The sequence below is a fragment of the Actinomycetospora sp. NBRC 106375 genome (assembly GCF_030269665.1).
GTDB lineage: Bacteria > Actinomycetota > Actinomycetes > Mycobacteriales > Pseudonocardiaceae > Actinomycetospora.
On record NZ_BSTS01000010.1, the window covers coordinates 55,349 to 113,019 of the forward strand.

A 57,671-nucleotide genomic window follows, 5' to 3' on the forward strand; every position below is an offset into this window, starting at 1 on the left:
AGAGGGCCCGCCGGCACCGCCTGCGCACCCGGCTGGCCTGGGCGGGCCTCGGCTCCCCCGCCGCCGGAATGTGGGTCTCGCCGGACACGGGACGCCTCGACGAGGTCCGCGAGGTGCTCACCGAGATCGGCCCGGCGGACGCGCACGTCATCACCGGCGAGTACCACGGCGAGCTCTCGGCCGCCGACCTCGCGACCCGCGCCTGGGACCTCGCCGATCTCGCGGCGCGCTACGAGGAGTTCGTCGCCCGCTTCGCCGAGCTGGACCCCGCCGACGACACCGGGACGCTCGCGGCGCAGATCCGTCTCGTCGACGCGTGGCGCCGCTTCCCGTTCCTCGACCCCGGGCTGCCCGACGCGCTCCTGCCGGGCGCGTGGGTCGGCCACCGCGCCGCCGAGGTCTTCCACGGCCGCCACGACGCCTGGGCCGAGGGCGCCCGCCGCGCGGCGGGCGCCCTCGGCCTGTAGGCCCGCTACTGGATCCAGATCGTCTTCGCGTTGACGAACGACTGCGGGCCGAAGCTCGCGAGCTCACGCCCGTAGCCGGAGTTCTTCGCCCCGCCGAACGGCACCTCGGGCGTCGACTCGGTGATCTTGTTGATGTAGACCATGCCGGACTCGACCTCGGTGGCGAACCGGATCTTCTCGTCCTCGTCGTCGGTCCAGGCGCTGCCGCCCAGACCGAAGTCGGAGTCGTTGGCGAGGCGGATCGCGTCGCTCGCGTCCTTGACACGGAACACGAGCGCCACCGGCCCGAACAGCTCCTCGCGGTAGGCGCGGGAGTCCTCGGGGATGTCGGTGAGCACCGTCGCGGGGTACCAGTTGCCGGGCCCGCCGGCCGGCTTCCCGCCGGTCAGCACGCGGGCGCCCGAGGCCACGGAGTCCTGGACCTGGGAGTCGAGGTCCTCGACGCCCTGGGCCTGGGACATCGGCCCCAGGTCCGTGTTCTCGTCCATGGGGTCGCCCATCGTCAGCGACTCCATCTTCGCCACCAGCTTCTGCGTGAACTCGTCGGCGATCTGCTCGTGGATGATGAACCGCTTCGCGTTGATGCAGGACTGGCCGTTGTTGAGCATGCGGCTCGACACCGCGGCCTCGACGGTGGCGTCGACGTCGGCGGACGGCATGACGATGAACGGGTCACTGCCGCCGAGCTCGAGCACGCTGGTCTTGACGTTCTGGCCGGCGCGGGCGCCGACCTCGCGGCCCGCGGGCTCGCTGCCGGTCAGCGTCACGGCGCGCACCCGGTCGTCGTCGATGACCCCCTCGATCACCGAGGAGCCCACGAGCAGCGTCTGGAACGCGCCGTCCGGGAAGCCGGCGCGCGTGAGGACGTCCTCGATGGCGAGGGCCACCTGCGGGACGTTCGACGCGTGCTTGAGCAGGCCGACGTTGCCGGCCATGAGCGCCGGCGCGGCGAAGCGCAGCACCTGCCAGTACGGGAAGTTCCAGGGCATCACCGCGAGCACCGGGCCGAGCGGCTGGTAGCGCGTGAAGATCTGCGCGTGCTCGGGCGCCGACTTCGGCTTGGGCCACTCGACGTCCGCGAGGTCCTCGGCGGCGTGGTCGGCGTACCAGCGGCAGCCCAGCGCGCACTTGGTGACCTCGGCCTTGGCCGCGGTGAAGGTCTTGCCCATCTCGAGGGTCGCGAGCTCGGCCAGCCGCTCGTTCTCGGCGTCGAAGATGTCCGCCGCGGCGCGCAGCCAGCCGGCGCGCTGCTCGAACGTCGTGTCCCGGTAGGACCGGAAGGCGTCCCACGCGCGCTGGAGCTTCTCCTCGAGCTGCGCGTCGGTCAGGGCGTCGAACTCCTGGACGGTCTCCCCGGTGGCGGGGTTCGTCGTTGCGATGGCCATGGCGGACGACTACCCCGCCTGCCCGGCCGGGCAATCGTCCGTGCTCTGCCGAACGACCAGCTCAGGGGCCTCGATCCGCCGGTCGCGGCGTTCCGCCCGGGCCAGGGCCAGCGCGCACACCGCGGCGACCGCGCCCGCGAGCGCCAGCATCACCCACCCGGCGCGCACCAGGCCGAGCTCCTCGGGCCGCCCGGTGGTGTGTGTGCCGATCACCGAGACCAGCAGCGCCACCCCCAGCACCGACCCGACCTGGCGGGCGGTGGTGATCAGCGAGGATCCGGTGCCCCACCGGTGCGCGGGCAGCGCGGTGCCGACGACCGACGACAGGGCGGGCAGGACGAGGCCCACGCCCAGCCCGGTCGCGAGCTGGCCGGGCAGCATCCCGGACGGGTACGCCGGGGTCGCCCCGAGCCGCAGCGCCCACCACGCCGGGCCCGCCGCGAACAGCAGCGCACCCACCGCGACCACCGGCCCGATCCCGAAGCGCCCGGTGAGGCGGCCCGACTGCCGGGACACGACCACCACCACGAGCGGCCCGACCGCCAGCGCCACCCCGGCGACCGGCGCCGACCAGCCCCAGGTGCCGGTCAGGTAGAGGACGTTCGCGACGAGCATGCCGGCGAAGCCGGTGGTGAACGCGAGCATCGTCAGGGCGGCGAGACCGACCACCGGCGTCGTGACGACGGCCAGGTCGAGCGCCGGCACGGGATGGCGACGCGAGCGCGCCACGACCCCGGCGAGGCCGAGGACCGCGACGGCGAGCCCCGCGACCACCGGCACCGAGACCCAGCCGAGGTCGGGGGCGCGGACCAGCGCGTAGGCCAGAGCGCCGACCCCGACGACGAGCCCCGCGGCGCCGAGCACGTCGGGCCGGCCCGCCGCCCCGGTCGCCGCGCCGGCCGGCAGGAACCGGGCGCCGGCGACCAGCGCGACCAGCCCGACCGGCACGTTGACGAGGAAGACCCAGTGCCACGACGCCTCGACCAGCAGCCCGCCGAGCGGCGGGCCGAGCGCGGCCGCGACCGCGCCGATGGAGGCCCAGGCACCGACGGCGTGGGCGCGGCGTTCGGCCGGGAAGGCCGCGAGCAGCAGCGACAGCGACGTCGGCGTCACGAGCGCGGCGCCGAGGGCCTGGACCGCGCGGGCGGCGACGAGCAGGCCCACCGAGGGCGCGACCGCACAGGCCGCGGACGCGAGGGTGAACACCGCGAGCCCGACGAGGAAGACCCGCCGGTGCCCGGAGCGGTCGGCGAGGCGTCCGGCGAGGGCGAGGAGCGCGGCGAAGACGACCGTGTAGCCGTTGAGCACCCAGGAGATCTGGCCGAGGTCGGTGCCGGGGAAGTCGGCACGGATGTCCGGGAAGGCCAGGTTGACGATGAACAGGTCGAGGCTCGACAGGAACGCGGCCGCCGACGTGATCAGCAGGACGGTGCGCGGGTGGACCGCGGTCGGCGCGCTCACGTCGCGTGCGCGTCGACGATGCGCGCGGCCAGCTCGACCGCGGTCCGGCCGGCGGCCCCGCGGTCGAGGCGGTCCCGGTACGCGGCCTGCAGGTAGAGCCCGTCGACGACGAGCCAGAGCTCCTCGACGAGCTGCTCGGGGTCTGCGGCGCCGAGGGCCTCGACGAGCTCCGCGAGCTCCCGGTGCGACGCGGCGAGCACGGTGTGCGCCACGCCGGCCGGGGTCGGCGGGCCGTCGGCGTCGCCGAGGTCGGCGTCGTCGGGGAACTCGGCGAGGTAGTTGCGGAAGGCGCACCCACGGAACCGCGGGTGGGCGGTCGTCGTCGCGACGTCCTCGACGAGGGCGAGCAGCTGCGCGCGCGGGTCGTCGCCCGCCGCCGCGCGCGCGGCGCGGGCGAAGCCGGACCGGATGTCGCGGGCCCGTTCGAGGTAGGCCGCGACGAGGTCGGACTTCGTGGGGAAGTGCGAGTAGAGCAGGTTCTTGCCGGTGCCCGCCTCGTTGATCACCTGGTTCATCCCGACGGCGCGCACACCGTGCTCGTAGAACAGGCGCGTGGCGGTCGTGAGGATCCGGTCCCGGGTTCCGGGGGCGGGCGTCCGTGCCACGAGGGCTCCTCTCCCACTCGTCGGACCACGCGGTCCTGGACCGATCGGTCCGTATCACGACGCTACTCCCCCGCCTGCCGCCCGGCGAGGGTGCCGTGCGCCTCAGGCGCGGCGGGGCGGGGCCGAGAGACCGGGGTAGACCCGCTGGGCGTGCCCGCCGAGGAGCCCGTCGGTGAGCGCCTCGCTCAGCCCGAGGTCGCGGATCGCGGCGATGTTGCGGGCCGGGTCGGCCGCCGGGGAGTCGGTGCCGAACACGCACTTCGCCGCGACGCGCTCGAAGCCGAACCGCTCGTAGTAGACGGGCAGCTTGTGCGGTGGCAGGCCGGCGACGTCGAGCCAGACGTTCTCGCGGGTCAGCGCGAGCGACGCGGCCGCCTCGTAGCTCCACCCGCGCCCGCCGTGGGCGAGCACGACGGTGAGCCCGGGGAAGTCACGCAGGACGTCGTCGAGCAGGACGGGGTCGCCGTAGCGGGCGGTGGCGCCGGGGAACGTCGACGGCCCGGTGTGCACGATGACGGGCACGCCGCGCTCGAGGCAGCGGGCGTAGGCCGGGTAGAGCTGCGCGTCGTTGGGGGCGATCCCGGCGTGCACCGGGTGCACCTTGAGCGCCACGGCACCGAGGTCGAGCTGGCGGTCGAGCTCCGCGGCCACCGGGTGGTGGACGTGCGGGTTGATGTTGGCGACGACCCGGAACCGGTCGGCGTCGGCGTCCACCAGCGGGAGCATGTCCTCGACGGTCTGCCAGCCGGTGACCTTCGGGGAGTACTCGCAGAACAGCAGCACGCGGTCGACGCCCGCGCCCGCGAACAGCGCCGAGATCTTCTCCGGGATCGCGGCGCCGTCGCTGTCGTACGCGGCCGTCCACTCCTCCGACGGGCCCGCGGGGCCGATCCACTGCTCCCACGGGACCTTGAGCCGGGCCAGGTGGGCGACGTGGACGTGGGCGTCGACGATCACCCGGCCATCATCGCAGCGCTAGTCGAAGAGGTCCGGGTCGGTCCGGACGATCTCGTCCCACAGGGGCTGGAAGGAGAACCAGCCCATGTAGGGCGAGCCGGTCGTCTCGGCGGTGAACTTCGCGTTCGCGTGGTCGATCTGCGTCGGCGTGCCGGCGGCCTCGGCCATCAGCTGGGCCTGGCAGTTGCGCTCGGTGTTGATGAACCACCACGCGGCCTCGGCGACCGTCTCGCCGACCGAGAAGATGCCGTGGTTCTGGTGGAAGACCATCTTGCGGCCGGTCAGCCCGGCGGCGAGCGCCCGCCCGACCTCGGGGTCGAGCACGACCGCCCCGCGGCCCTCGCTGACGACGCCGTGGTTCTCGTAGAGCGTGCAGGCGTCCTGCGTGATCGGGTCGAGCGGACGGCCGAGCGACGACCACGACTTCCCGTACACCGAGTGGGCGTGCGCGGCCGCGACCACGTGCGGGTGCGCCGCGTGCACCGCGGAGTGGATGACGAACCCGGCCTGGTTCACCGGCCGGGAGCCGTGGACGACGTCACCGTCGTGGTTCACGGCGATCAGATCCGACACACGGATGTGCCGGAAGCTCATGCCGAAGGGGTTCACCCAGAACAGGTGCTCGTCCTCCGGGTCACGCACGGTGATGTGGCCGGCGATCCCCTCGCCGAAGCCGAACTTCCCGAAGATGCGGAACGCCCCGGCGAGCTGCTGCTTGCGGTGCAGCCGCTCCTCCGCGCTCGTGGCGAAGGTCGGCGGCTGGGGCATCACGATGCCCTCCTGCGACGGGCGGAACGCCGACGTCTGGTCCTCGATGCTGCGGTTGTCCTGCGTGGGGGCGGCCATGCCTCGACCGTGCGCCGCGTCACGGCCCCGGGTCAAGGGTTCCTTGCCCTCGGCCACTCCCCCGACCAGGCTCTGACCCCGGCCCGTCCCCAGGAGGTCCGACGTGACGCGACCCTCGGTCTACGACGCCGTCGGCGGCGACGCGGCGTTCCTCGCCCTCGCGCGGGCGCACCACCGCCGCTGTCTGGCCGACCCCGAGCTCGAGCACCCGTTCTCCCATCCCGACCAGCACCCGCAGCACGTCGAGCGCCTGGCGGCCTACTGGGCGGAGGTGCTCGGCGGACCGCCGCGGTACTCCCACGGCGACGCCGACCAGTCGCACGTGCTGTGGCTGCACAGCGGCAACGGGGAGATCGACGACCTCGGCCGGCGCTTCCTCGCCTGCTTCCTGGCCGCGCTCGACGACGCCGGGGTGCCCGACGACCCCGAGCTGCGCGCCTGCCTGCGCGCCTACATGAAGTGGGCCGTCGCCGACGTCCTCGAGTACTCGCCGGTCGACGCGGTGGTGCCGAGGGGCGCCGCGATGCCGCGGTGGAGCTGGGAGGGGCTCGTGCGCTGACGGCCCCCGCCGTCAGCCGCCCGCCGTCTCCCACAGACCGACGACGTTGCCCTCGGTGTCGCGGAAGTACGCGGCGAACCCCATCGCGCCGACCGCCTGCTTCGCGCTCAGCACCTCGCCGCCGTACTCGGCGACCCGGGTGAGCGTCTCGTCGATGTCGCCGACGTCCACGACGATCACCGGCCCGCGGGGCTCGCCCTCGCCGCGGCGGAACATGCCGCCGTTGATGTACCCGGGCTCCTCCGGGGCGCCCTGCTCGGTGACCGGCCCGCTCATCGCGAGCGTGTAGTCCATGCCCGGCATCTCCTGCAGCGTCCACCGGAAGATCGCGCCGTAGAACGCCCGCGCGCGGTCGCCGTCGTCGAACGGGACCTCGAAGTGGACCACCCGACCGCTCATGACCAGCTCCTCTCTCAGCCCAGACAGCGTGGACCGAGCAGGGCCTTGAGGTCACCCATCAGCGCGCCGGAGTTGGTGACCTTGAGGCCGTCGTCGAGACGCAGGACGTGGCTCGCCCCGTTGGCCGCGAGCAGCGTCAGGTGGACCTCGCTCGGGCCCGGGTGGGCGACGAGGACCTCCTTGAGCTTCCCGACGCGTTCCGGGGTGCACCGGGCGCTCTCGATGACGACCTTCACCGGCGCGCCGCCGACACCTCCGGACAGGTCGGGCACCGCGAGGTCCTCCACGAACAGGCTCACGCGGTCGTCCCGCTTGTTGACCTTGCCCTTGACCAGCACGATCGCGTCCTCGGCGACGTCGATCGACACCGCCGCGTAGGTGCGCGGGAAGAACAGCACCTCGATGCCGCCGGCGAGGTCCTCGATCTGCGCCGAGGCCCAGGGCTCGCCCTTCTTGTTCACCCGGCGGGTGACCGTGGCGAGGATGCCGCCGACGGTGACCGTCGCGCCCTCGGCGACGTCGCCCTCGAGGATCTTCGTGATCTGGGTGTCGGCGCGGCTCGCGAGCACCTGCTCGATGCCGTTGAGCGGGTGGCCCGAGACGTAGAGGCCGAGCATCTCCCGCTCGAGGGCGAGGCGGTGCTTGGACTCCCACTCCCCTTCGGGCACCTTGACGTCGAACATGCCGGTGGTGTCGGCGGTGTCCTCGTCCGGCCCGTCGAAGCTCCCGAAAAGGTCGAACTGCCCGTCGGCCTCGGCCTTCTTCGTCGTCATGACCGCGTCGACGGCCTCGGCGTGCACCAGCGCGAGGCCCTTGCGCGGGTGGCCCAGCGAGTCGAACGCGCCGGCCTTGATCAGCGACTCGACCGTCTTCTTGTTGCAGACCTGCTGCGGGACCTTGCGCAGGAAGTCCGAGAAGTCGGTGAACCCGCCCTTCTCGCGGCGGGTCTCGACGATCGCGTCGACGACGTTGGTGCCGACGTTGCGGATCGCGCCCAGGCCGAAGCGGATGTCGACGCCGACCGGGGCGAAGTCGCGCACCGAGTCGTTGACGTCGGGCGGCAGCACGGTGATGCCGAGCTTGCGGCACTCCGCGAGGTAGATCGCCGCCTTGTCCTTGTCGTCGCGCACGCTGGTGAGCAGCGCGGCCATGTACTCGGCGGGGTAGTTCGCCTTGAGGTAGGCGGTCCAGTAGGAGACCAGCCCGTAGCCCGCGGTGTGCGCGCGGTTGAAGGCGTAGTCGGAGAACGGGACGAGGATGTCCCACAGCGTCTGGATGGAGTTCTGCGAGTAGCCGTTGGCCTTCATGCCGTCGGAGAACGGCACGAACTCCTTGTCGAGGATCTCCTTCTTCTTCTTGCCCATCGCGCGACGCAGCAGGTCGGCGGTGCCCAGCGAGTAGCCCGCGAGCTGCTGGGCGATCGCCATGACCTGCTCCTGGTAGACGATCAGACCGAACGTCTCGCCCAGGATCTCCGAGAGCGGCTCCGCCAGCTCCGGGTGGATCGGCTTGACCTCCTGCCGGCCGTTCTTGCGGTCGGCGTAGTCGTTGTGCGCGTTGGCGCCCATCGGCCCGGGTCGGTAGAGCGCGAGGACGGCCGAGATGTCCTCGAACGTCGTCGGCTCCATGCGCCGCAGGAGGTCGCGCATCGGGCCGCCGTCTAGCTGGAAGACGCCGAGCGTGTCGCCGCGGGCCAGCAGCTTGTAGGCCTCGGAGTCGTCGAGCGCGAGCTTGTCGAGGTCGAGCGCCGGCTTGCCGTTGAGGGTGATGTTGTGCAGCGCGTCGTCGATGACCGTGAGGTTGCGCAGCCCCAGGAAGTCCATCTTGAGCAGCCCGAGCGTCTCGCAGACGCCCATGTCGAACTGCGTGATGATCGCGCCGTCGGAGTCGCGGCGCTGGATCGGCAGGACGTCGAGCAGCGGTGTCGACGACATGATCACGCCGGCGGCGTGCACGCCCCACTGGCGCTTGAGGCCCTCGAGGTCGCGTGCGGTGTCGACGATCTCCTTGACCTGCGCGTCCGCCTCGTAGAGCGCGCGCACCTCGGTGGCCTCGGAGTAGCGCTTGTGGCCCGGGTCGAAGATCCCCGACAGCGGGATGTCCTTGCCCATCACCGGCGGCGGCATCGCCTTGGAGATGCGGTCGGCCACCGCGTAGCCCGGCTGGCCGTAGAGCACCCGCGCGGAGTCCTTGATCGCGGCCTTCGCCTTGATCGTGGAGTAGGTGATGATCTGGGCGATGCGGTCCTCGCCGTACTTCTCCGTGACGTACCGGATCATCTCGCCGCGCCGGCGCTCGTCGAAGTCCAGGTCGATGTCGGGCATCGACTTGCGCTCGGGGTTGAGGAACCGCTCGAAGATCAGGTTGTGCTTCACCGGGTCGAGCTCGGTGATGCCCAGCGCGTAGGCGATGAGGCAGCCGGCGGCGCTGCCGCGGCCCGGGCCGACGCGGATGCCGACCGACTTGGCGTGCGCCACCAGGTCGGCCGTCACCAGGAAGTAGCCGGGGTAGCCCTTCTGGCAGATGACGTCGATCTCGTACGCGGCCTGCTGACGGTGGCCCTCCGGGACCTGGCCGTGGAACCGCTGCTGCAGGCCCCGCTCGACCTCCTTGACCAGCCACGTCGACTCGGTCTCGCCCTCGGGCACGGGGGCGCCCGGCATGAGGTCGCGCCCCTCCTCGAACTCCACGTTCACGCGCTCGGCGATCGCGAGGGTGTTGTCGCAGGCCTCGGGGAAGACGCCGTCCCACTGCGCGCGCATCTCCTGCGCGCTCTTGAGGTAGAAGTCCTGCGCGTCGAACCGGAAGCGGTTCGGGTCGTTCATCGTCTTGCCGGTCTGCACGCACAGCAGCACCTCGTGCGGCTTCGCGTCCTTCGCGTAGGTGTAGTGCAGGTCGTTGGTGGCGAGACCGGGCAGGTCGAGCTTCTTCTTGAGGTCGTAGAGGTCGTCGCGGACCCGGCGCTCGATCTCGATGCCGTGGTCCATCAGCTCGCAGAAGAAGTTGTCCGCGCCGAAGATGTCGCGGTAGTCGCTCGCGGCCTGGCACGCGCCGTCGAAGTCGTCCTGCTGCAGGTAGCGCGCGACCTCGCCCGACGGGCAGCCGGTGGTCGCGATGATCCCCTTGCCGTAGGTCTCGAGCAGCTCGCGGTCCATGCGCGGCTTGTAGTAGTAGCCCTCGAGGCTCGCGAGGCTGGAGAGCCGGAAGAGGTTGTGCATCCCCTCCGTGTTCTCGGCCAGCAGCGTCATGTGGGTGTACATCTGACCCGGGTTGTCATCGCTGATGACCTGGCCGCCGAGCGTCGCGCGCTTGCGCTCGTGGCGGCTGCCGGGCGCGAGGTAGCCCTCCATGCCGATGATCGGCTTGACCCCGTGGTCCTTCGACTTCTTCCAGAACTCGTAGGCGCCGAAGGTGTTGCCGTGGTCGGTCATGGCCAGGGCCGGCATGCCCATGCGCGCGGCCTCGGCGAACAGGTCGTCCAACCGCGCGGCACCGTCGAGCATCGAGAACTCGGTGTGCGTGTGCAGGTGGACGAACGAGTCGCCGGTCACGTCGTGGGACCTCCCCTGGGCGCCGCGGTGCTCCGGTGAGCCGGCCGGTGTCGTGGGCGGGACGGCGGTCGGCGGGAGCGGCTCCAGAGTAATCGCGACCCCCGACAGCGCCGCCCCTCCCCGCGGGCCCGATCCGTCCTCGCTGCTCACCTCCGACGGTCCGGCGTGTCGCCCGGATCCGGGCTCGTCCCGTCCGCCACATGCGTCTCTCGTGCCCCACGCGTGCGGGCTCGCACGTTCGTGTGCGGCCGGTGGTGCGGGCCCGACGGGTCAGCGCTGGGCCATGGAGATCAGGAGCGCGTCACGCACCTCCGGCGGGGGCCGGAGGTGCGTGACGCGCTGGTGATCTCCGGGGTGGCGGCACGGCGGTCGCGCTCGCCGGTCAGCGGCCGTCGTCGCCGGCGAGCAGGAGGTGGGCGGCGGTGTCGTCGCCACCCGTGAGGAGCGCGACGGCGGCCGCGAGCACCCAGAACCGGGCGACCAGGACATCCTCCGGCGTCCGGGGGAAGTGCTCCCGCAGCGCCTCCCGTGCCGAGGGCCCGAGCACCCGCGCCGCGTCCTGCACCGCGGGCCCCTCCTCGCCGAGGTGCGCAGCGATCCACGCGGCGGCCCGCCTCGGCAGGTCGGCCGTGGGGAAGCGGCGCGGGACCTTCACGAGCCACGCACCGAGGAACAGGTCGACCAGCGTGCGGTCGCCGGCGACCTGGTCCTCGCGGCTCGCCCCGACCGGGCGGGCTCTGAGCTCGTGGGTGGCGGCGACGAAGGCCCGCGCGATCCCGGGGTCGCGCCGTTCGACCGTCGCCACCGCGACGTCGCGGAGGCGGTCCTGGAGCAGATCGATCAGGTCCGGGCCGTCGTCGTCCTCGTCGTCCCACCAGCCGTCGTCGAGGTCGTCGTCGAGGTCGTCGTCGAGGTCGTCGTCGAGGTCGTCGTCGAAGGCCTGCGGGAACTGCTCGAGCAGCTCGCAGTCGCTCAGCAACGGCGCCCCGACCCGCTCCGCGGCCACCCGGCGGGGACGCGCCGCGCGCGGCGGACGGGCCGCCCCACGCTCCTGCCGTCTGCGCCGCGCCTCGACCTTCGCCGCCCGCCGCCGTCCGTCGTGCCTGCGCCTGCCCATGGCTCCTCCTCGAGGTCGTCGAGGTGGAGCGTGCGCCCGACCCCCGACAACGCCGAGGTCCGCCAAGATCAGGAGCGCACTAGGCACCTCTCGAGCCCGCCCGAGGTGGACTCCGCTCTCCTGATCACGGGTGGGGCAGCGACCCGGCCACGAGGGGCGCGTCCCGCAGGCCACGAGCCCCGTCGATCACGCGGAACGTGCCACTCGCGCCGCCCGACCGCCCGGCGCGGCAGCCACCCACCCACGACAGGCACGTCCCGCAGGCCACGAGCCCTGTCGATCATGCGGAACGTGCCACTCGCGACGAGTGGCTACAGCACCCCGACGCCCGCGAGGGCCGCGCGGACGACCTCGCGCTCGCGGGAGTCGGCGGGGACCATCGGCAGGCGCAGGCCGCCGACGGGGTGCCCGACGAGGTCCAGCGCCGCCTTGATCGGGATGGGGTTGGTGGTGACGCCGAGGGCGTCGAAGACGGGCTTGAGCGAGGCCTCGATCTCGGCGCGCTGGTCCGGCTCGTCGACCATCCGCCGCATGGCCGGCCCGACGACGTGGCTGGCGACGAGGATGCCGCCGCAGCCGCCCATCTCGAGCACCGAGCCGAAGAGGTCGTCGTTGCCGGCGTAGATCTGGAGGCCGTCGACGGGCGCGAGGTTGGCGTTGTTGGCCTGCTTGACGTAGTCGATCCGCTCGATCTGGGCGAGCTCGGCGAGCATCGCGTTGTCGAGGTCGAGCACGACGCGCGAAGGGATGTTGTAGAGCACGACCGGCTTGTCGGTGGCCCGCGCGACCTCGGTGTAGTGCGCGACGAGGCCCCGACGGTTCGGCTTGTTGTAGTACGGCGTCACCGACAGGATCGCGTCGGCGCCCACCGCGGTGGCCTTCTCGGTCATCTCGCAGGCGTGGCGGGTGTCGTTCGACCCCGTCGACGCGACGACGGTCGCGCTCGCCGGGCGGTGCTCGACGGCGAGCTCGACGAGGCGCAGGTGCTCCTCGGTGGACAGCGTCGACGCCTCGCCGGTCGTCCCGCACACCACGAGCCCGTCGGTGCCGGACGTGTAGAGGTGGCCCATCAGGTCGACGAAGGCCTGCTCGTCGACCGAACCGTCGGGGGCGAACGGGGTCACGATGGCGGTGAGGACGGCGCCGAGGGTCATGCCCTCAGGTTGCCCCACCGCACCGCGGCAGGTCTATGCCGGGTCCGGGCCCTCGACGTTGACGGTGGGCGGTCCCTCGCCCGCGCGCCCGATCACGGCGGTGGACCGCTCGCCCGTCGGGTTCGACTCGCGGTGCACCGTGTGCGGGGGGACGCGCAGGAAGTCGCCGGGTCCGGCCTCGACGGCGTCCCCGCCGCCGGGGCCGAACTCCAGCTTCATCGCGCCGCGCACCACGTAGAGGCTGGTCTCGTGCTCGCCGTGGTGGTGCCAGCCGGATGAGGCGCCGGGCTCGGTGTGGACGAGGCCCGCCCACAGCGCGTCCGTGGAGAACGCCACCTCCCGGCGCATGCCGGGCGTCGGGTCGCCCTCGGCCAGCGCGTCGCCGCGGAACACCTCGACCGGTTCGCTGCTCACGGCGTCAGGGTCTCAGACCCAGCCAGGAACTAGACAAGACCGAGCTTCTGGACCGCCTCGCGCTCCTCGGCGAGCTCATTCACCGACGCGTCGATGCGCTCGCGGGAGAAGTCGCTGACGTCCAGGCCCTGGACGATCTCGAACTTCCCGTTCGACGCCGTGACCGGGAACGACGAGACCAGGCCCTCCGGCACGCCGTACGAGCCGTCGGAGACGATCGCGGCGGACGTCCAGTCGTTCGGCCGGGTGCCGTTGGTCCACGTGTACACGTGGTCGATCGCCGCCGCGGCGGCCGACGCCGCCGACGACGCGCCGCGCGCCTCGATGATCTCGGCGCCGCGCTTGGCGACCCGCGGGATGAACTCGTCGGTCAGCCAGGCGCGGTCGACGTCGTCGCCGATCGGCTTGCCGTCGATCTCGGTGTAGGTGACGTCCGGGTACTGGCTGGCCGAGTGGTTGCCCCAGATCGTGACCTTGGAGACCTGGCCGACGCCGACGCCGTACTTCACCGCGAGCTGCCCGAGGGCGCGGTTGTGGTCCAGGCGCGTCATCGCGGTGAAGCGGTCGGCCGGCACGTCGGAGTTCGCCCGCGCGATGAGGGCGTTGGTGTTGGCCGGGTTGCCGACCACGAGCACCTTGACGTCGTCCGCCGCGCCGTTGAGCGCCTCGCCCTGCGGCTTGAAGATGCCGCCGTTGGCCTCGAGCAGGTCGGCGCGCTCCATGCCCTTGGTGCGCGGCCGCGCCCCGACCAGCAGGCCGACGTTGGTGCCCTCGAAGGCCTTCGCGGCGTCGTCGTAGACGTCGATGCCGTCGAGCAGCTCGAAGGCGCCGTCGGTGAGCTCCAGCGCGGTGCCCTCGGCGGCCTTCACGGCCTGCGGGATCTCCAGGAGCTTGAGCCGGACCGGCACCCCCTCCCCCAGCAGGTCGCCGGCGGCGATGCGGAAGAGCAGCGCGTAGCCGATCTGTCCGGCCGCGCCGGTGACGGTGACGTTGACGGGGGTGGGCGCCATGCCTGTGCTCCTGCTTTCTCTCGGGTCAGGGCTCGTCAGCTGCGGAGCCTCGCACGTCGGGCACCGGGCCGCGCACTCAGCCCGGGTCAGCCCGGGTCGTCGCCGACGACCATGACCCCGCGGCGCTGCGCGAGGTAGCGGAACGCGAGCCCGAGGGTCACGAACACCCGGTTGCGGTTGCCGAGCAGCGCGAAGATGTGGACGAGCATCCAGGTCAGCCACGCCAGCACGCCGACGAGCTTGGGCCCGTGGGCGATGTCGGCGACGGCCGAGAGGCGGCCGATGGTCGCCATCGTGCCCTTGTCCTTGTAGTGGAACCGCTCGGTGGGCTCGCCGGCGATGACGTGCGCGATGGTGCTGCCGGCGTGCTGCCCGGTCTGGATCGCGGGCTGCGCGAGCTGCGGCAGCGGGTCGTCGTCGATGACCCCGATGTCCCCCGCGACGAGGATCTCGGGGTGCTCCGCGACGCGCAGGTCGCCGCCGACCACGATCCGCCCGCCCTTGCCCTGCGGCAGACCCCAGGACTTCACACGCTCGTGCGCGGCGACGCCGGTGGCCCACACCGTCATCTGCGCCTCGAGCTCGGTGCCGTCGGCGAGCAGGACCGAGTCGGGACGGACCTCCTTGACCGCGGTCTCGAGCCGCAGCTCGACGCCCCGGGCCCGCAGCTGCTCGGCGGCGTAGTCGCGCAGCTTGGGCGCGAACGGGGCGAGGACCTTGTCGGTCATCTCGACCAGCACGACGTTGACCTGGTTCGGGTCGAGCTCCGGGTACCGGCTCGGCAGCACGGTGTTGCGCAGCTCCGCGAGCGTCCCGGCCATCTCGACGCCGGTGGCGCCCGCACCGACGACCACGACCGACGCGCCCCGGGCCTCGCCGGTGGCCGCGATGTGGTCGAGGTAGCTCGTCATGCGGTCGCGGACGGCCAGCGCCTCGGCGCGCGTGTAGATCGGGAACGCGTGCTCGGCGGCGCCCGGCACCCCGAAGTAGTTGGTGGTCACGCCGTTGGCGATGACCAGGAAGTCGTACGAGAGGTCGGGCCCGACGTCGAGCGAGACCGTGCGGGCGTCGGGGTCGACCGTGGTGACCTCGCCCTTGCGGAAGTGCGCCCCCGTGGTGGCGGCGAAGCCACGCGCGCCGTAGGTGATGTCGCCGGGGTTCAGCGCCCCCGTCGCCACCTGGTAGAGCAGCGGCTGGAAGGTGCTGTAGCTGTGCCGGTCGACGAGCGTGACCCGGACCGGGGCCTTGCGCAGCGCGCGGACCGCGGCGAGACCGGCGAACCCCGCACCGAGCACGACGACGTGCGGCCGCGGATCGGTGTCCGTGATCGACGTCCCCGAGGCCTCCGGCCGGGGTGACGGATCGGCGGTCATGGTGCCGCTCTCCTCTCGCGACGGGCCCGTCGGTGCTGGCCGTGACGATTCAGGGCCGCCGACGGACGGTTCTCTCCGGCTCTACCCGCCATCGTCCTCCGCCACGCCGCGCGGGGGGACCCCACGACGGGCGTCACCCTGTCGGCCCCCTCACAGGGTCACGAGGATCTCAGGGCGGTGGCACCGGTCCGTCGTCGGGCACCGGGCCGACGGTCTCGGGCGGGTCGCGCCCGTCGTCGACCTGCTCGGGCAGCAGCGGCGACACCGCCAGCGACCCCATCCGGGCGTCGGCCGGGGCCACCTCCACGGCCCGCACGTCCGGGCGCGACAGCAGCGTCGGCACGGTCACCGGGTCGATCTCGACGACGAGCGCGACGACGCACGCGCACCCGGCCGACAGGCGCGCCGACTCGGTCGTCGCCACCGCCGCCGCCCGGCCCGTCGACGTGCGGGCCTGCTCGCCGGCGCGGTTGGCGGCCTGCGCCTCCGCGAGACGCAGCCCCGTGGCCGGGTCGACGGAGCCGTCGAGGGTGATCTGCCGCAGCGCGGTCTGCACCCGCGGCAGCGGCACGCGGAAGACCGCCGCGCGGGGCCTGACACCCGGGACGCCGGCGAGCGCGGCCGCACCCCCGACGTCGAGCTCGGCGGTGAGCTCCACGAGCGCCGGACGAGGACCGGGCGGCGCCGGCGGCACGACGCGGGCGCGGGCGAGGTAGCCGGCGACGGTCTCGCCGGGCGCGGGCCCGAGCCGCGCCGCGTCGGTGCTGCCGGGGATGCCGCCGTCGCCCGGGCCGGTGCTCGACGACCCGGCGAACCACGCGGTCACCAGCGCCACGACGAGCACGACGGCGAGGACGATCGCCGCCGTCGGCCAGCGCAGCCGGGGCTCGTCGTCCTGCTCGTCGTCCTGCTCGTCCTCGCCGGGCTCCGCGCGAGCCACGCTCAGCTCGCCGCCCGCAGGGTCTCGAGCGCCTGCGCGAGGTCCGGCGGCGGCTCGCTGACGTACTCCACCCAGCGCCCGTCGGCCGGGTGGTGGAAACCGAGGCGGTGGGCGTGCAGCCACTGGCGGGACAGGCCCAGGGTGCGGGCCAGCGTGCGGTCGGCGCCGTACGTCAGGTCGCCGACGCAGGGGTGGCGCACCGCCGAGAAGTGCACCCGGATCTGGTGGGTGCGCCCCGTCTCGAGCTCGACCTCGAGCAGCGAGGCGGCCCGGAACGCCTCGAGGGTGCGGTAGTGCGTGACGCTGGGGCGGCCGTCCCGCATCACCGCGAACTTCCAGTCCTGCTTGGGGTGACGGTCGATCGGCGCGTCGATGGTGCCCTCGCTGGGGTCCGGGTGGCCCTGGACGACGGCGAGGTAGACCTTCGCGACGGTGCGGTCGCGGAACGCCTGCTTGAGCGCCGAGTAGGCCCGCTCCGACTTCGCCACCACCATCACCCCGGTGGTGCCGGCGTCGAGACGGTGCACGATGCCCTGGCGTTCGGCGGCGCCGCTGGTGGCGATGCGGATGCCCAGCGCGGCCAGCCCGGCGACGACGGTCGGGCCCGCCCAGCCGGGGCTGGGGTGCACGGCGACGCCGACGGGCTTGTCGACGACGACGATCTCGTCGTCCTCGTGCAGCACGACCAGGCCCTCGACGGCCTCGGCGGTGACGATCGGGGTGGCGTCGGCGGGCTCGGGCAGCTCGACCTCGAGCCACGCGCCGGCGACGAGGCGGTCGGACTTGCCGGCGGCGACCCCGTCGACGCGCACCGCCCCGTCGGCGGCCAGGTCGGCGACCGCGGTGCGCGAGAGGCCGAGCATCCGGGACAGGCCGGCGTCGAGCCGCATCCCGTCGAGGCCGTCGGGGACCGGCAGCGTCCGCAGGCTCACGGCGTCGTCCCGGCGTCGGGGCCGGTGTCGTGGTCGCTGCCGCTCTCGCTGCCGCCCGTCCGCGTGCCGTCGAGGTCGCGGCCCAGCAGCGCGAGCAGGACCAGCAGGACGCCGCCGACCGTGATGGCCGAGTCCGCGACGTTGAAGACCGGGAACCAGCCCACCGACACGAAGTCGACGACGTGGCCCTGCAGCGGGCCCGGGCCCCGGAAGAACCGGTCGACGAGGTTGCCCAGCGCGCCGCCGAGCACGAGCCCCAGCGCGATCGCCCAGCCGCGCGAGCGCAGCCGCCGCGCGAAGCGCGCGATGCCGACCACCACGGCCAGCGCCACCAGCGTCAGCACCCAGGTCATGCCGGTGGCGAACGAGAACGCCGCGCCCGGGTTGCGGACGAGGGTGAACGACACGAGATCGCCGATCAGCGGCACGCGCTCGCCGTCGCGCAGCCACGACACCATGAGGATCTTGGTGACGAGGTCGAGGGCGACCACCGCGACCGTGAGGACGACCAGCGTCGGGACCCGCCTCGGCGGGAGATCCCCGGGCGCCTCGGGGGCGCTCTCGGGCTCGGTGGGTGCGCTGCTCACGGGTCCATGGTCCCAGGACCCGCGCCGCGGTCCGGTGACCCGCCCGTCGGCGGGCCGCCCGGCGGGTTCGGGGCCCGCCCGCCCCGGACCGTGCCGTCCGGGCCGTCGGACGCGTCGCGGCGTGGGCCGCGCAGCGACGGCGTGCCGCCGGTGTCGCCGCGCCAGCGCGCGAGACGACCGGACCGGTCGACCGAGCGCAGCCGGTCCTCGGCGGCCGCCCGCGCGGTCTCGGTGGTGACGACGAGCAGCTGGTCGCCCTCCTGGATGCGGCTCGCGCCCTGCGGGGTGAAGCTCGTGCCGTCCCGGACGACGAGGCTCAGCCCGGACCCCTCGGGCAGGCGCAGCTCCCGGACGTAGACGCCGTGCATCTTCGAGCCGACGGGCACCGTCATCTGCAGGAGGTCGGCGCGCAGGGTGTCGAGGGGTGCGGCATCGACCTCGATCTCCTCGACCCGCGAGCCGCCGGCGAGCCCGAGGACGCGGGCCACGAGCGGCAGCGTCGTGCCCTGCACGAGCACGAGCACCACGACGAGCACGAACACCGCGTCGACGAGCGCCTGCGCGCCGGCGACGCCCTCGGTCAGCGGGATGAGGGCGAGCACGATCGGCACCGCGCCGCGCAGCCCCGCCCAGGACAGGAAGGCCTGCTCCCGCCAGGGCACCCGGAGCCCGATCGACGCGGCCAGCACCGACAGCGGCCGGGCCGCGAGCGTCAGGACGGCGCCGGCGATCAGCGCGGGCACGACCGCGTCGCCGAGGCGGTCCGGGGACACGAAGAGCCCGAGCAGCACGAACAGCCCGATCTGGGCGAGCCAGCCGAGGCCCTCGGCGAACGACCGGGTGCCCTCGCGGTGGGGCAGCGTCGAGTTCCCGAGGACGAGCGCGGCGACGTAGGTGGCGAGCAGGCCGGAGGCGTGCAGCAGCTGCGCCGAGGCGAACGCGAGCACGCAGACCGCGAGCGTGGCGAGCGGGTAGAGGCCGGTCGCGGGCAGGGCGGCGCGGCGCAGCCCCAGGGCGCCCAGCCGACCCAGCGCCGCGCCGAGCAGCCCGCCGAGGGCGAGCTCGTAGACGACGAGCAGCGGGTCGAGCCAGGTCAGCGTGGCCGCCGACGACAGGAGCACCACGGCGAGGAACACCGGCGCGTCGTTGAGTCCGGACTCCAGCTCCAGCGCGCCGACCAGCCGTCCTCCGAGACCGAGGTTGCGCAGCACGCTGAACACCGCGGCGGCGTCGGTCGACGAGAGCACCGCGCCCCAGAGGAACGCGACGCGCAGGTCGAGCCCGAGCAGTGCCCAGAGCGCCAGGCCGGTGACGCCGATGCTGACCGCGACGGCGACCGTGGAGAGCGCGACCCCGAGACCCAGGGCGGGGCGCACGGTGGTCCAGCGGGTCGAGAGCCCGCCGTCGGCGAGGATGAGGACGAGCGCGGCGATCCCCAGCGCCTGCGTGAGCGCGGCGTCGTCGAACCGGATGCCGAGCCCGGACTCGCCGAGCGCGACGCCGATCGCCAGGTAGATCAGCAGCGAGGGGAGGCCGACGCGCGTCGAGACCCGGACCGCCAGCACCGCCACGAGCACGACGCCCGCGCCGATCCCGAGCAGGAGGGGCAGCTGGTCCACGCGTCGCACCCCCTCCCCAGCGGAGGCACGACCCTAGCGAGCGGGCAGCAACCGGACGGGCGCGGATCTCGGGTCGGTGAGGCGGTTCACGCCCGCCACCGACGGCCCGGGCGTCGCGCCGGCGGCCTCAGCCGCGGCTGTCGGCGCTCTGCGCCCCGGTGAGCGCCGTGACCGGCGTGCACCAGGAGCACCCGGTGAACCCCAGCTCGACCGCCTCGGAGGCGGGCAGCGGGATCACCTCGCGGCCGTAGAGGTAGCTGCAGCGCCCGAGGTGGAACAGCGGCTCCTCGTCGATCACCAGGACCTCGTCGTCGAGACCGGCGGCCGCCTGGCGGGTGGCGTCGTCGACGACCTCCTCCTCCGGCGGGGCGGCCGGAGGCGGGGGCGGCGGGGCCCCGCCGGGCGGCATCCCGCCGGGCGGACGGCCGGGGACCTGGCCCGCGGGGCCGCCGGGCGGCGGACCGCCGGGGGGCATGCCGCCGGGCTGACCGGGAGCACCGGGACGGCCCGGGCCTCCGGGTGCTCCGGGTGCTCCGGGTGCTCCGGGTGCTCCGGGTGCTCCGGGTGCTCCGGGTGCTCCGGGTGCGCCGGGTGCTCCGGGTGCGCCGGGAGCACCGGGTGCGCCGGCAGCTCCGGGCGGCGGGCCGCCGTTCGGGGCCGCGCCGTCCGCGGGGGCCTGGCGCATGCGGGCGATGTCGCCCATCTCGAGGCGCGTGGTGGCGGCGTCGTCCCCGTCGCTGCCGGGGCGTCCCGACGCGGCGGCGGCAGCGCCCGCGGCGGCGGCAGCGCCGCCCACGCCTGCCACGGCGGCCCCGGCCGCGGGTCCACCCGCCGTGCCGTTGCCGGGTGCGGTCCCGGCGGGCGCGCCGTCACCTGCCGCCCGACCGGGAGTGCTCCCGGAGGGCACCTGACCGGGAGGGGCCTGACCCGCCGCCGTGCCGGAGGACGCCGTGCCGGCGGCGGGAGCACCCGGCGAGCGCGTGTCCGCGGGACGGGCGTCGGCGGGCGCGCCGGACGCGGCCGGCGTGCCGCCCAGCCGGGCCTCGGCGGGCGTGCCGGCCAGCGGCAGCATGCCGAGCACGAGCGCGCCGCGAGGAGCCCCGGGCGCGCGGGAGGTCTCGGTGCTGAGTCGCGACGTGGGAGTGGCCCAGCGTGTCCGGGGAGACGGGCCGGCCGGACCGCTCGGGGTCCCCGACGCCGGTGGCGCCGACGAGGCGGGCGCTCCGGGCGGGCCCGCCCCGCGCCCGGCTCCGTTGCCCGAGCCCTGCGATGCGGCGGCTGCTCCGGCCGCGCCGGCGGCGAGCCCTGCCGCCCCGACCGCTCCGGCCGTTCCCGCCGCCGTGTACCGGCCGCCACGCTCGTCCTGACCGCGCGCGCCCTCCGGTGCCTTCTCCGCGTCGGGCCTGCGCGTGACCTCCGTGGCCTGCGAACCCTGCGGTGCCTGTCCCGGTGACGTGCCGACGGTGGCCGTCGCGGCCTCCGGGACACCGGGGGGACGCCCCGTGCCCGGCGCGCCGGGACCACCCGGGCCCGCGGGGCCGCCCGGCGACCCCTGCGGCGGAGCACCGGGCGGACGCCCGCCGGGCGGCGGGCCGCCCACCGGCTGTGCCGAGCCCTCCGGAGAGCCCTGCCCCGGGGCCGAGGAGTGTGGCCCCGGAGCGAAACCGGAGGGCGCGGACGACGGGGACGACGTGGTCGAGGCGGAGCCCGGCGCGGACGACCCCGACGAGGCCGGTGCCGCGGCGCCGACGGCGTCGCGACGGCTCTCCCGCGAGCGCCGGCGTCGACGGACGACGTCGGCGACCAGGAGGACGGCGGCCAGCACGCTGGCGACCACCGAGCCCCAGGCCCACGTGGCCACCGAGGTGACCACGGCCACCACGAGGAGCCCGAAGGCGATCAGCACACAGAGCAGGACGAGGAGCAGCACGATCGGACCCCCGACTCAGGGCCACGAGCCCGCGCACGCCATCGCGCGCGGGCCGGCGGCGGCCGTCAGCTGCCGGCTTCGGCTCGCGAGCCGTAGCCGCTGGTCGCGTACCCGCCGCTGCCGTTGCGGCCGTTGTCCGGCGCCGCGGAGCCCCGACCGTCGAGGTCGCGCAGCTGCGACTCGAGGTAGGTCTTCAGGCGGGTCCGGTACTCGCGTTCGAAGGTGCGCAGCTCGTCGATCTTCTTCTCGAGCCCGCCCTTCTGCTGCTCGATGAGGCTGATCGTCTCGTTGTGCTTGCGCTGGGCGTCGCGCTCGAGGGTCGACGCCTTGTCGCGCGCCTGCCGCTCCAGCGTCTCGGCGCGGGTGCGCGCGTCGTTGAGCATGGTCTCGGCGCGGGTGCGCGCCTCGTTGACCATGCTGTCGGACTTGGTGCGCGCCTCGGAGAGGAGCTGCTCGGACTTGGTGCGCGCGTCGGCGAGCATCCCGTCGGCCTCGGACTTGGCCTCGGCGGTGAGCCGGTCGGCCATCTCCTGGGCGAGCCCGAGGACCTTGGCGGCCTGCACGTGGTGGTCACCGCCGGCGCCGCCGCCCTGCTGCTCGGACATCCCGAACGGCGGCGGGGAGACCGCCTGGGTGACCGGCTGCGGCTGCTGCTGGGGCTGCTGCGGCGGCATCGGCTGCTGCACGGTGCGGGGGGCGTCCTCCACGGGACGCGCCGGCGGCGGGGCCGAGACCTGCGTGGCCGGCCCGGAGCTCTGGCTCGGGGCGGACGCGGCCTTGCTGCGGGCGTCGTCGAGGTCCGCGTGCGCGGACGAGAGCTGCTGCTCGAGCTGCTCGACCTGCTCGCGGAGGTCGTTGTTCTCCTCCAGCAGGCGACCGAGCTCAGCCTCGACGAGGTCGAGGAAAGCGTCGACCTCGTCCTCGTTGTAGCCCCTTTTCCCGATCGGCGGCTTGCTGAACGCGACGTTGTGAACGTCGGCGGGGGTCAGCGGCATCGGATCTCCTCAAGCACTCCTCGGCTGCGGAACCCCAGGTACCTCGGGCTCTTCGAGCTCCGCGACCCGCAGAGTATGACCTCTGCGAGCGACAGAACCATAATGGACGGGTCCAGTGACGCGCTGCCCACAACGCTCGAATGGTGACGCAGCGCCACGAGCGGGGCCCGCGAAACCCACAGACCTACCGATTATCGCGGCCGGTAGCGATCCGCCGGTCGGGTCGTGACGTTCCGTGTCCCTCTACGTGCGGTGACAGGAGCGGATCCCGGGATCGTCGGGCCTCGAGGGCCTGTCGGGATGCGCTCGGCGCACCCAGGACGCCATCCGGCGCGCCGCAGCGCACATCCCCCGATCGGCCGCGTGGCGCGACGTGTCGATCAGGCCCGGGAGCAGGGCGGGAGCCCGTGAGGAGCATCGCTCGGCGGCCCGTGGATGTGACACCACTCGCGTCACCGGACCACCCGCGGCCGCCGTCCGGAGGACCGGCGGCGGCCGTGAGGACCAGCAGGGTGCCAGAGCCCCGCGACCTGCTGTCGCAGGGGTCGGGCTCCTAGGACGTCGAGGCGTAGTTCTTCTCCGCCAGCTTGCGGCGGTCCGACGCCGAGACCTCGACGTTCGGCGGTGAGAGCAGGAACACGCGGTTGGTGACCTTCTCGATGGAGCCCCGCATCGCGAAGGCCAGACCGGCGGCGAAGTCGACCAGACGCTTGGCCGCGACGTCGTCCATCTCGGTCAAGTTCAAGATCACCGGAATGCCGTCGCGGTAGCGCTCACCGATGAGGCGCGCCTCGTTGTAGCTCTTGGGCTGCAGCGAGGTGATCTCGGCCGGCGCGCTCTGCGGGTCGTCGGCGGCGGACGACGAGGCGGCGGCCGGCGTCGCCGGGGTCGGCGCGGCCTTCAGCGGAGCCGGCGCCGGCGAGGACGCCGCGGCGGCCGCCGTGGCCACGGACGACGACGAGGAGAAGGAGGTCGTCGCCGACGACAGCGACGGCGGCGTCCGGTGCGTCGGGCGCACCGACGTGTGGCTCGGGCCCGTGTTGGCCGCCCAGCTCCGGCCGCGCCCCGCGGTGCGGGGCACGGTCTCGGTGGCCGCGTCGTCGTCGCGGCGGATCTCGGCGACCTCCGGGTCCCGCGGTCGCGGCGTGCGCCGCTCGCGCGAGTCCTCGTAGCGGTCGTACCGGTCGTCGCGCGCGTCCCGGGACTCCCGGTCGTAGCGCTCGTCGGCGGCGCGACCGCGGGACTCACGGCCGTAGCGGTCGTAGGAGGAGTCGTAACCGCCGTCGTATGCGTCGTAGCGGTCGTCGTAGCGGTCGCTCCCGTAGCGGTGCCGGTCCGAGGAGTGGCGGTCGAGCGGGTGCCGGTCACGCCCGTCGTACCGGTCGTCGTCGTAACCGTCGTACGAGTCCAGTTCGTCGGCCGGGACCATGCCGAAGTACGCCTTCACGCGGTGCAGAGTGGTCATGGCCGTCTCCCCTGTCCGACGGGGACCCCGCGCTCCACACGCGGTGAGTCACATCCGTGTCGTTCACTCACACGGAACGCTAGCTCACCGTCGGCCGAGCAAGGCCGTTCCGACACGCACGCACGTCGACCCGTGCGCGATGGCGGCCTCGAGATCCCCCGACATCCCCGCGGACAGGGCGGAGGCGCGCGGGTGCGCCGCGCGTACCCCCTCGGCCACCTCCCACACCGTGGCGAACGCCTCCGCCGGCTCGACGTCCTGGGGTGCCACCGCCATCACGCCGCCGAGGTGCAGGTGATCACACGCGGCGACCCGGTCGGCGAGGTCCGGCACGTCGGCGACCGGCGCGCCGCCCCGGCCGGGGTCGGCGTCGACGCTCACCTGGATCAGCACCTCGAGCGGGTCGGACCGCTCCCCCGCGTCGACGGCCTTCGCGGCCGCGGCCTCGAGCGCGTCGACGAGGCGCGCGGAGTCGACCGAGTCGACGGCGTGGGACCACCGCACGAGGCTGCGGGCCTTGTTGCGCTGCAGCCGTCCCACGACGCGCCATCGGGCCGCGGCGTCCGGGCGGAGCGCGGCGAGCTCGGCGGCCTTCGCGGCGCCCTCCTGCTCCTTGTTCTCCCCGAACGCGTCGAGGCCGAGATCGCACAGCAGCGCGACGTCGGAGGCCGGCCACGTCTTGGTCACCGCGAGCAGCCCGACCTCGGCGGGGTCGCGGCCCGCGGCGCGCGCGGCGTCGGCGACGCGGGCGCGCACCGCGGCGAGCGCCTCGGCGAGCGCGGCCCGGCGATCGACCTCCCCGGCGTCGGCGCTCTCGGGCCTCTCCCGCGATGCCGTCACGGCCGCGCGTACTCCCACCACGTGACCGCGGCGAAGCGCCCGGTCGGCTGAGCGCGGCGGTGGCTGAAGAGCTGGTCGTCCTCGAACGTGCAGCGGGCGTCGGTGTCGACCCGCGTGACGCCGAGCTCGGCCAGCCGCTGGCGCAGGCCGGCGCGCAGGTCGAGACCGGGGGTGCCGACGCGGGTGGTCGCCGCACTGCCGGGCAGGGCCGCCTCCACCTCGTCGCGCATCGCCGCGGGCACCTCGTAGCACTCGCCGCACACCGCGGGCCCGAGCAGCACCTCGACGTGCCCGGGCTCGGCGCCCAGCTCGGCCATCGCTGCGAGCGTGCGGTCGAGGACGCCGTCGGCCGCCCCGCGCCGCCCGGCGTGGGCGGCGGCCACGACCCCGGCGGTGGGGTCGGCGAGCAGCACGGGCACGCAGTCGGCCACGACCACGGCCAGCGCGAGCCGCGGCTGGTCGGTGACCATCGCGTCCGCGGTCGGCGTCTCGCCGCCGGCCGATGACACCACCGCGACGTCGGTGCCGTGCACCTGGTGCATCCAGGCGACGCGGTCCGGCCCGAGGCCGATGCCGTCACCGAGGCGGCGCCGGTTGGCCGCGACCGCCGCCGGGTCGTCGCCGACGTGGTCGCCGAGGTTGAACGAGTCGTACGGCGACGCCGAGCGCCCGCCGGCCCGCGTCGTCAGGACGCGGCGGACCCGCAGCGGGGGCGCCGGCGTAGGCCCGTCGCGCGGGTCGTCGGCGCCCGCGGAGCGGGAGGCAGGTCCGGAGACGGGGCGCGCAGCCACGCCCTCAGCGTCTCATGAACGAGGGGACGTCCACGTCGTCCTCGTCCGCGCTGCGGGCCGCCGGGGTCTCCGACGACGACGCTCCCGCGGCGCCGTTCGAGGGCGCCGAGGCGGCGGCCTCCCCGGCCGGGTCGCTCGGGGCGGGGCCCGAGGAGCCCGCCCCGTTGGCACCGGGGCCCGCGGTGGCCTCGACCGCGGCGCGGTCGACCGCCGGGCGCGCCGGGACGGTGGGGGCGGCGGAGACCGCGGGCGACGGCCCGCCGGGGGTGGCGGGCGCGACCGGCGCGGTCGTGGCGCCGTTCGTGGCGCCGTTCGGGGTGCCGTTCGTCGCGCCCGGCCGGTGCACGTCCCCGGCCTGCGCCGACACCGTCGAGCTCGACGACGCGGACCCGAGCGCCTGGGGCTCGAGCTTCTTGTGCGTCGGCGACCCGGAGTCGAAGCCTGCCGCGATCACCGTCACGCGGACCTCGTCGCCGAGGGAGTCGTCGATGACCGTCCCGAAGATGATGTTCGCCTCGGGGTGGGCGGCCTCCTGGACGAGCGACGCCGCCTCGTTGATCTCGAACAGGCCGAGGTCCGACCCGCCCGCGATCGAGAGCAGCACGCCGTAGGCGCCGTCCATGCTCGCCTCGAGCAGGGGCGAGTTGATCGCCTTGCCCGCGGCCTCGACCGATCTGTTCTCGCCCCGCGCGGCCCCGATGCCCATCAAGGCGCTGCCCGCCCCGGACATGACGCTCTTGACGTCGGCGAAGTCCAGGTTGATCAGACCCGGCGTGGTGATGAGGTCGGTGATCCCCTGGACACCGGAGAGCAGGACCTCGTCCGCGCTGCGGAAGGCGTCCATGAGCGAGAGGCCCACGTCGCCGAGCTGCAGGAGCCGGTCGTTGGGGATGACGATGAGCGTGTCGCACTCGTTGCGCAGCTCGGTGATGCCGTTCTCGGCCTGGGTCGCGCGCCGCTTGCCCTCGAAGTTGAAGGGGCGCGTGACGACGCCGATCGTCAGCGCGCCGAGCTTGCGCGCGATGCTCGCCACCACCGGGGCGCCGCCGGTGCCGGTGCCGCCGCCCTCGCCGGCGGTCACGAACACCATGTCGGCGCCCTTGAGGACCTCCTCGATCTCCTCGCGGTGGTCCTCCGCGGCCCGGCGGCCCACGTCGGGCGCCGCGCCGGCGCCGAGGCCCCGGGTGAGCTCGCGGCCGACGTCGAGCTTCACGTCGGCGTCGGACATGAGGAGCGCCTGCGCGTCGGTGTTCACCGCGATGAACTCGACGCCCTTGAGGCCGACCTCGATCATGCGGTTGACGGCGTTGACGCCGCCACCACCGATGCCGACCACCTTGATCACGGCCAGGTAGTTGTGCGGGGGCGTCATGGAACCGCCTTTCGAGCTGGGTCTGGTCGACGGTCGTCGTCCGGGTCCGGCGTGTCGCGAACCCTCGACCTCGAGTAGAGGTCTAGGTTGAGGGACTGCTGAGCTGAGCGACGTGCGCACGGTAGGCAGGCGCGGGACGGCATTTCCACGAGGCGCGCCGGGCGTGTCCCCACCTCACGGCCATCCCGTCGCCGGGCGGTCACGACCCTCGACCCGCACTCGACGGTTGGTGGGGTCCCGGTGTCGCTCAGCGGACGACGGCGAGGTCCGGGGTCGAGACGTCGTAGACGCTGCCGGGCCGGGTGAGCAGGGCGGTCAGCACCGCGGCCTTGCGGTCGTTGTCGGCGTCGGCGCCCCAGCGGACCTCGCGCCCCCCGGTGAGCACGAACCCGACGTCGAACGGGCCGTCCGCCCGGACCTCGGTGACGTCGGCGCGCAGGGACGCCGGCACGGCGACGATCACGTCCGCGGCGGCCCGCGTGCCGGGCTCGTCGGGCGAGGGCAGGACCCCGGGCGGCAGGGTGAGCGCCGGGACGCCGGCCGGGCGCTCGGGCATCGTCCGGTAGCCGAAGCCGATGCGGTCGACGAGCACGACACCCCCGCCGGGAGCCGCGGCCGCGAGGACGGGCTCCCGCTCGGCGACGGTGACGACGAGGGTGCCGGGCCAGTCGCGGGCGACGTCCACCGACGCGGTGCGGGGCAGGGTGCGCACGCGATCGGCCACGTCGTCGCCGTCGAGCCAGAGCAGCGAGGTGCCCGGGGCGACGGACGCGGCGGCGCGGACGGCCTCGGACTCGTCGGGCGCCGCGCCGACGACCTGCACGTCGCGGACGTCGAGCAGGGGCGACCAGACCGTCACGTACACCACCGCGGCGACGAGCAGCAGCCCCGCAGCGAGCCCGATCCAGAGCCCGCGGCGACGGCGGACCGGGCCGGGCGCCCGGGGCCGCGCGGACCGCTGCGTGCGCCCCGGCGACCCGGCGGCCGCGCCCGCGGGCCGCGCGCCGGCGCCGCCCGAGCGCCGCTCGCGGTCGGGACGGTCACCGCGGTCACCGCGGTCGCCGCGTCCCGCCCGTCCCGACCGGCCACCCCGGGCGGGGCGGCCGGTGGGCCGGGCGGACCCGCTCACGGCGCGGCGTTCCCGGCCTGCTCGGCGCGGCGCTCGAGCTCGGAGAGGACCTCGGGGCCGAGCACGGTGATGTCGCCGGCGCCCATCGTGACCACGAGATCGCCGGGGCGGGCGAGGTCGGCGAGCAGGGCCGGCACCTGGCCCCAGGACGGCTCGTAGTGCACGTCCTGCTCGGGCAGCGTGAGCTGGCGGGCGATCAGCTCGCCGTTGACGCCGGGCTCGGGCTGCTCACGGGCTCCGTAGACGTCGAGCACCACGACCTCGTCGGCCAGCGACAGCGCGGCGCCGAACTCGGCGGCGAAGTCCCGGGTGCGGGAGTAGAGGTGCGGCTGGAACGCGACGATCAGGCGGCCGGACTCCCCCAGCACGGGCCGGGCGGCGCGCAGCTGCGCGGCGACCTTCGTCGGTGCGTGGGCGTAGTCGTCGTAGACCCGCACGCCCGCGGCGGTCCCGCGGTACTCGAAGCGGCGGCGCACCCCGTCGAATCCGGCGAGGCCGCCGAGCAACCCGTCGAGCGGGGCGCCGAGGTCGAGCCCCGCGAGCAGGGCGGCGCAGGCGTTGAGGGCCTGGTGCTCGCCGGGGACGCCGAGGCGCAGCTCGTGCTCGGCGCCGGCGATCTCGAGGCGGATGACGCCGACCGAGCCCTCGGCGCGGTAGTCGAGCACGCGGGCGTCGTCGGGGCCCGTCGCGGCGCGGCCGTAGCGACGCACGCGCACCCCGGCGGACTCCGCGCGGTCGCCGAGGGCCGCCGCGCCGGGGTCGTCGGCGCAGACGACGAGCGCGCCGCCGGTCTCGATGCGGGCGGCGAAGGCGTCGAACACGGCGACGTAGGCCTCGACGGTGCCGTGGTGGTCGAGGTGGTCGGGCTCGATGTTGGTCACGATCGCGACCGCGGGCGAATAGGCGAGGAAGGATCCGTCGCTCTCGTCGGCCTCCGCGACGAAGACGTCGCCGACCCCGTGGTGGGCGCTGGACCCGGACGCGAGCAGGTCGCCGCCGATCATGAACGACGGGTCCTCGCCGCACGCCTGCAGCGCCACCACGAGCATCGACGTCGTCGAGGTCTTGCCGGCGCTGCCCGAGACGCAGGCGGCGCGGTGGTCGGCCATGAGCTCGGCGAGCACCGCGGACCGGTGCAGCAGCGGGATGCCGCGCGCCGCGGCCTCGAGCAGCTCGGGGTTGTCCGGGTCGGCCTGGTGCACGGCCTTCGTCGTGACGAGGACCGTCGGGCCCCCGGGCAGCAGGTCGAGGTTGTGCGCGTCGTGGCCGACGGCGACCTCGGCGCCGAGGGTGCGCAGGGCCAGCACGGCGCGCGAGTCCTTCGCGTCCGACCCGGACACCATCGCCCCGCGGGCGAGCAGGATCCGCGCGATCCCGCTCATCGCCGCCCCGCCGGCGCCGATGAAGTGCACCCGCGACAGCAGGCGCGGCAGCTCCGGCACGCCGACGTCGGACTGCGCCACCTGATCGGTCGGGGTCATGTGGTGGTCCTCCCCATCGCGCGTGCGCCCTTCCGACGGGTCGAGCTCCGCTTCGCTGCGTCTCCGGCTACCTCGAGCACCGCGCGCGCCAGTGTCCCGTCCGCCCCCGCGTGCCCCGAACGCCGGGCCGCGCTCGCGGTGGCGGCGAGCCGGGCGGGGTCGGCGACGAGCTCGCCGACCAGCGACGCCACCGTGTCCCCGGTGAGGTCCGCGTCGGCCACGAGCATCCCGCCCCCGGCGTCGACCACCGGGCGGGCGTTGAGCGCCTGCTCCCCGTTGCCGTGCGGCAGCGGCACGTAGATCGCCGGGAGGCCGACCGTCGAGACCTCGGCGACGGTCATCGCCCCGGCCCGGCACAGCGCGACGTCGGCCGCGGCGTAGGCGAGGTCCATCCGCTCGAGGTAGGGCACCGGGACGTACCCGGGCACCTCCACCGTGGGCTCGTTCTTCGGTCCGTGCGCGTGCAGCACCGACACGCCGGCCGCGGTCAGCGCGGGCACCGCGGCGGACACGGCCTCGTTGAGCGAGCGCGCGCCCTGCGAGCCGCCGAACACCAGCAGCACCGGCGCCTCGGGGTCGAGCCCGAAGTGCGCGCGGGCCTCGGCGCGCAGGGCGGCGCGGTCGAGCCCGGTGATCGCCTCGCGCAGCGGGATGCCGATGACCTCGGCGTCCAGCCCGCTCCCCGGCACCGCGGCGAACACCGAGCGGGCGAACCGCGCGCCCACCTTGTTCGCGATCCCGGCGCGGGCGTTGGCCTCGTGCACGACGATCGGCAGGCGCAGCGAGGCGGCGGCCAGGTAGGCGGGCAGCGCGACGTAGCCCCCGAAGCCCACGACGACGTCGGCGCCGACGGCGCGCAGCACCTTCCGGGTGCGGTGCACCGACCGCACCACCCGGTAGGGCAGCCGCGCCAGGTCCGCGTTGGGCTTGCGCGGCAGGGGCACCGGCGGGATGAGCTCCAGCGGATAGCCGCGCGCCGGGATCAGGCGGGTGTCGAGGCCCCGTTCGGTGCCCAGCGCGGTGACGCGGGCGCCGGGGCGCAGCCGGCGGACCGCGTCCGCGGTGGCGAGCGCGGGCTCGACGTGCCCGGCGCTGCCTCCCCCGGCGACGACCACCGAGGGCGCGTCAGGGCTGTCGGTGTCCACGGACGGCTCCCCGCTCATGGCCCCATCGTCCGGGGTCGGCCGCGGCGGGGTTCACCGACCCCCGCCGCGGGAGGGCCGGTCGCCCGGCCGGTCGGTCATGGCCGCCGCGCGCGGCAGGCTCGGCTCCGGCAGGCGCAGCGCGCGGGCCAGCCGGCCCTGGCCGTGGGCGCGCAGGGCCGCGGCGGCCTCGGGCTCGTGGCGCGCGAAGTTCGCCAGCAGCCCGCCGGAGAGCAGTGCGAGGGCCAGCGAGGTGCCGCCCGAGGACACCAGGGGCAGCGGGATGCCCGTCACCGGCAGCAGGCCGACGACGTACCCGATGTTGATGCAGGCCTGCGCGACCAGCCACACCGTCAGCGTGGCGGCGACAGCGCGGATCCAGGGGTCGGCGCTGCGCGCGGCGATCCGCAGCCCGACGTAGGCGAGCGTGGCGAACAGCGCGACCACCGCGAACGCGCCCACGAACCCGAGCTCCTCGCCGATGATCGCGAAGATGAAGTCGTTGTCGGCGTTGGGCAGGTAGTCCCACTTCGCGCGTCCCTGCCCGAGGCCCGCGCCGAACAGCCCGCCGTCGGCGAGCGAGTACAGCGCCTGGCGCGCCTGGTAGGCGGGCCCGAGCGGGTCGGCGAGGTCGGGGTTGAGGAACGCGGTGATGCGGCTCTGCCGGTAGGTGGCGACGATCCCGAGGACCACCGAGCCGACCACGCCGCTGGACACGATGAACGCCATCAGCCCCAGCGGCGCGCACGCGAACCACAGCAGCGCGAAGATGATGATCATCAGCGAGACCGTCGTGCCGAGGTCGGGCTGGGCGAGCACGAGCGCGAGGATCAGCAGCGACACCGGCAGCAGCGGCATCAGCGCGGCCTTCCAGGTGCGCGGGTGCGGGCGGTGGCGCACGAGGACGTGCGCGCCCCAGAGCGCGAGCGCGATCTTGGTGAGCTCCGAGGGCTGCAGCGAGAGCCCGGCGATGCGGAACCAGGCGCGCGAGCCGTTGACCTCCGACCCCAGTCCCGGCACCAGCACGAGCACCAGCAGCACCAGGCAGGCGGCGAGCAGCCAGGGGCTGGCGGCGCGGAGCTTGCGCGGCGGGATGCGCAGCCCCAGCCAGAACAGGGCGAGCCCGATGAGGGCGAACACGGCCTGGCGCAGGAACACCCCGTACGACGAGCCGCCCGCCGCGTACGACGACACGGCCGAGGCCGAGAGCACCATGACCAGCCCGAGCGCGGTGAGCAGCCCGAACACCGCCAGCACCAGGTGCAGCGACGTCAGCGGGCGCTCGAGCCACTGGTGCAGCGCGGTGCGGGCGGAGGCGGCGAGACCGGGACGGCCGGGACGGGCCGGGCGGGAGCGGGGCCCCCGGGCCGGCGCGCTCACGCCGCGCCGCCGCCGGTGGGGCTCGGGGCCTCGTCCGGGACCGCGGCTCCCCGCGGACCGGCGCCGCCGGCCACGGTCCGGGCCGCGGCGGCGAAGGCGTCGCCGCGGGCGGCGTAGTCGCGGAACATGTCCATCGACGCGGCGGCGGGCGCGAGCAGCACGGTGTCGCCCGGCTGCGCCAGACCGGCCGCCGCCCGCGCGGCGCGGAGCATCGACTCGCTCGCTGTGTCGCTCGCTCGGTCACTCACGGGCCCATCGTCACCCCCGCCCACGTCCCGGACGGGGACCTCGGGGGCGTGTCGCGCGAGCGCGGCCGCGACGGCGTCCCGGTCGCGGCCCAGCACCACCGCGCCGGCGAGGCGCCCGCGGTGGGCCACGACGAGGTCGGTGACGTCGGCGCCCTTGAGCAGCCCGCCCGCCACCCACACCACGCGGTCGTGCCCGGCCAGCGACGCCGCGGCGGCGTGCGGGTTGGTGGCCTTCGAGTCGTCGACCCACCGCACCCCGCCCGCCTCGGCGACCACGGCCCCGCGGTGCGCGCCGGGCGCGACCGCGCGCAGGCCCGCGGCGACCGCCTCCGGGGGCACGCCGTGGGCGCGGGCCAGCGCGGCCGCGGCCAGGGCGTTGGCCTCCCCGGGCGGCCCGGGCGGGGCGACGTCGGCGACCTCGGCCAGCGGGACCCGGTCGCCGAACGCCCGGTCGACCAGCCGCCCGTCGACGATGCCCAGCTCGCCCGGTCCCGGGGCGCCGCGGGTGAACCCCACGTGCCGCGGTGCCGGGGCGGCGAGCAGCAGCGCGGCCGCCTCCCGGTCGTCGAGCCCGCCGACGGCGACCTCCCCGCGCAGCACCCGCGCCTTGGCCGCGCCGTAGGCGGCCATCGAGCCGTGCCAGTCGAGGTGGTCCTCGGCGAGGTTGAGCAGCGCACCCGCGTAGGGCCGCACCGACGGCGACCACTCGAGCTGGAAGCTGGAGAGCTCCACGGCCAGCACCGGGTGGCCCGCCCGGAGCGCGTCGACCACCGGCAGCCCGATGTTCCCGCAGGCGACGGCGTCCACCCCCGCCGCGCGCAGGATCGCCTCGAGCATCGTCGTCGTCGTGGTCTTGCCGTTGGTGCCGGTGACCGCGAGCCAGCGCGGCGGACCGTCCGGGCAGACCTCCGGCTCGCCGCCGAGCAGGAACGCGAGCTCCGGCTCGCCGATCATCGGGACCGACGCGTCCCGGGCGGCCAGGGCCAGCGGGGAGTCGGTGCGGAAGCCGGGGCTGGTGACGACGAGGTCGCAGCCCGCCGGGAGCGCCGCCAGCTCGCGGGTGCGGGCCACGGGCCGATCGCCCAGCGTGTCCAGCTGGGCGGGGTCGCCGTCGGCGACCGTGACCCGCGCGCCCAGGAACAGCAGCACGTCGACGACCGAGATGCCCGTGCGGCGCGCCCCGGCCACGAGCACGTGCCGGTCACGCCACGTCAACGGTCCGGCTCCGCTGCGCTGCGCGTCCGGCTAGCCACCCGACGCTGCCAACCACTCGCTGTAGAACAGCCCCAGCCCCAGGGCGCAGCAGATCGCGGCGAGCAGCCAGAACCGGATGATCACGGTGGTCTCGGCCCAGCCGGCCAGCTCGAAGTGGTGGTGGAACGGCGCCATGCGGAAGGGTCGCCGTCGCGTCGTGCGGAACACCGCGACCTGCAGCACCACCGACAGCGCCTCGACGACGAACACGCCGCCGAGCACGACGAGCAGCAGCTCGGTGCGCGTCACCATGCTCAGCCCAGCGAAGAGCCCGCCGAGGGCCAGCGACCCCGTGTCGCCCATGAAGATCCTCGCGGGGGCGGCGTTCCACCACAGGAACCCGATGCACGCCCCCATCGCGGCCGCGGCGACGAGGGTGATGTCGAGGGGGTCGCGCACCTGGTAGCAGCCCGCCTCGATCTGCATGCCGCACGCGTTGCGGAACTGCCAGAACGACACGATGAGGTACGTGGCGAGCACCATCGCCGACGTCCCCGCCGCCAGACCGTCGAGCCCGTCGGTGAGGTTCACCGCGTTCGACCAGGCCGTCACCACCAGGTAGCAGAAGATGACGAAGCCGATGGTGCCGAGGCTGACCACCGCGATGTCGCGGACGAACGAGAGGTTCGGGGACGCGGGTCGCAGGCCCTGCTCGTCGGGGAACTGCAGCGCGAGCACCCCGAACAGGACGGCCGTCACCAGCTGCCCGACCAGCTTGGCGGTCTTGTTCAGGCCCAGGTTGCGCTGGCGCCGGATCTTGATGAAGTCGTCGAGGAAGCCGACGATCCCCAGCGAGGTCATGAGCATCAGCACGAGCAGGCCGGACGCCGAGATCGCGACGTCGCCGACGAGGTGCGCCCCGAGGTAGCCGACCCACACCGCGACGAGGATCGCGACGCCGCCCATCGTGGGCGTGCCCCGCTTGCCGCGGTGGCTCTGCGGGCCCTCCTCGCGGATCTCCTGGCCGAACCCCTGCTTGATGAACAGCCGGATCACGTACGGGGTCAGGAGGATCGACACGGCCAGCGCGACCCCCGCCGCGACCAGCACGCCCCTCATCGGGCTCCTTCCCCGTCGATGAGCACTGCGGCGACCCTCTCCAGCCCCGCGGACCGGGACGCCTTGACCAGCACGACGTCGCCGGGCGCGACGCCGGCGCTCACCATCTCAGCCGCCGCCGCGACGTCGGGGACCAGGTGGGAGTCGACGCCCGCCGAGGCCGCCGCCTCGTGCAGGCGTACCACCGCCTCGTCCGCGCCGACCACCACGAGCCGCTCGACGCCGGTGCGGGCGACCTCGCGGCCGATCTCCCCGTGCGCGCGGGCGGCGTCGTCGCCCAGCTCGGCCATCATCCCGAGCACGGCGGTGTGGCGCCCGCCCATCGCGCCGAGCGTCGCGAGCGCCGCGCGCATCGACTCGGGGTTGGCGTTGTAGGCGTCGTTGAGCACCCGGACGCCGTCGGGGCGCTCGGTGAGCTCCATGCGCCAGCGCGAGCGCGCCGACGCGGTGCCGAGCCGCTCGGCGACCGTGGCGACGTCGAGGCCCGCCTCGAGCGCGACGGCCGCGGCGGCGAGGGCGTTGTCGACGTGGTGGGCACCGTGCAGCGCGAGACGGACCGGGGCCTCGCCGGCCGGGGTGACCAGCCGGAACGTGGCGCGCCCGGCGTCGTCGAGCGCCTCGTCGACCGCGCGGACGGTCGCCTCCGGGGCGCGGCCGGCGTGCACGACCCGCGCCGCGGTCCGGTGCTCCATCGCCGCCACCACGGGGTCGTCGGCGCCCAGGACGGCGACACCGTTCTCGGGGAGAGCCTCGACGAGCTCGCCCTTGGCCTGCGCGATCGCCTCCCGGGACCCGAACTCGCCGAGGTGCGCGGAACCGACGTTGAGCACGACCCCGATCCGCGGCGGGGCCACCCGGCACAGCGCCGCGACGTGGCCGGGCCCGCGGGCGGAGAGCTCGAGCACGAGGTGGCGGGTGGAGGGCGTGGCGCGCAGCGCGGTCCAGGGGTGCCCGAGCTCGTTGTTGAACGACCCGGGCGGGGCGACGGTCTCGCCGGCGCCCTCGAGCAGGTGCGCGGTGAGGTCCTTGGTCGACGTCTTGCCCGACGAGCCGGTGATGCCCACGACCAGCAGGCCGTCCGCGGTGAGGACGTCGACGACGTGGCGCGCCAGCACGGCCAGGGCGGCGAGCACCCCGGCGCCCGCGCCGTCGGCGTCGGCCGCGAGCACGTAGGAGCCGGAGACCTCGTGCACCGGCGGGACGATCACGGCCGGCGCGTCGACCTCGCGGGCGGCCAGCACGCCGGCGGCGCCCGCGGCCATCGCGGCCCCGACGAACGCGTGCCCGTCGACGCGCTCACCGGGCAGGGCGACGAACAGCCCGCCCGTGGTGACGGCGCGGCTGTCGAACTCGACGGTGCCGGTGACGCGCTCCTCGCCCGTCGCGCCGGACAGGCGCCCCCCGGTGACGCGGGCGACGTCGGCGAGGGTCAGCTCGATCACGCGCGACCACCCTGGACGCGCGCGAGCGCTCGCTCCAGCTCCTCGACGTCGGAGAAGGGGAACTTCTCGGCCCCGATCTGCTGGCCGGTCTCGTGACCCTTGCCCGCGACCACGACGACGTCGCCGGCCCGCGCGGCGCCCACGGCGGCGGCGATGGCCTCGCGCCGGTCGCCGACCTCGTCGATCTCGGAGCCCGCGGCCGCCGACCGGGCCCCGTCGAGCACCGCGGCGCGGATCGCGGCCGGGTCCTCGGTGCGCGGGTTGTCGTCGGTGACCCAGAGGTGGTCGGAGAGCTGCGCGGCGAGCCGGCCCATGACCGGGCGCTTCGCCCGGTCGCGGTCGCCCCCGCAGCCCAGGACGGTGAGCACCCGGCCGCCCGAGTCTGCTGTGCCGGCGCGCAGCGTCTCGAGCAGGGCCGCGACCGCGGCGGGCTTGTGGGCGTAGTCGACGACGGCGAGGAACGGCTGCCCCGCCTCGACGCGCTGCATCCGCCCCGGCACCCGGACCTCGGCGAGCCCGCGGGCGAGCACGGCCGGGTCGTACCCGGCGGCGGCCCCGCAGGCCAGGGCGAGCAGGGCGTTGGTGACGTTGAACGCGCCCGGCAGGCGGACCGCCACCGGCAGCACGAGCCCGTCGGGGCCGTGCACGGTGAAGCGCTGGGTGCCGTCGGGGAGGGCGACGATCTCCTCGGCGCGCCAGTCGGCGTCCGGGGTCCCGACTGTGACCGTGCCCTCGCGCACCAGCCGCCGTCCCCACGAGGTGTCGATGCAGACCACCTCGGCCGCCGACCGCCCGTCGAACAGGCGGGCCTTGGCCGCGAAGTAGTCCTCCATGTCGGCGTGGAAGTCGAGGTGCTCGGCCGAGAGGTTGGTGAACGCACCGACCGCGAAGCGCGTGCCCGCGACCCGGCCCAGCGACAGCGCGTGGCTGGAGACCTCCATGGCCACGTGGGTCGCGCCGTCGTCGGCCATCCGCGCGAGGATGGCCTGCAGATCCGGGGCCTCGGGGGTGGTGAACGCGGAGGGCAGGCGCTGCCCGCCGAGCCGGGTCTCCACGGTGCCGATCAGCCCGGTGCCGGCGCCCGCCGCGGCGAGCGCCGCCTCGAGCAGGTACACCGAGGTCGTCTTGCCGCTCGTGCCGGTGACCCCGAGGACGTCGAGCCGCGTCGACGGGTCGCCGTAGACCAGGGCGGACGCGTGCCCGATCGCCCCGCGGGGGTCGGCGTGCACGAGCACGGGGACACCGGCGTCGCGCAGCGCGCCGCGCTCGGCCCCGGCGGCGTCGGTGAGGACGGCCGCCGCACCGCGCGCGAGGGCGTCGGCGGCGAAGTCGGCGCCGTGGGCGCGCGCGCCCGGCAGGGCCGCGAAGAGGTCGCCGGGGCGCACCTCGTGGGCACGCAGCGTGGCGCCGGTGACGGTCGCGGCGGCGTCGCCGGCGATCTCCGGGGCGGCCTCGCCGGGGAGCGCCGCGTGGATACGCTCCGCGACCGCGGTGACCGTCACGGGCACGGTGCGCACCGGTCGCAACGGACCCGCGTCGGCCCCCGACGCGGGGCCGTCGGAGGCGCCGTCGGGGACCCGCCCCCGGGCGGGGCCGGCGGCGTCGTCGAAGGTTCTCGGCGGTGCGGCGGGCACGGTCGCGAAGGCTACTCACCGGCCCCGTGCGTCTCGGCAGGCCCTGTGCCCTGCCACGAGGCGGTCACGGGAGCGTCAACGGCACGTGGCGCGGCGGCGCGGTCGAGACCGGGACGTTGCCGTGCTGGGCCAGGTACGCGCCGATGTCGTGGAACAGCGGCGCCGCGGAGTCCCCGCCCGGCGGGCGGTCGAGCATGAGCGCGACGACGTAGCGCGGATCCTGCGCGGGGAACATCCCGGCGAAGGTGATCCAGTAGTTCGACTGGGAGTAGCAGCCGCATCCCGGGTCGACCTGCTGCGCGGTGCCGGTCTTGCCGGCCACCGGGTAGCCCGGCATCGCGGCGGCCGGCCCCGTCCCCCGGTCGCCGCCGTGGCCGTCCTGCGTCACCGACTGCAGCATGTCGCGCATCGTGTGGGCCGTCTGCGGGCTCATCGCCCGGACGCCCGGCGGCGCGGGCGACGGGGTGCGGACCCCGTCGGCGCCGACCTCGGCCTCGACGATGCGCGGCGGCACGCGCACCCCGTCGTTGGCGACGGCCTGGTACATGCTCGCCATCTGCAGCGTCGTCATCGACAGGCCCTGCCCGATCGGCAGGTTGCCGAACGTCGAGCCCGACCAGTCCTCGCGCGCCGGCACCGACCCCGGGCTCTCGCCGGGCAGCTCGATGCCCGTGCGGGTGCCGATGCCGAGGGCCTCCAGCATCGAGGCGAAGCGGTCCGGCCCGACCCGCTGGGCCGTCATCAGCGTGCCGACGTTCGACGACCGCCCGAGGACCCCGTTGAGCGTCAGGTGGATCGTGCCGTGGGACCACGCGTCGCTGATGGTGCGGTCGGCGAAGCGGATGCTGCCCGGCACCGTGAGGACGTCCTCGGGGCGGACGACACCGGCCTCGACCGCGGCCGCCATCGTCACGATCTTGTTGACCGAGCCGGGCTCGAAGGGGCTGGTGACCGACGGGTTGCTCAGCTGCGAGCCGGGGGTCCCGGGCGCGGCCGGGTTGAACGACCCGGAGTTGGCCATCGAGAGCACCTGGCCGGTGTGGGCGTCGAGCACGACCGCGCTGCCGGTGCGGGCGCCGACGCGCGCGGTGTAGTCGCGCAGGCGCTGCTCGACGGCGTACTGGAGGTCGGTGTCGAGGGAGAGGACGACGTCGCGCCCGGCCTGGGCGGGCTGCTCGGCGCGGGTGGTGCCGGGGATGACGGCGTCGCTGCCCTCCGCGGTGTCGACGACCCGGAACCCGTCGGTACCGGCCAGCGTCGTGTCGAGCGCGCTCTCCAGCCCGATCGAACCGCGGATCTTCTGGCGGTCCATGTTCCACGCGGCGCTGCCGACCACGGTCGCCGCGACGTCGCCCGCCGGGTACTGGCGCGACTCGCGGTCCTCCTCGGCGATCTCGGGGAACGCCTCGCGCACCTGGCGCGCCGCCCCCGGGTCGACCAGCGGGGCGAGCACGACGTAGCTGCGGTCGGACGTCAGCGCCTGGAAGATCGGGCCGGGGTCGGTGCCGAGGATGCGGCCCATGCCCAGGGCGATCGCCGACTTGCGCTGGTCCGCGGTCGGGGAGCCGGGCTGCGAGCGGACGGCCGGCTCGTTCCAGTCGGCGGTGATGCGCCGCGGGTTCGCGACGAGCGCCTTCGCCTCGACGCTGAACGCGAGCGGGGTGCCGTAGCGGTCGAGGATCGACCCGCGCTCGGCGGGGACGACCTGCCGCGTCGTGCGCTGGCGGGCCGCGTCGGCGGACAGGTCGCCCGCCCGGATGCCCTGGACCTCGACGAGCTTGAGGGTGCACAGCAGCAGCACGGCCACGAGCAGCACGCGGCCGATCCGCAGGCGGCGCCGCGGGTCCGGCGGGCGCGCCGCGGGACGGCGGGCCGGACGACGCGGCGGGGGCGGCGGCGGCGCCGGGCGCCGGCCACCGGGGGCACGTCCGCCCGGGGCCCGGGCCGGCGGACGGCTCAGCGTCGCCGCGCTGCGGGGCATCAGGTGCCGGCCGGGTCGGTCGAGTCGGGACGGTCCGCGTCCTGCGCCGGCCGCCCGTCGTCGGGCACGGCCACGAGCTGGTCCTCGGCGGCGGCCGCCCCGGCGGGCGGCGGGGCCTGCTGGCCGTCCGTGGCGGCCTGCGCGCCGTTGACCTGCGCGGGATCGGCGGGGGTCGCGGGGGCCGGCAGGGTCGGGGTGACGGGCGGGGCGACGGCCTGCGCGGGGCGCGGGTCGCCGATCACCTGTGACGACCCGTCGGGGTGGACGAGCAGCACGGCGGGCTCCCCCGCCGGCACCATGCCCTGGGCCCGCGCCGCCGCCGCGAGCGCGGGCGCGGACTGCGCGGCCTCCACGTCGCGGTGCAGGCGCTCGCTCTGCTCGGAGAGGTCCCGGGCGACCTGGCGGGCCTCGTCGAGGCGGTAGGAGTCGGCCGCGGCGGCGGTCGAGAGCCACAGCGTCGCCACCAGCCCGCCGGTGAGCAGCACCATGATGAGGAGCACGAAGGGCGCGGTCCCCGAGGCGCGGGCCTCCGTGGTCGCGTCGCGGCGGGTCGTCGCGGCGGGCCGGCGCGGGGCCGTCCCGCGGCGCGCCGGCGCGGGCGTGCGCGGGTCGGGCCGGGTGTCGGTCCGGCCGCTCGTCCGGGGGCCGGTCAGCGTCGCGGTGCTCATGCCCTCGTCCTCTCCGTGGCCGTGTCCCTCGTGGTGCTCATGCCGCCGCCTCCCGGACCCGTTCCGCAGCCCGCAGCCGCACCGACGCCGCGCGGGGGTTGGCGGCGATCTCGTCCTCGTCGGCCTTCTCCGCGCCGCGGGTGAGCAGCCGCAGGTCGGGCTCGTCCTCCGGGCGCACCACCGGCATGTCCGGCGGCGCCTTCGTGCGGCTGTGCTCGGCGAGCACGCGCTTGACGATGCGGTCCTCCAGCGACTGGTAGGACATGACGACCACCCGGCCGCCGACCGCGAGGGCCTCCACCGCCGCCGGCACCGCCGCCGCCACCGCGTCGAGCTCGCCGTTGACCTCCACCCGCAGCGCCTGGAACGTGCGCTTCGCGGGGTGGCCGCCGGTGCGGCGCGCCGCCGCCGGGATGGCCTGCTCGAGGAGGGCGACGAGCTCCGCGCTGGTCCGCAACGGAGCCCGCCGCCGGGCACGCACGACGGCCTCGACGATGCGCCGGGCCGCTCGTTCCTCGCCGTAGTCGTGGAGCACCCGGATCAGGTCGCCCGGGGCGTAGGTGTTGAGGACGTCCGCGGCGGTCGGCCCCGTCGTCGGGTCCATCCGCATGTCCAGCGGCGCGTCACGGGCGTAGGAGAAGCCGCGCTCGTCCTCGTCGAGCTGCATCGACGACACACCGAGGTCGAAGAGGACGCCCTGGACGGCGTCGTACCCGAGGTCGTCGAGCACCTCCGGCAGCGCGTCGAAGACGGCGTGGACGAGATGCGTCCGGTCGGCGTAGGGCGCGAGGCGCGTCCGGGCAAGCCGCAGCGCCGATTCGTCTCTATCAACACCCACAAGAGTGAGTCCGGAGTGCTGAGAAAGGAGCGCGGCGGAGTGGCCGGCGGCCCCCAGGGTGGCGTCGACGAGCACCGCGTCGCGGTCGGCGAGGGCGGGCGCGAAGAGGGAGAGGATGCGGTCGAGCAGGACCGGGACGTGGCGCTGGTCGGCGACGTCCGGCGGCGGGTCGCCGCCGAGGGGCGGCTCCGCCCCGTGCTCGTCCACCACTGCCGCCACCCGCCTCGACCGACTCGTCGGCGGACCGGCCGGCCCGCCGTCTGCTCGCTGCCCGCTCGCAGCGCCGGGTGCCGTCACGTCCCGGTCCGCAGATCGACGGACCTGGCGCCGGGGAAGGTGCGCCAGGGCCGTCGCCCTGCGGGCCGGGGCCTCACGGCACCCGGCGTGACGCCCCTCGGGGCGCCGCGTGATCTCTGTTGTCGGTGCGGTCGGCGTCAGAAGACGCCCGGCAGCACTTCCTGCTGGGCCTGGGCGTAGCCGGCCTCGTGCTCGTCCTGGTAGCGCGCCCAGGCCGCGCTGTCCCAGATCTCGAGGCGGTTGACCGCCCCGATCACCGTGCAGTCGCGGTCGAGCCCGGCGTAGCGCCGCAGCTCGGCCGCGATGGGGATGCGGCCCTGGGAGTCGGGGCGCTGCTCGTCGGTGCCGGCGAACAGGTAGCGCTGGTACGCGCGCACCCGCTCGTCGGTGAACGGCGCCTCGGCCACCTTGCGGGCCATCTGCTCGAACTCGTCACGGGGGAACACGTAGAGGCAGTGGTCCTGGCCCTTCGTGATCATCAACCCCCCTGCGAGCTCGTCGCGGAACCTGGCGGGCAGGGTCAACCTGCCCTTGTCGTCCAATCGCGGGGTGTGGGTGCCGAGGAACACGGCCCCCACCTCCCCTGTGAGACCCCGTCCGCCCCACTGCGCACCACCATACCCCACAAGTCCCCACGGCCAAACCATCCTGCGCGCCCGGTGATCCCCGAATCGGGTTGTCGTGCCTGGTCAGCGCGTGTGGGGCGGAGTGGGGGGTGCGAGCGGTGACCTTCTCGCCAGGGCGTTCGCTCGTGGCGCCGACACGCCGGGCGGCGTCGTTCCCCACCACCGAGGCGTGGCTCTGAGCTGGGCGAACGCGCTTCCGGGGCTCGCGTGGTCGCGGTGTGGGGCGTGGTGGGGGCGCGCGGGGAGCGGCGTGGGGCGCCCGGTGGGGGGATGTGGAGCGCCGCGGTGGGGAGATGTGGAGGCGAGGTGGTGGGGCGCGGTGGGGGCGGCGTGGCGGCGAGGTCCGGGGATGCAGCGAACGCCCTATCGGCGTGCTCAATGGGATGTTCGCTGCTTCTCTGCGCGCGAAGTCCCCGTTCGCTCCGCGTGGGCGGCGCGATGGGGCGGCGTGGTGGGGCGAGGTGGGGCGCGGCGGGAACCTCGGGCCGCCGTCGCCGGCGCCCTCAGGCCGCGAGAAGCACGTTCGGCAGGCCCGCGAGCCTCTTGATCATGCGAAACGTGCCCCTCGCGACCCCCGGGCGCCCCGCCGCGAGATCAGGAGCGCGTCACGCCCCCGACGAGGCAGGTAGAGGTGCACCAGGTGCTCCTGATCTCGGGAGCGGGCCCGGAACGACGACGCGCCGCCGACCACGGGGGTCGACGGCGCGTCGGTGACTCGGGGTGGCGCTACTCCTGCTCGAAACGGCGGCGGAAGCGCTCCTCCATGCGGGAGGTGAAGCGGCTGCGCTCCTTCTCGGTGGCGGCGCCGCCGGCGGCGGCCTCGCCTTCCGCGGCGGCCTCCTTCTTGCGCGCGCCGAAGGAGGTGATCGCGAGGACCGCGCCGCCGAACATCGCGAGGAAGCCCACGACGCTGACGATGATCCCCGGGACCGAGGAACTGAAGACCACGCCCAGTACCAGCATCACGACGCCGATCACGAAGAGCGCGATGCCCTGGATGCGGCGCCGGCGCGACGGGCGTCGGAGCTTGCCTCCCCGAACCGTGGACGCGAACTTCGGGTCCTCGTCGTAGAGAGCGCGCTCGATCTGCTCGAGCAGGCGCTGCTCGTGCTCGGAGAGCGGCATGATTCTCCTCCGGCACTGAATGGAGATTCGCCCGACCTGGGAGGGTCCGGCGGGCATCGTCCTGATGTCCCGTCACCATCGTACGAGTCCGCCGACCGCTCCACTACCCGGACCGGCGTGTTGCGCTCTCGATCATCCGTTCGGCTCCGGTGGTGACGTCGCTCGCGACACGGATGGCTGCGGTCGGTGACCGTCGCGGGCCTTCTCCGCCGCGTCGGCGGGAGATCGCGCCCGCGTCGGGTCGGGATCACCGAGCAGGCTCGCCGGCCGCACGGCCGCGACGCCGAACCGGGAACGCGCCTGGTCAGCCGCCCGCTCGGCGTCGGACCACCCGTGCTCGGGCTCGCCGAGCGCGATCTGCTCGGGCGCGCGGTCGGCCGGGACGAGCCCTTCGCCCCGCACGCCGAGCAGCCGGACGGGCGCGATGTCGCCGAGCGCGTCGAGGAGATCGACCGCGGTGGCGTGGAGATCGCGCGCCAGATCCGTCGGCGCCGGGAGGGTGCGGGACCGTGTGATCGTCGTGAAGTCGTCGAACCTGACCTTGAGCGCGACCGTGCGGGCGCGCACCCCGCGGTGGCGCAGCATCCGCGCGGCGCGGTCGGCGAGGCGCAGCAGCTCGCGGCGCCGCACGGCCGGGTCGACGAGGTCGCGGGCGAAGGTCTCCTCCGCCCCCGCCGACTTCTCCCGACCGTGCGGGTCGACCCGGCGCTCGTCGACCCCGTGCGCGAGGGCGACCAGGTGGGCGGCGTGGGCGTCGCCCACCGCGCGCCGCATCGTCGTGTACCCCGCCGCCGCGACGTCGGCGACGGTCGCGATGCCGTGGCGGTCGAGCACCTCGGCCGTGCGCTCGCCCACGCCCCACAGCGCGCCGACGGGCAGCGGGTCGAGGAAGGCGCGGACGCCGTCGGCCGGCACGAGGTGCACGCCGTCGGGCTTGGCTACGCGCGACGCGAGCTTGGCGACGAACATCGTCGGCGCGACCCCGACCGAGCACGTGATCCCCTGCGACGCGGCCACCTGCTCGCGGATCGAGGCCGCGATGCCGAGCGGTGTCATGCCCAGGCGGCGCAGCGCGCCCGCGACGTCGAGGAACGCCTCGTCGAGGCTCAGCGGCTGGACGAGCGGCGTGACGGAGCGGAACACCGCCATGACCGCGCGGGAGACCTCGGCGTAGGTGGCGAAGTCCGGGCGCAGGAACACGGCCTGCGGGCAGAGCCGGTGCGCGCGGGCCGAGGGCATCGCGGACCGGACCCCGTACGCCCGGGCCTCGTAGCTGGCCGAGAGCACGACGCCGCGTTCCGGTCCCCCGCCGACGACCACGGGCCGGCCGCGCAGCTCGGGCCGCGAGCGGATCTCCACGGCCGCGTAGAAGGCGTCCATGTCGACGTGCAGGACACCGCAGCCCGCGTCCCGACCGGAGCCGGGCCCCTGCTCGCTCAGCCCGGCCGCCGGGCGAGGACGTGCAGCCGCGAGGCCATGTCACGCAGCGGGGGCGTGCCCGCGGCGATGTCCTCGAGCTCGGCGAGCGGGTCGCTCGGCGCGCCGCCGGGCTCGAGGACGCCGTCGGACACGAGATCGGCGAGGACCCGGTGGCCCTGCACCCGCTCGACGGTCAGCTGCCCGCCGGCCTCGACGAGCGTGCGGATCTCCTCGACGTCCATGCGCCGGCGCAGCGGGTCGTCCTCGCCCCACCGGCCGCGGGGGTCGACGAGCACCTGGCGGGCCTCGGTGAGCCGGCCCGCGACCACCCGGGAGAGCACGGCCGCGAACCGACCGGCCACCAGCAGCGAGACCGCGCCGCCGGGCACCGTGGCCGCGGCGAGCGCCCGGCACGCCTCGGCGGGGTCGTCCACGTACTCGAGCAGACCGTGCCCGAGCACGAGGTCGGCCTCCGCGGAGCCGATCGCGTCGACGAGCGCGTCGACGTCGCCCTGGATCGCGTGGACACCGTCGGCGACGCCGGCGTCGCGCGCCCGGCTGCGCAGGACCGCGAGGGCGTTCGCGCTGGAGTCGACGACCGTGACCTCGCACCCGTCCGCCGCGAGCGGCACCGCCCAGGTGCCGCTGCCGCCGCCGACGTCGAGCACCCGGGGGGCGGCACCGTCGCGTCGCGAGCGCGCGGCGGTGAGCTCCACCCGCAGCGTGCGCGCGACGACGTCGACCGGGGCGAACGACGCGGTACGGCTCACGGCGACACCGTAGAACGTGTGACGCGTGCGCGGGCGTACCGGCAACCGCGGCGTCCGCCCGGTAGGTTCCCCCCGTGCACGTCACGGCGGTCCTGAGCCTGAAGGGCGGCGTCGGGAAGACGACGGTCGTCCTGGGTCTGGCCGGTTCCGCCCTGCGGGCCGGCCTGCGCACCCTGGTGGTCGACCTGGATCCCCAGGGCAACGCCACCACCGCGCTGGAGCCCGAACCGACCGAGACGACGATCGCCCAGGCGATGGAACGCCCGTCGGCGGCGTTGCTCGCCTCGTCGATCGGCCCGAGCGCCTGGGGCGAGGATCTCGACGTGCTCGTGGGCTCGGAGGACGTCGAGCGCCACAACCACCCGGATCCGAACTCGCAGCGCCTCGGGCGTCTCGCGCGCCTGCTGGCCGGGCTGCCCCGCGACGGGCAGGGCGCCACGGCGACCGGGATCGCGGAGTACGACCTCGTGCTGATCGACTGCCCGCCGTCGCTCGGTCAGCTGACCCGCTCGGCGCTGGTGGCCGTGGACCGCGCGGTGCTGGTGACCGAGCCGACGATCTTCGCGGTGTCGGGCGTCCAGCGGGCGTTCGAGGCGGTGCAGTCCGAGCGGGAGCACAACCCCGACCTCCAGCCGCTGGGCGTGCTGGTGAACAAGTACCGCGCCCGCTCGTCGGAGCACGAGTTCCGCGTCGCCGAGCTGCGCGAGCTCTTCGGCCCGCTCGTGCTCTCGGCCGTGCTGCCCGACCGCAGCGCGGTGCAGCAGGCTCAGGGCGCCGGCGTCCCGATCCAGCGCTGGGACACCCCGGGCGCCCGGGAGATCTCCAGCTCGTTCGACTCGTTGCTCGGCCGGATCGTGCGCTCGCGCGCCCAGCGCTCGCACCGCGCTCGGGCCCGCCAGGCGCCGGACGCCTGAGGCACGCGCAGGACTCCGCGCCCCGGTCTCAGCGGGTGCGGCCCGCCACCGTGCGGGTGACGAGAGCCAGGAACAGATCGGCCTGGCGGACCATGTCGTCGGCGTCGCGCTGGGACACCCGTCCGCGCACACCGGCCTCGACCGCCGAGCGCGTGGCCGAGTGCGCCGCGAAGAACGCCGCCCACTCGCCGTACTCCGGGGCGACCGACGCCAGCAACGTCCAGGCGTCGGTGGGCCGCGAGGAGCGCTTGGCCCGGGCCCGCAGGGCGAGCACCGCCGCCGCCGAGCGCAGCGCCCCGAGGTGGGCGGACCGGAACCGCTCCGCCGGGTCGTCCTCCTCCTGGGCGGCCCGCAGCTCGTCGCGCGCGGCCCCGAGCAGCTGCACCACCGTGCGTGACGGCGGCGGGGAGGGCGGCGCGGCGGGCGCCTCGGCGCGGGCCGTGGCGCCGCGGGTCGCGGAGCGGGCGGGTCCGCCCGCGACCGGCGAGGAGGACGGGTCCGCGGGCGGAGGGGCGGGGACCCACCCGTCCGCGGACCCGTCGGGCACGCCGACCGGGGGGTGGTCGGCGTCGGGCGGGGTGGTGTCGAACAGGCCGGGCAGGGCGAGGGCGCTGGTCACGGTGATCTCCTCGGTGGTCTCGGAGCGGGCGTCGGGCGCGACGGCGGGCGGGAGCGGCTCGGCGGCTGGGTCAGCGGCCGGCTCGGCGGCTCAGACCCCGGCCCACCGCAGGTCCCACACCCCGGGGCCGGAGCGCATGCGCAGCACGAACTCCCCCGGCGGCAGGTGCGGCTCGTCCGAGCGACGGGCGAGCACGCGCCAGCACCGGCACCGGTCGCCCCCCACCGGCATCGCCGAGAGGAACGGCCAGCGGGACTCCTCGATCCAGCGCTCGCGGACCTCCTCGACCAGGTAGTGACTGTCGCGCCGGTTCGGGCGGCGATGGAACTCGACGGGGTCGCCGTCCGCGCAGCGGACCTGGACCGGCGAGGGACTGCGAACCACGATGCGTCCTCCACGGCGGGCTCGTGCTCCTCGGCCCGTGGCTCGGACCGAGCGGTGCCTGCCACCGTGGGAAGCCGGCGGCACGCACGGGCGACGGGGCGCTTCCCCCGCCCCGCCGACCGTGCGATCGAACATGTGTTCGATGCGGTCCAGTGAACCCGGTCGGTCCGACACCGTCAAGTCGGCCGTCCGGGGATCGACGCGTGGCGCGCCGGGCACGGCGTGGTGTGATGGCCGGGTGCCCGCCGTGACCGACTCCCCCTCCGCCCGCGCGGGAGCCGGACGGTGACCGCCGCACCCACCCGCGCGTCCGTCGTCGACCTCACCCCCGACGACCTCGGCGCCCGGCTCGACGAGGCGCTGTCGGTCTACGTGGACGCGATGGGCTATCCGCCCGGCACGGTGCGCCAGCGGCGCCCGATGTGGGTGGAGCACTCGCGACGGGCGGGCTGGCACGCGGTCGCCGCGATCGGCCCCGACCGCTCGCTGTGGGGCGTCGCCTACGGCTACCCCGGCGCCCGGGGCCAGTGGTGGTTCGAGGAGGTCCGCCGCGGCCTGCTGGCGCAGGGCACCGAGGGCCGTGAGCTGGCGGCGGCGGTCCTCGCCGACTACTTCGAGCTCACCGAGCTCCACGTGCGCCCCGACGTGCAGGGCGGCGGCGTGGGCGAGGCGCTCGCGCGCCGCCTGCTCGCCCGCCCCGCGAACCGCCACGTCCTGCTCTCGACCCCCGAGACCCCCGGCGCCGACGACCCCAACCGGGCCTGGTCTCTCTACCGCCGCCTCGGGTTCTCCGACGTGCTGCGCCACCACCGGTTCACCAGCGACCCGCGCCCGTTCGCCGTGCTCGGGCGCGCGCTGCCGCTGGACCCACCCGGGGCGCCCCTCCCCCCGCCGGGGCGGCTCGAGGTCGGTCCGACCGGCGACGAGCCGGGGGAACCCGGGCGACACCGCTCGGGACGCCGCGCCTGACCGCGACCGTCGGGGGCGCCTGGCACCATGCGCGGGTGCCTGCGAGCGCCCCCACCCCGACCGTCGACCCCGCCGGCGCCCGTCCCGTCCCCCCGGCCCCCGCGCGGCCGCGCCGCCGGGGCCTCGTGCTCCTCGCCGTGGTCCTCGCGCTGGTCGGCGTGCTGGGCACCGGGTGCGTGCGGGTGCGGGCCGGCATGGCCGTCTCCCCCGACGACCGCGTCTCCGGGCAGGTCGACATCGCCACGCCGGACGGCGCGCCGAACGGGTCGGGCCCGCCGCTCACGGTGCCCGACGACCTCAGCGGTGACGTCAGCGTCGAGCGCTACGAGCAGGACGGCTACATCGGGTCCCGGGTGCGGTTCGAGGACCTCACGTTCGACCAGGTCACGCGCCTGCTGCCCGCGATCAGCCCGTCGAGCACCCAGGCGATCCGGGTGCAGATGCGACGCTCGGGCGACCGGGTCGTGGTGTCCGGGCAGGTCGACCTCACGCGCGTCTCGCCGGAGAGCTCCGACGTGCAGCTGAAGATGGCGTTCCCGGGCACCATCCGGCAGACCGACGGCACCGCGACGCAGGGCCTCATCAGCTGGACGTTCCAGCCGGGCACCGTCACCGACGTCAACGCGGTGGTCGAGTACCCCGACCCGGACGCGCCGTCGTGGATCCTCTGGGCGCTGCTGCTGCTCGGGGTGGTCGCGGTGGCGGTCGCGATCGTCGTGCTGCTGGCGGCGTCGTCGCGCACCCAGCTCCGCACCCGCGCCCGGCGCTGACCGGCGGGCGCGGGCGCGGTCTCGGGCGCGGGCGCGGTCTCGGGCGCGGGCTCGGGCGCCGGCCGGTCAGACGCCGGGTCGCGCGGCGATGCCGAGACGTTCCACGACGTCCACCACCGCAGGCGAGCGGTTCATGCTGATGTAGTGGATGTTGGTCACGCCCTCGTCGAACATCCGCTGGGAGAGCTCGACGCAGAGGTCGATGCCGGCGTCGCGGTACCCGGCCTTGTCCTCGGCCAGCGGCTCCAGCCGCTCGGTCATCGCCGCGGGCAGCGGCGCGCCGGAGAAGTCGGCGCCGCGCTCGGCCGACCTGGGCGTCGTCACGGGCATGAGCCCGGGCATGATCGGGATGTCGCAGCCGGCGGCGGCGATGCGGTCGCGCATCCGGAGGAACTGGTCGGCGTCGTAGAACATCTGGGTGATGGCGAACTCCGCGCCCGCCTTGACCTTCTGCACGAAGAAGCGGGTGTCCGAGTCCTCGTCGGCCGAGCGCGGGTGCAGGTAGGGGAACGCCGCGACGCCGCAGCAGAAGGTGCCGAGTCGACGCAGCATGTAGACGAGCTCGTCGCTGTAGCTCAGCCCGGCCGGGTGCGGCACCCAGTCGGCGTCCTTGTCCCCGGGAGGGTCGCCGCGGATCGCCAGCACGTTGCTGATGCCGGCGGCCGCGTACGAGCCGATCACCTGGCGCAGGTCGTCGAGGGACGCGTCCACGGCCGTGAGGTGGGCCATCGCCGTGAGCGTGGTGTCGGTGGCGATGCGCCCCGTGGTCCGCACGGTGCGGTCGCGGCTGGAACCGCCAGCGCCGTACGTGACCGACACGAAGGCCGGGTCCAGCGGCTCGAGGTCACGGATGGTCCGCCAGAGGGTGGCCTCACCCTCGTCGTCCTTGGGCGGGAAGAACTCCGCCGAGAACGTGGGCACCCCGCGCTGGATGCGCTCCGTCACAGTAGCCATCCGTCGACCCTACGGTGACTCGCCGTCGATACGGAGGGTCGTTGTGACCGGGACCGCCCGATCAGCCGGTTCCGGCGTCCGCCCCTACCCTCGGTGGCGACAGGACGATCGCGGCGGAGGGGACGAGCGCGTATGACGGTCGGCGGAGCGTCGACGACGGTCGGCACCGGACCGTACGACCCCTTCGGCACGCCGGACGGACCGCACGAGAGGGACGCGCTCGAGCACGACCTGCCGGCCGCCGTCACCGCCGCCCTCGGCGACTACCTCGAGGCCCGCCGCGTCGCGTGCGCCGGGATCGCCGAGGAGTTCGCCGAGGCCACCGACGACCTCACGCGCTTCGTCCTCGCCGGGGGCAAGCGCCTGCGTCCGACGTTCGCGTGGTGGGGATGGCGGGCCGCCGGCGGCGTGGACGAGCCGACCGCGGTGCTGCGGGCCGCGAGCGCCCTGGAGCTCATCCAGGCCTGCGCGCTCGTGCACGACGACCTCATCGACGACTCCGCGACGCGGCGCGGCCAGCCGACCGTGCACGCGCGCTGGGGACGGCGACACGCGGACGCCGCCTGGGCCGGCGACCCGACGCGCTTCGGGGCCGCGGTGGCGGTGCTGCTCGGCGACGTCGCGCTGGCCTGGGCCGACGACATGCTCCACGAGTCCGGCGTCGACCCCGCGGCGCTCGCCCGGGCGCGCCCGGTGTGGCAGGCGATGCGCACCGAGGTGCTCGGCGGGCAGTTCCTGGACGTCCAGGGGCACGCCGCGTCCGACTCGCGGCCCGAGACCGCGCTGCGCATCAGCCGCTACAAGACCGCGGCGTACACCATCGAGCGGCCCCTGCACCTCGGCGCGGCGCTCGCGGGCGCCGACGACGCGACCGTGCGGGCGCTGCGGCACTACGGCACCGACCTCGGGATCGCCTTCCAGCTGCGCGACGACGTGCTCGGGGTGTTCGGCGACCCGGCGGTGACCGGCAAGCCGGCGGGCGACGACCTGCGCGAGGGCAAGCTCACCCTCCTCGTCGCCCTCACCCGCGCCCACCGCGACCGCGCGACGGCCGCGGTCGTCGAGCGCGCCGTCGGCGACCCGGATCTCGACGCCGACGGGGTCGAGGCCGCGCGCGAGGCCCTCACCGCCCTCGGCGTCGTCGACGACGTCGAGCGGCGCATCGCCGAGCTCACGGACTCCGCGCTCGAGGTGCTCCGCGGCGCCGACGCCCCGGAGCTCACCGCGCCCGCCCCCGAGCGGCTGGCCGACCTCGCGGTCGCCGCCACCCGCCGCGCCCGCTGAGCATGCGCACCGTCCAGTCCCCGACCGACCACGTCGTGGTGGTCGGCGCCGGCCTCGCCGGACTGGCGACCGCGCTGCACCTGCTCGGTGCGGGACGCCGCGTCACGGTCGTCGAGCGCGACCCGACCCCCGGCGGTCGCGCCGGGCGCCTCGATCTCCAGGGCTTCCACCTCGACACCGGCCCGACCGTCATCACGATGCCGGAGCTGGTCGAGGAGGCCCTGGGGGCGGTCGGGGAGAAGCTCGGCGACCGCCTCGACCTCGTCGACCTCCACCCCGCGTACCACGCGCGGTTCGCCGACGGCAGCGCCATCGACGTCCACACCGAGCCGGGCGCGATGGAGCAGGAGATCCGGGAGAAGGTCTCCGCCGCCGACGCGGACGGCTACCGCCGGATGCGGGCCTGGCTCACCGAGCTGTACCGGGTGCAGATGGCGACGTTCATCGACGCCAACTTCGACACCCCGCTCGACGTGCTGTCCCCCGAGCTCGCGCGGCTCGGCGTGCTGGGCGGCTTCGGCAGGCTCGGGCCGAAGATCGGGAGCTTCCTCGCCGACGAGCGCCTGCGGCGCGTCTTCTCCTTCCAGGCGCTCTACGCGGGCGTGCCGCCGGCGCGGGCGCTCGCCGCGTACGCCGTCATCGCCTACATGGACACGATCGCGGGCGTCTCGTTCCCGCGCGGCGGCGTGCGGGCGCTGCCGCAGGCGCTGGCCGACGCGGCCGCCGACGCCGGCGCCGAGTTCCGCTACGGCACCACGGTCACCGGCCTCGAGCGCGCGGGCGGGCGCGTCCGCGCGCTGCGCACCGTCCCGACCGACGACCCGCGCGCCGACGGCGAGCGCCTCGCCGCCGACGCCGTCGTCCTCACGTGCGACCTGCCCGCGGCGCACGCCCTGCTCGGGCGCACGCCGCGCCGGGCGGTGCCGCTGCGCTGGTCGCCGTCGGCGTTCGTCTGGCACGCCGGGGTGCCGGCGGGGACGGGGCTCGGCCACCACACGATCTCGTTCGGCGACGCCTGGGCCGGCACGTTCGACGAGATCATCACCGAGGGCCGGCTGATGTCCGACCCGTCGCTGCTGATCACCCACCCGACCGCGACCGACCCCTCGCTGGCTCCCGCGGGCCACGAGTACGTCAGCGTCCTCGCGCCGTGCCCCAACTCCGACGCCGCGCCGCTGGACTGGGAGCGGATCGGCCCGCGCTACCGCGACGAGCTGCGCGGGGTCCTGGCCGGGCGCGGGATCACGGTCGGCGAGCCGGTCGTGGAGCACACCATCACCCCCGCCGACTGGTCGGCGCTCGGCCTCGCCGCGGGCACGCCGTTCTCGGCGGCGCACACGTTCGCCCAGACCGGCCCCTTCCGGTCGCGCAACCTCGTGCGGGGCGAGGGCAACGTCGTGCTCGCCGGCTCGGGCACCACGCCGGGCGTCGGGGTCCCGACAGTGCTGGTCTCCGGCAAGCTCGCCGCCGCCCGGATCACGGGATGAGCAGCACCGAGCTCGACGCGGCGGGCGTCGCCGACCCCGCCCTGCGCGCGGCGTACACCCGCTGCCGGGAGCTCAACGCGGCCCACGGGCGCACGTACTTCCTGGCCACGCGCCTGCTCGCGCCCGCCCAGCGGCCCGCGATCCACGCGCTCTACGGGTTCGCGCGGATGGCCGACGACGTCGTCGACGACCCCGCGGCCGACGCCTCCCCCGCCGCCGTCGCGGCCCGGCTGGAGGAGGTCCGCGCGCGGATGCACCGCGGCCTCGCCGGCAGCGACCCCCGGGCGCTGGTGGCCGAGGGAGAGCCGGTGGTGGCCGCGCTGGCCGACACGGTCGCGCGCTACGGCATCGACCACCGCCACCTCGAGGACTTCATGGACTCGATGGCCATGGACCTCACCGTCACCGAGTACGCGACGTTCGACGACCTCGCCCGCTACGTGCACGGGTCGGCCGCGGTCATCGGCCTGCAGGTGCTGCCGGTGCTGGGCACGGTCGTGCCGCGCGCGCAGGCCGCCCCGTACGCCGCCGACCTGGGCGTCGCGTTCCAGGTGACGAACTTCCTGCGCGACGTCGGCGAGGACCTCGACCGCGGGCGCGTCTACCTCCCGCGGGACGAGCTGGCCGCCTTCGGCGTGGACCGCGACCTGCTCGACCGCTGCCGGCGCACCGGCCGCACCGACCCGCGGGTCCGGCGCGCCCTGGCCCATCTCGTCGCCCGCACCCGGGCGGTCTACCGCCGCGCCGAGCGCGGCATCGCGCTGCTCCATCCCGTGTCCCGGCCCTGCGTGCGCACGGCGCACGTCCTCTACGGCGGCATCCTCGACGAGATCGTCGCGGCCGACTACGACGTGCTGGGCGGGCGGGTCGCCGTGGGCACCGGCCGGCGGGCGGCGGTCGCACTGCCCGGACTGGCCCGGGCGGTCGGTTCCCGGTGGCGCCGGCGCGTGCTACCCACCCCGGCGTGACCGACCTCGTCCTCGGCGTCGACGCGTCCTGTGCGCGCTGCCGGGCGGTCGCGGCGGCGGTCACCGAGGTCGACGTCCTGCCGCTGGCGGACTACCGGATGACGGCCTGGTGCGCCGAGGCCGGGGTCGCGGGCGACGTCCCGACGCTGATCGAGATCACGCCCACCGACGGCGACGACCGCGTCCGCGCCCGCACCGGCCCCGCGGTCGGCGCGACCCTGCTCCGGCGGCTCGGTCCGCGGCGGACGCTGCGGCTCGCGGCGGCACTGCGGGCCCACGGCGTGCTCGGTGACGCCCTCGGCGGCCTGCTGGCGCGGCCCGGGAGGCGGTCTGCGGGCCCGACCTAGAAGGCCATCGCCTGGGCGCGGCGCTTGACCTCGCGCCCGCGGTCCGAGCGCAGCGCGTCGATCGGCATCCCCGGCAGGGACTCGTCGTCGGCGAACAGCCACCGCAGGATCTCGCCGTCGGCGTAGCCGCCGTCGCGCAGCAGCGAGATGGTGCCGGGCAGGCCCTTGACCACCCCGTCGTCGGTCAGGAACGCGGCCGGCACGATCCACCGGTCGCCCTCGCGGACGCCCAGCAGCTGGCCCTGCTTGATCATCTGGCTGACGCGTGTGCGGGGCACGCCCAGGCGCTCGGCACACTGGGCGAGCGTGACGACCTCGATGTCGTGGCCCACGAGGGCGGCGACGGACTCGGACACGCGCGTCACTGTGCCAGAGGAACGGCCCGCGACGGACCCCGAAACGCCCCGGCGTCAGCCGCCGTCCGCGTCGACGAGGACGCGGACGAGCCCGTCGGGGTTCGCGAGGGCGAGCAGGTGCCCGCCGGGCAGGACGTGCGGCTCCACGCCGGCGCGCTCGCGGGCCAGCCGGACCTGGAAATCGGCCGGGAAGAACCGGTCGTCGCGACCCACCACGACCGTGGTCGGGACGTCCGGCCACGCGGGCAGCGACCAGCCGTCGGAGAACGGGCCGCCGGACTGCTCGCGCTGGTGCTCGGCACCGGCGGCCGCGACGTCGGCGGGGACGTCGTGCAGGAACTCCCAGGCCTCGTCGAACCCCGCGTCCTCCCGCCCCGCGGCGCGTGTCGCGGCCTCCTTGGCCGCCCGGTGGCCCGAGTCGGACCACCAGTCCCCCGGGTTCTCGCCGACGGCCGGGATCATGGCGTTGACCAGGACGAGGTGGCGGACGGCTCTCGATGGTCCAGCTCCGCTCCGCTTCGTGTCCTGGATGCGTCGCGCGATCTCCGCCGCGGTCGGTCCGCCCAGGGACTGGCCCACGACGACGGGGTCCGGCCGGTCGCCCAGCGCCTCGAGGGCCACCTCCACGTAGCGCGGGATGCCCGCCGTGGGGTCGTCGGCGGGCAGGTCCACCGCGATCGCCGTGTCACCCCGGGCCCGCAGGCGATCGGCCACGAGGTGCCAGTACCAGCCCGCGCCGCCGGCGCCGGGCACGAGCAGCCAGGTCGTCACCGCGAGGACACTAGGCCCACCCGGACGGGGCGCGGCGTTTCGCGTCCGAGGATCCCCGCAGGTCACCGCCGTCCTCGTAGCATCGGGGCCATGGCCGCTCCCACCGCCCACCCCGAGGGGACGGTGCTGGAGGGGCGCTACCGCGTGGACGGGGTGATCGCGCGCGGTGGGATGTCGGTGGTGCACCGCGGGTCCGACCTGCGCCTCGACCGGCCCGTGGCGATCAAGGTGCTCGACCGCGAGCTCGCCGCCGACCCGGCGTTCGTGCGGCGCTTCGAGCGCGAGGCGCGGGCGGCGGCCCGGCTCGCGCACCCCGGGATCGTCGCCGTGCACGACCAGGGGCGCGACGACGACGGCACCGTCTTCCTCGTCCTCGAGCTGGTCGAGGGCGGGACCCTGCGCGACGTCCTGCGGGAGCAGGGGCGCCTGCACCCCGCCGCGGCCCTGACGGTCGTCGAGCAGGTGGTGACCGCGCTGCAGGTCGCCCACGACCGCGGGCTCGTGCACCGCGACGTCAAGCCCGAGAACGTGCTCGTCGGCAGCGACGGCGCGGTCAAGGTCGCCGACTTCGGCCTGGTGGCCGCGGCGTGGGAGGCGGGCGCCGAGCCCGGCGACCCCGAGGAGTCCGGCGAGCTGGTGCTCGGCACCGTCGCCTACCTGGCACCCGAGCAGGTCACCGACGGCCGCGCCGACGAGCGCAGCGACCTCTACGCGACGGGCGTGGTGCTGTTCGAGCTGCTCACCGGCGTCCCGCCCCACGGCGGCGACGACGCGGTCGAGGTCGCCCGCCGCCACGTGCACGTCGACGTCCCGCCGCCCTCGGGCCTCGCCGGCGGCATCCCGAAGGCGCTCGACCGCCTCGTCGCGGCGGCCACCCGGCGCGACCCGGACACCCGTCTCGCCGACGCCGAGGCGTTCCTCGCCGCCGCCCGCGGCGTCCGGATGGACGCGGACCTCCCGTTCCTCACCGTGCCCCCGCCCCGCCGCCGCCGCGGTGCGAACGGCTCGCGGCCCCTGCGCGGCACGCGGCTGCTCGACCTCGAGCCGGAGGCACCCGCCCCGCCCCGCGGTCGCCGCCCGCCGGTGGTGGAGGACGACGGGGATGACTGGGACGACGAGCCCTGGGTCGACGGCGAGGTCGACGAGCCCGACGACGTGGTCGACGATGCCCCGTCCACGCGCCGCCGGCGCGGCCCCGACGACCCGGTCGACGACATCGACGTCGCCATCGAGCAGATCGAGCGCCGCCGGGCACGGTCGCGCTCGCGGCGCCTGCTCGCGGCGTGGCTGCTGCTCGAGGCGATCGCGACCATCGCGGCCGGGGCCGCCGGCTGGGGGCTCGGGTTCCCGGGCTGACCCCCGCCGGTTCTCGATCGAAGTACCGATACGGACGCTGAGCGTCAGCGTCCTGTTGCACGCCGATAGGGGCACTTCGCTGACACCCCGGCCGCCGTCAGCCCCGCAGCATCTCCGCGACGAGGAACGCGAGCTCGAGGGACTGCTGGGTGTTCAGGCGCGGGTCGCAGGCGGTCTCGTAGCGGCCGGCGAGGTCGGTGTCGGAGATGTCCTGGGCGCCGCCGAGGCACTCGGTGACGTCCTCGCCGGTGAGCTCGACGTGGATGCCGCCGGGGTGGGTGCCCAGTCGCTGGTGGACCTCGAAGAACCCCTGGACCTCGTCGACGACGGCGTCGAAGTGCCGGGTCTTGTAGCCGGTGGAGGCCTCGACGGTGTTGCCGTGCATCGGGTCGCACTGCCAGATGACCTGGTGGCCCGACGCCGTGACCTTCTCGACGATGCCGGGCAGCACGTCGCGGACCTTGCCCGCGCCCATGCGGCTGATCAGGGTGAGCCGACCGGGCTGGCGGTGCGGGTCGAGGCGCTCGACGTACTCGACGGCCTGCTCCGGGGTCGTGCCCGGCCCGATCTTGAGCCCGATCGGGTTGGCCAGCAGCTCGGCGAAGGCGATGTGGGCGCCGTCGAGCGCCCGCGTGCGCTCCCCGATCCACAGGAAGTGCGCGCCCAGGCTGAACAGCCGGGCGTCGTCGCTGCTCGTGGCCTCCACGCGGGAGTCCAGGCGCAGCAGCGCGCGCTCGTAGTCGAGCACGAGCGCCTCGTGCGACGCGAAGATCTCGGTGTGGCGCAGCGAGTGGTCGGTGACACCGGCCGCGGACATGAACCGCAGCGCCCGGTCGATCTCCGCGGCCACCGCCTCGTAGCGCTCGCCGGCCGCGGAGGTGCGCACGAACTCGCGGTTCCAGTCGTGCACCTCGTGCAGGTCGGCCATCCCGCCGCTGGTCAGGGCCCGCACCAGGTTCATCGCGGCGCCCGCGTTGGCGTAGGCGCGGATCATCCGGCCCGGGTCGGGGACCCGGCGCTCGGCGTTGGCGGCCAGCGAGTTGACCATGTCGCCGCGGTACGACGGCAGGCCGAGCGCGTCGATCGGGGCCGAGCGGGGCTTGGCGTACTGCCCCGCGATCCGCCCGATCTTGACCACGGGCATCGACGCGCCGTAGGTCAGCACCACGGCCATCTGCAGCAGCGTGCGGATGTTGCCGCGCAGGTGCGGCTCGGTGTTGTCGGCGAAGG

The 57,671-nt window shown here is 75.3% G+C and carries 53 protein-coding genes (2 of these 53 running past the window's edge); 10 read left to right on the top strand and 43 right to left on the bottom strand.

What is annotated here, in order from left to right; all coding sequences use genetic code 11:
- Positions 1–467, top strand: the 3' portion of a protein-coding gene (locus QSK03_RS17645; protein WP_285654499.1) for a PaaX family transcriptional regulator. 391 nt of this gene lie to the left of the window's left edge; the window shows 467 of its 858 coding nt (coding positions 392–858); the start codon falls outside the window, past its left edge; it ends in the stop codon at positions 465–467.
- Between the two features lie 5 nt (positions 468–472).
- On the opposite strand, the gene QSK03_RS17650 is transcribed toward QSK03_RS17645, so the two are convergent.
- The 5 genes from QSK03_RS17650 to QSK03_RS17670 form a co-directional block, all read right to left on the bottom strand.
- Positions 473–1,852 (bottom strand): NAD-dependent succinate-semialdehyde dehydrogenase, encoded by a 1,380-nt coding sequence (locus tag QSK03_RS17650; RefSeq protein WP_285654501.1) that lies wholly within the window; start codon positions 1,850–1,852, stop codon positions 473–475.
- Positions 1,853–1,861: 9 nt separating this feature from the next.
- The gene (locus QSK03_RS17655) at positions 1,862–3,313 is read right to left on the bottom strand and encodes a DHA2 family efflux MFS transporter permease subunit (RefSeq protein WP_285654504.1); all 1,452 of its coding nucleotides are present in this window, start codon (positions 3,311–3,313) and stop codon (positions 1,862–1,864) included.
- Entirely contained in the window at positions 3,310–3,918 is a 609-nt protein-coding gene (locus tag QSK03_RS17660; protein WP_285654507.1) for a TetR/AcrR family transcriptional regulator, read from the bottom strand. The genes QSK03_RS17655 and QSK03_RS17660 overlap by 4 nt, the downstream gene beginning before the upstream one ends.
- A 102-nt stretch (positions 3,919–4,020) precedes the next feature.
- Positions 4,021–4,875: an amidohydrolase family protein gene (locus tag QSK03_RS17665; RefSeq protein WP_285654510.1), complete on the bottom strand. Its 855-nt coding sequence runs from the start codon at positions 4,873–4,875 to the stop codon at positions 4,021–4,023.
- An 18-nt stretch (positions 4,876–4,893) separates the two neighbouring features.
- A complete protein-coding gene (locus QSK03_RS17670) occupies positions 4,894–5,721 on the bottom strand; it encodes a class II aldolase/adducin family protein (RefSeq protein ID WP_285654513.1) in 828 nt (275 codons plus the stop codon).
- 103 nt (positions 5,722–5,824) lie between these two features.
- Between QSK03_RS17670 and QSK03_RS17675 the strand changes: the two genes are divergently transcribed.
- Positions 5,825–6,280: a group II truncated hemoglobin gene (locus tag QSK03_RS17675; protein WP_285654516.1), complete on the top strand. Its 456-nt coding sequence runs from the start codon at positions 5,825–5,827 to the stop codon at positions 6,278–6,280.
- A 12-nt stretch (positions 6,281–6,292) separates the two neighbouring features.
- Here QSK03_RS17675 and QSK03_RS17680 read toward each other — a convergent pair whose 3' ends face one another.
- The 32 genes from QSK03_RS17680 to QSK03_RS17835 all read right to left on the bottom strand — a co-directional run bounded on the left by QSK03_RS17680 (position 6,293) and on the right by QSK03_RS17835 (position 45,262).
- Positions 6,293–6,679, bottom strand: a complete 387-nt coding sequence (locus QSK03_RS17680; protein WP_285654519.1) for a VOC family protein — start codon at positions 6,677–6,679, stop codon at positions 6,293–6,295.
- Between the two features lie 14 nt (positions 6,680–6,693).
- The gene (dnaE, locus tag QSK03_RS17685) at positions 6,694–10,230 is read right to left on the bottom strand and encodes a DNA polymerase III subunit alpha (protein ID WP_285654523.1); all 3,537 of its coding nucleotides are present in this window, start codon (positions 10,228–10,230) and stop codon (positions 6,694–6,696) included.
- Positions 10,231–10,612: 382 nt separating this feature from the next.
- Entirely contained in the window at positions 10,613–11,347 is a 735-nt protein-coding gene (locus QSK03_RS17690; RefSeq protein WP_285654526.1) for a hypothetical protein, read from the bottom strand.
- Between the two features lie 311 nt (positions 11,348–11,658).
- Entirely contained in the window at positions 11,659–12,501 is an 843-nt protein-coding gene (gene dapA / locus QSK03_RS17695) for a 4-hydroxy-tetrahydrodipicolinate synthase (protein ID WP_285654528.1), read from the bottom strand.
- Positions 12,502–12,534: 33 nt separating this feature from the next.
- Positions 12,535–12,915 (bottom strand): cupin domain-containing protein, encoded by a 381-nt coding sequence (locus tag QSK03_RS17700; protein ID WP_285654529.1) that lies wholly within the window; start codon positions 12,913–12,915, stop codon positions 12,535–12,537.
- 29 nt (positions 12,916–12,944) lie between these two features.
- Positions 12,945–13,925, bottom strand: coding sequence for a malate dehydrogenase (locus QSK03_RS17705; RefSeq protein WP_285654533.1), 981 nt, complete (start codon positions 13,923–13,925; stop codon positions 12,945–12,947).
- Positions 13,926–14,011: 86 nt separating this feature from the next.
- The gene (locus QSK03_RS17710) at positions 14,012–15,298 is read right to left on the bottom strand and encodes an NAD(P)/FAD-dependent oxidoreductase (protein ID WP_285654536.1); all 1,287 of its coding nucleotides are present in this window, start codon (positions 15,296–15,298) and stop codon (positions 14,012–14,014) included.
- Between the two features lie 169 nt (positions 15,299–15,467).
- On the bottom strand, positions 15,468–16,238 hold the full coding sequence (locus tag QSK03_RS17715; protein WP_285654539.1) for a hypothetical protein: 771 nt from the start codon (positions 16,236–16,238) through the stop codon (positions 15,468–15,470).
- A gap of 2 nt (positions 16,239–16,240) precedes the next feature.
- The gene (locus QSK03_RS17720) at positions 16,241–17,170 is read right to left on the bottom strand and encodes an RluA family pseudouridine synthase (protein WP_285654542.1); all 930 of its coding nucleotides are present in this window, start codon (positions 17,168–17,170) and stop codon (positions 16,241–16,243) included.
- Positions 17,167–17,757: a signal peptidase II gene (gene lspA / locus QSK03_RS17725; protein ID WP_285654545.1), complete on the bottom strand. Its 591-nt coding sequence runs from the start codon at positions 17,755–17,757 to the stop codon at positions 17,167–17,169. Before lspA ends, QSK03_RS17720 begins: the two co-directional genes overlap by 4 nt.
- Positions 17,754–19,376: a potassium/proton antiporter gene (locus QSK03_RS17730; RefSeq protein ID WP_285654548.1), complete on the bottom strand. Its 1,623-nt coding sequence runs from the start codon at positions 19,374–19,376 to the stop codon at positions 17,754–17,756. Before QSK03_RS17730 ends, lspA begins: the two co-directional genes overlap by 4 nt.
- 127 nt (positions 19,377–19,503) lie before the next feature.
- The gene (locus QSK03_RS17735; RefSeq protein WP_285654554.1) at positions 19,504–21,306 is read right to left on the bottom strand and encodes a hypothetical protein; all 1,803 of its coding nucleotides are present in this window, start codon (positions 21,304–21,306) and stop codon (positions 19,504–19,506) included.
- Positions 21,307–21,371: 65 nt separating this feature from the next.
- On the bottom strand, positions 21,372–22,301 hold the full coding sequence (gene wag31 / locus QSK03_RS17740; protein ID WP_285654556.1) for a DivIVA-like cell division protein Wag31: 930 nt from the start codon (positions 22,299–22,301) through the stop codon (positions 21,372–21,374).
- Between the two features lie 553 nt (positions 22,302–22,854).
- On the bottom strand, positions 22,855–23,766 hold the full coding sequence (locus QSK03_RS33425; RefSeq protein WP_502872184.1) for a cell division protein SepF: 912 nt from the start codon (positions 23,764–23,766) through the stop codon (positions 22,855–22,857).
- An 84-nt stretch (positions 23,767–23,850) separates the two neighbouring features.
- Complete coding sequence (locus QSK03_RS17750; RefSeq protein ID WP_502872185.1) at positions 23,851–24,606, bottom strand: YggS family pyridoxal phosphate-dependent enzyme; 756 nt, start codon at positions 24,604–24,606, stop codon at positions 23,851–23,853.
- Positions 24,603–25,313: a peptidoglycan editing factor PgeF gene (pgeF, locus tag QSK03_RS17755; RefSeq protein WP_285655030.1), complete on the bottom strand. Its 711-nt coding sequence runs from the start codon at positions 25,311–25,313 to the stop codon at positions 24,603–24,605. Before pgeF ends, QSK03_RS17750 begins: the two co-directional genes overlap by 4 nt.
- Positions 25,314–25,401: 88 nt before the next feature.
- On the bottom strand, positions 25,402–26,769 hold the full coding sequence (gene ftsZ, locus QSK03_RS17760; RefSeq protein WP_285654558.1) for a cell division protein FtsZ: 1,368 nt from the start codon (positions 26,767–26,769) through the stop codon (positions 25,402–25,404).
- Positions 26,770–27,016: 247 nt separating this feature from the next.
- Complete coding sequence (locus QSK03_RS17765) at positions 27,017–27,898, bottom strand: cell division protein FtsQ/DivIB (RefSeq protein ID WP_285654560.1); 882 nt, start codon at positions 27,896–27,898, stop codon at positions 27,017–27,019.
- The gene (gene murC, locus QSK03_RS17770) at positions 27,895–29,379 is read right to left on the bottom strand and encodes a UDP-N-acetylmuramate--L-alanine ligase (RefSeq protein ID WP_285654561.1); all 1,485 of its coding nucleotides are present in this window, start codon (positions 29,377–29,379) and stop codon (positions 27,895–27,897) included. The genes QSK03_RS17765 and murC overlap by 4 nt, the downstream gene beginning before the upstream one ends.
- The gene (gene murG, locus QSK03_RS17775; RefSeq protein WP_285654563.1) at positions 29,376–30,542 is read right to left on the bottom strand and encodes an undecaprenyldiphospho-muramoylpentapeptide beta-N-acetylglucosaminyltransferase; all 1,167 of its coding nucleotides are present in this window, start codon (positions 30,540–30,542) and stop codon (positions 29,376–29,378) included. The genes murC and murG overlap by 4 nt, the downstream gene beginning before the upstream one ends.
- A 33-nt stretch (positions 30,543–30,575) precedes the next feature.
- Entirely contained in the window at positions 30,576–31,901 is a 1,326-nt protein-coding gene (gene ftsW / locus QSK03_RS17780; protein WP_285654566.1) for a putative lipid II flippase FtsW, read from the bottom strand.
- Positions 31,898–33,364 carry a UDP-N-acetylmuramoyl-L-alanine--D-glutamate ligase gene (gene murD / locus QSK03_RS17785; RefSeq protein WP_285654569.1) on the bottom strand — a complete coding sequence of 489 codons (1,467 nt, stop codon included), beginning with the start codon at positions 33,362–33,364 and terminating at the stop codon, positions 31,898–31,900. Before murD ends, ftsW begins: the two co-directional genes overlap by 4 nt.
- A gap of 30 nt (positions 33,365–33,394) precedes the next feature.
- Positions 33,395–34,462, bottom strand: a complete 1,068-nt coding sequence (gene mraY, locus QSK03_RS17790) for a phospho-N-acetylmuramoyl-pentapeptide-transferase (RefSeq protein WP_285654575.1) — start codon at positions 34,460–34,462, stop codon at positions 33,395–33,397.
- The gene (locus QSK03_RS17795; protein WP_285654577.1) at positions 34,459–35,904 is read right to left on the bottom strand and encodes a UDP-N-acetylmuramoyl-tripeptide--D-alanyl-D-alanine ligase; all 1,446 of its coding nucleotides are present in this window, start codon (positions 35,902–35,904) and stop codon (positions 34,459–34,461) included. The genes mraY and QSK03_RS17795 overlap by 4 nt, the downstream gene beginning before the upstream one ends.
- Positions 35,901–37,421 carry a UDP-N-acetylmuramoyl-L-alanyl-D-glutamate--2,6-diaminopimelate ligase gene (locus QSK03_RS17800; RefSeq protein WP_502872189.1) on the bottom strand — a complete coding sequence of 507 codons (1,521 nt, stop codon included), beginning with the start codon at positions 37,419–37,421 and terminating at the stop codon, positions 35,901–35,903. Before QSK03_RS17800 ends, QSK03_RS17795 begins: the two co-directional genes overlap by 4 nt.
- Positions 37,422–37,602: 181 nt before the next feature.
- A complete protein-coding gene (locus QSK03_RS17805) occupies positions 37,603–39,519 on the bottom strand; it encodes a peptidoglycan D,D-transpeptidase FtsI family protein (RefSeq protein ID WP_285654578.1) in 1,917 nt (638 codons plus the stop codon).
- Positions 39,519–40,187 (bottom strand): cell division protein FtsL, encoded by a 669-nt coding sequence (ftsL, locus tag QSK03_RS17810; protein WP_285654581.1) that lies wholly within the window; start codon positions 40,185–40,187, stop codon positions 39,519–39,521. Before ftsL ends, QSK03_RS17805 begins: the two co-directional genes overlap by 1 nt.
- 37 nt (positions 40,188–40,224) lie before the next feature.
- The gene (gene rsmH / locus QSK03_RS17815) at positions 40,225–41,235 is read right to left on the bottom strand and encodes a 16S rRNA (cytosine(1402)-N(4))-methyltransferase RsmH (protein WP_285655036.1); all 1,011 of its coding nucleotides are present in this window, start codon (positions 41,233–41,235) and stop codon (positions 40,225–40,227) included.
- Between the two features lie 224 nt (positions 41,236–41,459).
- Positions 41,460–41,891 carry a division/cell wall cluster transcriptional repressor MraZ gene (mraZ, locus tag QSK03_RS17820; protein ID WP_285654584.1) on the bottom strand — a complete coding sequence of 144 codons (432 nt, stop codon included), beginning with the start codon at positions 41,889–41,891 and terminating at the stop codon, positions 41,460–41,462.
- A gap of 783 nt (positions 41,892–42,674) precedes the next feature.
- Entirely contained in the window at positions 42,675–43,073 is a 399-nt protein-coding gene (locus QSK03_RS17825) for an SCO2097 family morphological protein (RefSeq protein WP_285654586.1), read from the bottom strand.
- A gap of 132 nt (positions 43,074–43,205) precedes the next feature.
- Positions 43,206–44,513 carry a DNA polymerase IV gene (gene dinB / locus QSK03_RS17830; RefSeq protein WP_285655039.1) on the bottom strand — a complete coding sequence of 436 codons (1,308 nt, stop codon included), beginning with the start codon at positions 44,511–44,513 and terminating at the stop codon, positions 43,206–43,208.
- Positions 44,510–45,262, bottom strand: coding sequence for a class I SAM-dependent methyltransferase (locus tag QSK03_RS17835; RefSeq protein ID WP_285654588.1), 753 nt, complete (start codon positions 45,260–45,262; stop codon positions 44,510–44,512). The genes dinB and QSK03_RS17835 overlap by 4 nt, the downstream gene beginning before the upstream one ends.
- A 74-nt stretch (positions 45,263–45,336) precedes the next feature.
- Between QSK03_RS17835 and QSK03_RS17840 the strand changes: the two genes are divergently transcribed.
- Positions 45,337–46,176, top strand: coding sequence for a ParA family protein (locus tag QSK03_RS17840; RefSeq protein WP_285654590.1), 840 nt, complete (start codon positions 45,337–45,339; stop codon positions 46,174–46,176).
- Positions 46,177–46,204: 28 nt separating this feature from the next.
- On the opposite strand, the gene QSK03_RS17845 is transcribed toward QSK03_RS17840, so the two are convergent.
- Positions 46,205–46,795 (bottom strand): SAV_6107 family HEPN domain-containing protein, encoded by a 591-nt coding sequence (locus QSK03_RS17845; RefSeq protein WP_285654592.1) that lies wholly within the window; start codon positions 46,793–46,795, stop codon positions 46,205–46,207.
- A 90-nt stretch (positions 46,796–46,885) separates the two neighbouring features.
- Entirely contained in the window at positions 46,886–47,179 is a 294-nt protein-coding gene (locus QSK03_RS17850) for a hypothetical protein (RefSeq protein ID WP_285654594.1), read from the bottom strand.
- A 285-nt stretch (positions 47,180–47,464) separates the two neighbouring features.
- Between QSK03_RS17850 and QSK03_RS17855 the strand changes: the two genes are divergently transcribed.
- Together QSK03_RS17855 and QSK03_RS17860 are read left to right on the top strand one after the other, a co-directional pair.
- A complete protein-coding gene (locus QSK03_RS17855) occupies positions 47,465–48,148 on the top strand; it encodes a GNAT family N-acetyltransferase (RefSeq protein ID WP_285654597.1) in 684 nt (227 codons plus the stop codon).
- Positions 48,149–48,183: 35 nt separating this feature from the next.
- A complete protein-coding gene (locus QSK03_RS17860; protein ID WP_285654599.1) occupies positions 48,184–48,918 on the top strand; it encodes a DUF3153 domain-containing protein in 735 nt (244 codons plus the stop codon).
- Between the two features lie 66 nt (positions 48,919–48,984).
- Here QSK03_RS17860 and QSK03_RS17865 read toward each other — a convergent pair whose 3' ends face one another.
- Positions 48,985–49,872, bottom strand: a complete 888-nt coding sequence (locus tag QSK03_RS17865; RefSeq protein ID WP_285654601.1) for a methylenetetrahydrofolate reductase — start codon at positions 49,870–49,872, stop codon at positions 48,985–48,987.
- Positions 49,873–50,004: 132 nt separating this feature from the next.
- On the opposite strand from QSK03_RS17865, the gene QSK03_RS17870 reads away from it, so the two are divergent.
- Genes QSK03_RS17870 through QSK03_RS17885 form a run of 4 tightly spaced genes read left to right on the top strand, consistent with a single transcriptional unit; the run spans position 50,005 to position 53,958 of the window.
- A complete protein-coding gene (locus QSK03_RS17870) occupies positions 50,005–51,156 on the top strand; it encodes a polyprenyl synthetase family protein (protein WP_285654603.1) in 1,152 nt (383 codons plus the stop codon).
- A 2-nt stretch (positions 51,157–51,158) separates the two neighbouring features.
- Positions 51,159–52,643 (top strand): phytoene desaturase family protein, encoded by a 1,485-nt coding sequence (gene crtI / locus QSK03_RS17875; RefSeq protein WP_285654605.1) that lies wholly within the window; start codon positions 51,159–51,161, stop codon positions 52,641–52,643.
- Complete coding sequence (locus tag QSK03_RS17880; protein ID WP_285654607.1) at positions 52,640–53,611, top strand: phytoene/squalene synthase family protein; 972 nt, start codon at positions 52,640–52,642, stop codon at positions 53,609–53,611. Before crtI ends, QSK03_RS17880 begins: the two co-directional genes overlap by 4 nt.
- A complete protein-coding gene (locus QSK03_RS17885; RefSeq protein ID WP_285654610.1) occupies positions 53,608–53,958 on the top strand; it encodes a hypothetical protein in 351 nt (116 codons plus the stop codon). Before QSK03_RS17880 ends, QSK03_RS17885 begins: the two co-directional genes overlap by 4 nt.
- On the opposite strand, the gene QSK03_RS17890 is transcribed toward QSK03_RS17885, so the two are convergent.
- Together QSK03_RS17890 and QSK03_RS17895 are read right to left on the bottom strand one after the other, a co-directional pair.
- The gene (locus QSK03_RS17890) at positions 53,955–54,314 is read right to left on the bottom strand and encodes an Rv2175c family DNA-binding protein (RefSeq protein ID WP_285654613.1); all 360 of its coding nucleotides are present in this window, start codon (positions 54,312–54,314) and stop codon (positions 53,955–53,957) included. The genes QSK03_RS17885 and QSK03_RS17890 overlap by 4 nt on opposite strands.
- 54 nt (positions 54,315–54,368) lie before the next feature.
- Positions 54,369–55,085, bottom strand: coding sequence for an alpha/beta fold hydrolase (locus QSK03_RS17895; protein ID WP_285654615.1), 717 nt, complete (start codon positions 55,083–55,085; stop codon positions 54,369–54,371).
- 90 nt (positions 55,086–55,175) lie between these two features.
- On the opposite strand from QSK03_RS17895, the gene QSK03_RS17900 reads away from it, so the two are divergent.
- Positions 55,176–56,441: a protein kinase domain-containing protein gene (locus QSK03_RS17900; RefSeq protein WP_352232013.1), complete on the top strand. Its 1,266-nt coding sequence runs from the start codon at positions 55,176–55,178 to the stop codon at positions 56,439–56,441.
- Positions 56,442–56,538: 97 nt separating this feature from the next.
- Here QSK03_RS17900 and QSK03_RS17905 read toward each other — a convergent pair whose 3' ends face one another.
- On the bottom strand, positions 56,539–57,671 hold the 3' portion of the coding sequence (locus QSK03_RS17905) for a class II 3-deoxy-7-phosphoheptulonate synthase (RefSeq protein WP_502872186.1). 268 nt of this gene lie beyond the right edge of the window; the window shows 1,133 of its 1,401 coding nt (coding positions 269–1,401); its start codon lies beyond the right edge, outside the window; its stop codon occupies positions 56,539–56,541.

Coding starts and splice junctions, on each gene's coding strand:
- QSK03_RS17650 (WP_285654501.1), bottom strand. CDS start 1,852: ATGGCCATCGCAACGACGAACCCCGCCACCGGGGAGACCGTCCAGGAG.
- QSK03_RS17670 (WP_285654513.1), bottom strand. CDS start 5,721: ATGGCCGCCCCCACGCAGGACAACCGCAGCATCGAGGACCAGACGTCG.
- QSK03_RS17680 (WP_285654519.1), bottom strand. CDS start 6,679: ATGAGCGGTCGGGTGGTCCACTTCGAGGTCCCGTTCGACGACGGCGAC.
- QSK03_RS17690 (WP_285654526.1), bottom strand. CDS start 11,347: ATGGGCAGGCGCAGGCACGACGGACGGCGGCGGGCGGCGAAGGTCGAG.
- dapA (WP_285654528.1), bottom strand. CDS start 12,501: ATGACCCTCGGCGCCGTCCTCACCGCCATCGTGACCCCGTTCGCCCCC.
- QSK03_RS17705 (WP_285654533.1), bottom strand. CDS start 13,925: ATGGCGCCCACCCCCGTCAACGTCACCGTCACCGGCGCGGCCGGACAG.
- QSK03_RS17710 (WP_285654536.1), bottom strand. CDS start 15,298: ATGACCGCCGATCCGTCACCCCGGCCGGAGGCCTCGGGGACGTCGATC.
- wag31 (WP_285654556.1), bottom strand. CDS start 22,301: ATGCCGCTGACCCCCGCCGACGTTCACAACGTCGCGTTCAGCAAGCCG.
- QSK03_RS33425 (WP_502872184.1), bottom strand. CDS start 23,766: ATGACCACTCTGCACCGCGTGAAGGCGTACTTCGGCATGGTCCCGGCC.
- ftsZ (WP_285654558.1), bottom strand. CDS start 26,769: ATGACGCCCCCGCACAACTACCTGGCCGTGATCAAGGTGGTCGGCATC.
- murC (WP_285654561.1), bottom strand. CDS start 29,379: ATGACCCCGACCGATCAGGTGGCGCAGTCCGACGTCGGCGTGCCGGAG.
- murG (WP_285654563.1), bottom strand. CDS start 30,542: ATGAGCGGGGAGCCGTCCGTGGACACCGACAGCCCTGACGCGCCCTCG.
- mraY (WP_285654575.1), bottom strand. CDS start 34,462: ATGAGGGGCGTGCTGGTCGCGGCGGGGGTCGCGCTGGCCGTGTCGATC.
- QSK03_RS17805 (WP_285654578.1), bottom strand. CDS start 39,519: ATGCCCCGCAGCGCGGCGACGCTGAGCCGTCCGCCGGCCCGGGCCCCG.
- ftsL (WP_285654581.1), bottom strand. CDS start 40,187: ATGAGCACCGCGACGCTGACCGGCCCCCGGACGAGCGGCCGGACCGAC.
- QSK03_RS17825 (WP_285654586.1), bottom strand. CDS start 43,073: ATGCCGCTCTCCGAGCACGAGCAGCGCCTGCTCGAGCAGATCGAGCGC.
- QSK03_RS17865 (WP_285654601.1), bottom strand. CDS start 49,872: ATGGCTACTGTGACGGAGCGCATCCAGCGCGGGGTGCCCACGTTCTCG.
- QSK03_RS17870 (WP_285654603.1), top strand. CDS start 50,005: ATGACGGTCGGCGGAGCGTCGACGACGGTCGGCACCGGACCGTACGAC.
- crtI (WP_285654605.1), top strand. CDS start 51,159: ATGCGCACCGTCCAGTCCCCGACCGACCACGTCGTGGTGGTCGGCGCC.
- QSK03_RS17880 (WP_285654607.1), top strand. CDS start 52,640: ATGAGCAGCACCGAGCTCGACGCGGCGGGCGTCGCCGACCCCGCCCTG.
- QSK03_RS17900 (WP_352232013.1), top strand. CDS start 55,176: ATGGCCGCTCCCACCGCCCACCCCGAGGGGACGGTGCTGGAGGGGCGC.